A 57,671-nucleotide genomic window follows, 5' to 3' on the forward strand; every position below is an offset into this window, starting at 1 on the left:
AGTATACCACTTTGCCTTCCCTCTCTGCGCATCATTCCTGCTTTCAATTGAGCCAGCTCTCTGAAGACACCTGCAAGTGTACCGACCACAAGGTTTTGGCCCGTTACATAGAGATAGTGAACTCAATCGGTTATGCTTGTTACAACTTTCACGTACATTCCCATTAACAAGGAAAACATTATGCTGAAACTGCTGTATGCCGCTGTCTTCTGCCTGCTCTTCGCCATACCCGCCGTGGCGCAGGGCACAGAAGAAGCGCCCCCCTACTCGGAGCAGCCAGTGTTAGATAAGCCTCTAATGGAAAGGTATATTCTTGATGAAATGAAATCGCTTCGCCAGGATCAGCAAGATCTGGAACGTCGCTTAACCCTCTCTTTTACCGATCGCGAACTGGCCGTGGCCGACAAGTCGCTCAATTATGCCAATGTGACAGTCACCTATTTTTTCTATCTGATCGCCGGTGCTGCCTCGCTCATCGCGCTGGTGGGCTGGCAATCGCTGAAAGAAATCAAGGTCAATACCAAGAAAATGGCCGAACAGCAGTTAAAAGAAATCACGGATCAGTACGAGAAGAAATTCCAGATGCTGGAGCGGGATTTAAAACGTAAAACCCGGATCATCGCGCAGAACAACAAAGAGATCGAGATTATCAATGAAGTGCATAATCTCTGGCTCAGAGCACAAAGCTCGCAAACCGCCGAGCAGCAAATGGAAGTGTACGATGAGATCCTCAAACTGCGACCGGGCGATCTGGAAGCGCTGACTCACAAAGCGGATGCGGCGATGGAGATCCGTGAGTTCCACTGGGCACTGAGTATCTGTAACCGGGTGCTGGAAGTGGATAATACCAATGCCAATGCCCTATACCAACGAGCCTGTGCGTACGCTTGCCTGGGGGCAGAAGATCAGGCCGTGTCTGATCTTGAACGGGCCATTCAGGGCAGTGCTTTCTTACGTGAACTGGCGAAAGAAGAGAATGATTTTGAAACACTGCACGGTCACGAGCGATTTGAACAACTGATCACTCACCATAACGAGTAACTTTCTCTGCGTATTATTCTTACATGGGATATTCACTGGACAAGCGAATAACAGCAAGCTTAGTATCTGGTTATACGGAGATTATGCCGACTTAACGGAGTAACACATGCACGCCACTACCCGACAGATGCAAGCCCAGAAACACATTGCCCTGGTGGCTCACGATAACTGTAAAAGCCACTTACAGCGCTGGGTCAATGAGCATAAAAGTAAACTGGAAAATCATACCCTGTATGCCACAGGTACTACCGGGCATCTGCTTTCCAAACAAACCGGCCTGCCGATCAATTGTTTACTGAGCGGCCCTATGGGGGGCGATCAGCAGTTGGGTGCGTTGATTTGCGAAGGCAAAATCGACATGATGATTTTCTTCTGGGATCCGCTGAATGCCGTGCCCCATGACCCGGACGTAAAAGCCCTGCTCCGGATAGCCGCGGTCTGGAATATCCCGGTTGCCACCAACCGTGCCAGTGCCAATTTCATGATAGCGTCCACTATGATGGAAGAAGCGGTATCGATAGAAATTCCGGACTATGACGCTTACCTGGCCGAGCGCCTGTCTTAAGAAGCCCTGTATCAGCTCTCGAACTGTCGTAAAAACAACACTCAAGCAACTGTCACACCCCGCTTCAACCTATCGTCCCCGCACAGACGGGGACCTCCTGCCAGACTGCGACTCAGATTTCCACATTCTTTCCCGCTTTTCCCGCCAGCAAAGCCATGCGTTTAGGTATATGCTTTAAATCAATACCAAAAACAATCTGTTACCCTCATGGTGGCTTATGAAAGCATGGACTCTGACTGAACCCAACGGACTGGACAGCCTGCAGCTGACACGTACCACCCGCCCCAAACCCGGAGCGGAAGAAATCTGTATCAAAGTGGCCGCGATGGGCCTTAACCCGATTGATTACAAGCTGGCCGACTGGGGATACGCCACCTGGCATTACCCGCAAATTGTAGGTATGGACATAGCAGGCACCATTGAATCTGTCGGGGTGAAAGTGCGGCAGTTTAAGCCGGGAGACAGAGTGTTTACCTTTCTCGACCCGCGTCATTGCGGAGGCTTTGCTGAGTATGTCTGCTGCAAAACGGGCGCCGTCAGCCGGCTGCCTGAAAGAGTCAGTGTTGAACAGGCGGCGGCTTTACCTTCTGCCGGTTACAGTGCCTGGCTGGCTGTGTACGATAAACTCAGGCTGAAGCCGGGGCAGCGAGTTGCGATTACAGGCGCTGGCGGGGGTGTAGGCGGTTTTGCAGCCCAGTTAGCCAAACTGGCCGGGGCCACTGTGTATGCCATTGCTGCTGAAAGGCATCACGCCAGATTACTCAGCTATGGCGTCGATGCCGTCATTGATTCGGATAATGACAATGTCGCCATGAAAATCATTGAATTCACCGAAGATAAGCTGCTGCATGCTGTCATTGACTGCGTTTCTGCCCGTTCAGGCAGCATCATGAGTGCGCTGATCCGCTTCAACGGCCAGATAGTGATGGTGGCTGATCAATTCAATCAGGTCCCCTTACTGGCGACGACAAAAGCACTCAGCATGCATGAAGTGGCGCTGCATGGCACCTATGCTCACGGTGCACCCGAGGATATCCATCATCTGTCTGATATGGGGAACAGTATGAGCAACCTGATTGCCGAAGGAAAACTGGATCCCATGATAGATAAGCTGTTCTCTTTTGAGCAATTGAAGGAAGGGCTGGTGCTGCTGCACAGGCAGCAGCACAGCGGTAAACTGGTGGTGGTACTGGATTAAAATACGAGTGAAGAGCCGTATCAACTTTTCATTTTTTTAATCTTATTATTGACCTGATACCTGTCTTCAATCAGTTCATTCACAAATGGTGAGAGGGTTTCCGGGTTGGCGCAGATCCAGACATGCTCTTTCGCCCTTGTCATCGCGACATAAAACAAACGGCGTTCTTCTGCATCGGCAATACCTTCATTACCACCTGACTGCAGACAAGCCAGCAGCCCCCTGTCCCGATCCTGAGCCGGAAACACACCGCGGTTCACATTGAGCACAAACACGAAATCGGCTTCGCGTCCTTTACTGGCATGGCAGGTCATGAACTGCAGGTTAAGCTGAGGCCACCGGCTCTGCCAGTCGGCCAGCTTTTCAGGTCGCTGATCATGATTGCGTCCCAGCAGTAACACGCTGGCTTCTTTTTTCACTTTAGAAGCAAGCTGCACCAGCTCCTGTTCCAGCAGATCCTGCGCCAGTAATGTCACCGCTTTTCGCTTCTGCTTTTTCACACTGGTCAGCGACTTTTTCAACTGCTGCGGATTTTGCTGAATAAACATATTAGCCACTTCACCAATCATGTTGTTGAAACGATAGGTGGTGTCGAGTTCCATGACATGACTGGCGCCAAAACGCTGCTCAAACCCAGTGGTCAGATTGACATCGGCACCGGCAAAGCGGTATATCGCCTGCCAGTCATCCCCAACGGTATACAAACTTGGCGCTAAGTTATCTGTCACCGGTGTCTGGCAGATGGCATCGATCAGTGCCAGCCGGTGAGGCGAAATATCCTGATACTCATCCACCATGACAAAACGCCACTGCGGAATGAATTTGCCTTGTCTGACATACTCAGTGGCCGTCTGAATCATGGTGTTAAAATCAATCTGGCGATTGGCTTTCAGGTACTGGCTGTACACTTTGTAACACGGCCACAGCAAGGCCAGCTCGCTTTTCATCTGAGCTTTATCACCCGTGCCCATGGCACTGTCGACCAAGGCTGACAATACGGCTTTGTTACCGCCCTGCTGGCCCATCAGTTCAATATGACGCCACACCCAGTTCAGCAAAGGTTCACTGCGTGCCTGCTCTTCAATGGAATTGTCGCCACGAAAACCCGGTATACGCCACTGGGTCAGGTGTTTCTGCCAGCGCTTGGCCGCCGTGTCGTTTTGCCACTGATCTTTAAGCAGGGCAGACAGCCACTCATTGCGGGCATGCTCATCCTGCACTAACGGCGACACACCCGGTAATTCACCTTCAACTGCCTGAATAATCTGGCAGCCCAGGCTGTGGAAAGTCGCAACCCGGATCTCCCTGCCGACTTTGTCTTTCAGGCGCTCGCTCATTTCATCCGCCGCTTTGCGGCCAAAGGCTAACATCAGAATATCGTCCGGCTGGGCTTGCTGGCTCGCCAGCAGATAACCGGCCCGGGCCACCAGCACACTGGTTTTGCCTGATCCGGCCCCGGCCAGTATCAGGTTATGGTCCTGATTCAGCAGTACGGCCTGCCGCTGAGAGTCATTAAGCGGTGACGATTCAATCCGGTCGAACCAAGACGACCACTTCTCGGTTTCTTCCTGCATCCAGGCGGCATTGGTGTCTGTCACCCATTGCGCATTATCGTCGAGCCAGGGGGATATCTGCTCAAAAGCCATGGGACGAAAAGAAGCGGCCAGCTCATCCGTCAAACCGGCCTCTGACAGCGCGTTATGCAGGGAAGATTGCAGATTCAGGTGAGCCGAGCGGCGTTTATAGCCAGGCTGGGTAATAAAGGCGTCGATGCGTGACAGCATCTGCGGCAGATGGGCATCGAGCTTTTCCACCCGCCCTTTCGCCCATTGGCGGTAAGTGTCCACCAGATGGCTGGCGAAAGCTTTACACTCCGCCCAGGGCAAGCCATGCACAGTCCAGCTTGCCGTCTGATCTGCCGAGGTCAGTTCCATCGCGCCCCACAACACCCCGCGGTGTAGCGTCACTGAACCGTCCCAGTCATCAAATGACAGGACTTCACTGTTTTGCAGGCTTTCCAGAACAACCTGTTCTTCATCCAGCTCAATACTGCAATAATCGCCCTGCACTAACCATTGTGCGAGCCAATTGGCCGTTAATCGCATTGTGTTACCTGACACCTTGATTCACTCAGCGAGAAGATTATCAAGAACTGCGCACAGACCATAGCGGTAAGCGCTTTATTTACGTAAAATTTGAGACAAAAATGCCCGCTGCTTCAATGAACAACCCTGTTTATGATCAGCTCCGACCGGATACCCGATGACAAAATTTTCTCTGCAGACCACTTTCCGACGTTACTGGGCAAAAGACCGCCTTCACCTCAGTGCCCGCGTCGCATTAGCTTTGATAGGCGCTGTCGTACCCTGCTGGTATCTGAATGCAACCACGGCTGTCACACCACTGGTGCTGGGGATCATCGCAGCCGCACTGGCGGAAACCGATGACAACCTGACAGGCAGGCTGAAAGCCCTGACAATGACCTTGCTGTGTTTCCTGATAGCCTCGCTATCGGTTGAGCTACTGTTCGATTACCCGGCGCTTTTTGCCATCGGGCTGTTCTCATCCAGCTTTGGCTTCATAATGCTGGGCGCAATGGGCACCCGGTATGCCAGCATCGCCTTTGCTTCTCTGCTGCTGGCTATCTACACCATGCTGGGTGCCGAGAGCAGCCAGAATTTATGGTTTCAGCCCGCCTTGTTGCTGAGCGGTGCCATTGGCTATGGCTTGCTATCGCTATTGTGGCAGATGCTTTGGCCGAATCAGGCAGTACAACACAGCCTGGCCAGTGTCTTTACTGCCCTGGCCGATTATCTGGATGATAAAAGCCGCTGGTTCCGCCCGGTCGACAGCCTTGATCCGCAGCAACTGCGTATTCAGGCTGCAGCCAGCAATGCCAGAGTGGTGTCGGCACTCAATCAGGCCAAACAGACGCTGCTGAACCGGGTTAAACGGGTACAACACAACCAGCGAGGCCATCGCTTTCTCAGCCTGTATTTCCATGCGCAGGATATTCACGAACGTATCAGCTCCTCTCACCAGCGCTATCAGGATCTGGCAGCGACATTTCGCCGCAGTGACATATTGTTTCGTTTTCAGGATCTGATGCAGCAGCAGGCAACGGCATGCCGTAATATCAGCAGCAGCCTGGCAATGGGCAATTACTACCGGCACAGCCTGAATAACAGTCTGGCGCTGGACGAGCTGAAAGAGTCCCTCAGCTTTCTTAAATCACAGAATAATCCCGAATGGCGCGCCTTCCTGACACAACTGGACTATCTGTTCAACAACCTTGCGACTATTGAACGTCAGCTCGCCAACCTGAATAATCCTGACGTGGCTGAAGCGCAGGAAGATACTGAACTGGCCGATTCAGAAGCCCATACTGTCTCCGGTTTATGGCTACGGGTGAAAAGCCAGCTGCATACCGACAGCCAGCTGTTTCGCCATGCGGTACGTATCGCCACGGCTTTGACGATAGGCTACGGCGTGATTCATGTGCTGGACTTACAGCACGGATACTGGATTCTGCTCACCACACTGTTTGTCTGTCAGCCTAATTTCAGCGCCACACGCCAGAAACTGACGCAGAGGATCATCGGCACGCTTGGTGGCCTGCTCGTCGGTCTGCCGCTGCTGTACCTGTTTCCCGGTCAGGAAGGCCAACTGGTCTTGATGGTACTGGCGGGGGTGGCCTTTTTCGTGCTCCGTAACCACAAATACACCCTGGCGACAGGGTTTATCACGCTGCTGGTGCTGTTTTGTTTTAATCAGCTAGGGGCCGGTTTTGCAGTGGTGCTGCCCCGTTTGGGTGATACCTTACTGGGCTGTCTGCTGGCCGTACTGGCTGTGGTCTTTATTCTGCCGGACTGGCAGTCGCGCCGTTTACATAAAATCATGGCGGCCGCGGTCACCACCAACCGCGATTATCTGGCACAGATCATCGGGCAATACAGGATCGGCAAAAAGGACAGCCTGAGCTACCGTGTTGCCCGCCGCGAAGCCCACAATACCGACGCTCAGCTCAGTACCGCTATCAGCAATATGCTGGCAGAGCCGGGCCGTTACCGGCTGGCTATTGAAGAGTGCTTTCGTTTTCTTACCTTAAATCATGCGATGCTGAACTACATCTCGACCTTAGGTGCCCACCGCACGCAGATCGATGAGCACAAAACGCACAAGTTAATTGCGCAGGCTCACAGTCAGATCCATATTCAGCTCGATACGCTGGCCCAGCAACTGGCCGACAAACAATGTGCGCCGCCGCCGGAATCAGACAGCAGCCTAGAGCAAGCACTGACAACCTGGCGAGAAGGGGATGATCAGTCAGTACGCCTGATCCTGCAGCAGTTGTTTCTTATTCAGCGCATGATGCCGGAGCTGTATTCACTGGCCAATAAACTGGCCGCCAGAACGCAGCAGGCCAGCGACATTGTGGTAGCACATAAAACCAGATAATCAGTCCTTTTTACTGATAAAAAATCAGTCAATCACACCATCTCAGGCGTATATTTTCTTCATTTACGTCTGAGATAGTATAGAATCCCGTCCTTCTTACTTTCCTGATTCACATTCACAGACAATGATTGATTTCACTACACTGCCCTTATACCTCACCGCGGTGATTGCCCTGTTGCTGGTACCCGGTCCGGATATGCTGCTTATCGCCAGCTCCAGCCTGAGTTATGGCAAACGCGTCGGCCTGTTTGCCAGCCTGGGCAATGCCACGTCCGGACTGGTACTGACCGTACTGGCTGCGATGGGGGTCTCTGCGCTCATCGCCATGAATCCCCTGGCACTGGAGGCACTGCGTTTTCTGGGCGGTGCGTACCTGTTAAAGATGGGCTGGGACTGTCTGCGCAGCACTCCGGCTGACTCTCCCGCCGTTGGCAGGCAAAATGGACTGGCCCGGGCGCTGTATCGCCGCGCTGTCGTCAGCAATCTGCTTAACCCGAAGGCCTTGATTTTCTTTGTGCTGTTTCTGCCTCAGTTTGTCTCCGGCCAGATTGAAGCCAGCTCAGGTGAGCAGATGCTGGCGCTGGGTTTACTGCTGAACATTATGGGGCTGACGTTTAATCTGCTGCTGGTCGTGCTGGCGGGCACCCTTGGACGGCCATTACTGAATAACCCGGCCTTCCGGGCTAACCAGAATAAGTTCATGGGTTGCATCTTCATCGTACTGGCCATCTGGCTGCTGCTTTCTCAGTTGCCGCAGATGTAACAAGCACCACCGCCAGAGGCGCTGGTTTAGCAATACAATGAAAAATGGCCTCCTGTTCCCAGTGAGGCCATTCCTTTATGGTGACTGCGGATTCAGGTAAATAACCAGATCCGGCTTTCAAAAGGCCGCAGCCTTCCGGTCAGGCTGATCTCACCGGCTTGCTCATCGTTATAGTTCGCCAGCAAGGTTTCCCCCCGGCTGACAGGCAGATCAGACAAACAGCTCAAATCAAACGCTACTCTGTCTGCACTGTAGTTATTCAGGCAGATCAGTACCTGACCATCGCACTGCCTGCGATACACATGCAGAGCCTGATCGTCCGGTAATAAATCCGTGTAATCGCCGTCTGCTATCACAGCGATTTTCTTACGCAATGCAATCAGCTGCCGGTAATAGTGGAACACGGAATCCGGATCGGCCACCGCCTGCTCCGCATTGATAGCCGGGAAGTTCGCAGCAACGTCAATCCAGGGGGTCCCTTGGGTAAAGCCGGCATGAGGACGGCTGTCCCACTGCATCGGGGTGCGGGAATTGTCCCGCGAGCGCTCGGCCAGAATCGCCAGCGTATCCCGCTCGCTGATCCCCTGCGCCTGAGTCAGAATCCGGTACATATTGATGCTTTCCACATCACGATACTGAGCGATATCCGAGAACCCAGGGTTGGTCATGCCCAGCTCTTCGCCCTGATATACATAAGGGGTACCCTGCATCATATGCAGTGACGTGGCGAGCATTTTGGCTGACAGTTCACGGTATACACCATCATCCCCGAACCGGCTCACCACCCGAGGCTGGTCATGGTTACACCAGAATAACGCGCCCCAGCCCTTATCATGCAAGCCCTGCTGCCAGTGGCGGAACAGCTGTTTCAGTGCCAGAAAATCCATCGGCGCCAGTTTCCACTTTTCGCCATTCGGATAGTCGACTTTCAGGTGGTGGAAGTTAAACACCATAGACAGCTCTGTGCCGTCCTTGGCTGAATACAGCTGGCAATGTTCCAGTGTGGTCGAGGACATTTCCCCCACAGTGACCGAACCATACTGCTGAAACACATCCGCACTGATCTCCTGAAGGTATTGGTGCACTTTCGGCCCGTCGGTATAAAAACGCCGGCCGTCGCCTGAGTCGTCGTTCGGGAAGTCCTGCTGTTTGGAAATCAGATTGATGACATCCAGACGGAAACCGTCCACCCCTTTCCCGGCCCAGAAACGGATAACCTGTTTCACTTCCTCACGCACTTGCGGGTTTTCCCAGTTCAGGTCGGCCTGCTCTTTGGCAAACAGGTGCAGGTAATACTGCTGTGTCGGTTCGTGCCACTGCCAGGCATTGCCGCCAAATTTTGACTGCCAGTTATTCGGTTCGCCGCCATCCACGGCATCGTGCCAGATATAGTAATCACGATACGGGCTGTGCTTATCCGCCAGTGCCTGCTGAAACCAGATATGCTCAGTCGAGGTATGGTTCACCACTATGTCCATAATGATGCGGATTCCCCGCTGGCGGGCGGCATCCAGCAGACGGTCGAAATCTTCCATGGTGCCGAAATCCGGATTGATACTGTAGTAGTCGGAAATATCGTAACCGTTATCAATCATGGGCGAGGCGTAGACAGGGGTCAGCCAGATTGCATCCACTCCCAGCGTCTGAAGGTAATCCAGACGTTGCGTAATGCCTTTAATATCGCCCGTGCCTTTGTTGCCGCTGTCGGCAAAGCTCTTGGGGTAAATTTGATAAACCGTCGCTGTTCGCCACCAGGGCTGAGCTGTCTTAGTCATGTTGCTTAACCTGTACAGAAAAAACGGCAGCCGGAACACTGCCGTTGAAAGTGATTGCCGTTACGCGGCTTGTGGTTGCTGATCGAGCTTGCCTTTCGCAGCGGCACGCTTGTACATCACAATGGTCAGCACCAGCGGCACCACAATTGCCACCAGCATCGCCAGCAGATAGATCAGCCAGTGCTGGGGCTGAATAGACAGAATACCCGGCAAACCACCGACCCCAATGCCGTTGGCCATCACACCGGCGGCACCGCAAATTGCTGCAGCCAGTGCTGAACCTGTCATGGCACTCAGCATAGGGAATTTATATTTGAGGTTAATCCCGTACATGGCCGGCTCTGTCACCCCCAGGTAAGCTGAAATCGCGGCAGGTACGGAAATCTCACGCTCATTTTCTTTCTTGCTGATGATGATAATGCCGACCACGGCAGATGCCTGAGCAATATTAGACAGCGCAATCAAAGGCCAGATAGGCGTTCCGCCCATGTCCTGCATCAGCTGCAAATCCACGGCGTTGGTAGTGTGGTGAATACCGGTAATTACCAGCGGGGCGTACAGGAAGCCAAATAACACGGCCCCGAGAATCGCAAAATCCCCTGTCATGGCCGCTTTCGCGACATACGCCACACCATCGCCCAGCATGCGTCCGAACGGACCTATCAGGGCATGAGCCAGGACAACCGCCGTTACCAGCGAAATGAAAGGAACGATAACCAGGTACAAATAATCCGGGATAATGCGTCTGAGATTGGTTTCAATAAAGGCTAACGCAATACCGGCCAGCATGGCGGGGATCACCTGAGCCTGATAGCCCACTTTCTCAATCACAAACCAGCCGAAATCCCACACTTCCGGCACTTGCTTACCGATCAGATAAGCATTCATCAATTGTGGCGAGACCAGGGTTATCCCCAGTACTATGCCCAAAATAGGTGTGCCGCCCAGTTTTTTCACGGTTGACCAGCACACACCTACAGGCAGGAAGAAGAAAATTGCTTCACCAATCAGCCATAAAAAGGCATGCACCTGCGCCCAGAACGGGCTGATCTGGGTGAGAGTTTGGCCATCAAACATCGCAATATCGCCGATGACATTTCTGAAACCGAGGATCAGACCGCCGGTGATAATGGCAGGTAACAGGGGAACAAAGATTTCGGCCAGGTGAGAGATACCGCGCTCAAGCAAGCTCATATTCTGGCGGGCGGCGACTTTTGCCTCATCTTTACTGACCGCTTTGTCACCTAACATTGCATTGAGCTGCTTATACACCTGGTCAACTTCGGTGCCAATCACCACCTGAAATTGCCCGGCGTTGGTAAAACAACCTTTCACCATAGCAATGGCTTCCAGATCGGGCACACTCGCCGCTTTCGGGTCTTTCAATACAAAACGCAACCGGGTCAGGCAGTGGCTGACACTGACGATGTTTGCCTCGCCGCCTATTCTGGCGACCAGCTGCTCTATCTGCTGCTTATCTATTTTACTCATGCCAATATCCGTCTAAGTCGTAAGGTACACAGGGTATTGTTATTGTTTTTACATTTTTGGGAATGTTCCCAACCAACAACCCCAATGATGAACCCGATAGAAAACATTGCAAATGGGAATGTTCCCATTTTGTGTTTCAGCTCACGAAGCGTGTCATTTTATTCAGAATAGACGGTAAACGGAGGAGTATGTGCCTGAACGCTCAGGCACACAATCAGAATGGCAGACAGGAACGCTGCACCAGATGGGTGACATCCGCACTCTGGCGAAGGTGCTGTAACAGCAGATTGGCGGCGCGCTGACCCGCGTCAAAATATCCGGGATCGACACTGAAGGTGTTGGGAAACATAAACTGCAGCAAATCTGTCGCCCCGACACCAGACACCAGAACGTCGGTCCGGTTTAGCTCCTGCAGTCTTTTTGCCACCCCCATCGCCAGGGTATCACTGGCACAGACAATAGCCTGGGTCTGCGTGGAAAGCACAGCGTCTGTTAATGTGTAAGCACTGTCATAACTGAGCTCGCCGGTTTGATAACAAGGCTCAATGTGCTGTTGCGCACAGGCTTCCAGATAAGCGTCCAGACGCAATTGCCCTGTTGTCCGGTCAGCAGGATCAACCCCCATATAGCTGATATGTTTGAGGCCCTTGCCGGTGAACTGAGCCATCGCCAGGGAAATCATGCCCTTGTTGTCGTAACTGACAGATGAGACAGAATCGGTATCAACAGCAATCACAACGGCACGTTGTGTAAAGCTGTCTAAAATAGCGCAATCAAACCCGGAGAAACCAAATACGATGACCCCGTCGACATTACGCTTTTCCAGCACCGCGATGTGCTCGCGGGTTTTATCGGTACAGAACTGGCTTTCCATGATAACGGCGTCATAATCAGCCGCGTAGATGACTTCCAGAATACCGCGCACCGCTTTATTTTCTGACGGCGAATCCAGCCGCGAAACAAGAATACCAATGACCCTGCTGTTACCACCACGCATTGATTGGGCTGACTTAGACGGCACATAGCCGGATTCCCGGATCACCTGCTCCACTTTTTCTCGTGTCGCCGGTTTCACTCGCGGATCGTGTGTCAGCACTCTGGAGACGGTTGATTTACCCACCCCGGCCAGTTTAGCGATATCAAGAATAGTCAGTTTTTGTGCCTGTTTTGGTGTCATAGCGCCCTCAGTTCAATACGTCCCCGGGGAAGGGCTTCAGGTTCACAGCCTGCATAAATGCTGTATTGTCACAGTCTTAGAGACAAATGCAATGCCTTTATACCGCAACATCCCCTCACACAAAAAATGCACCAAATTGACAATCCCCCAACAAAAACGGCGGAGATATCCGATACTTTCTTTAAGTGCTTGAAATAAGTTTTCCATGCACCCATATAAAATAAATACTTACTCACTTTCTGGTGTCGGCCGTTTCTGGCTTTCTGTTCTTTGCCGGTATCAGCCGAAGTACAAAAGGATAATTATGATTACTCATGTTGGCATTATCGATCAGGACCCGGTCAGGCTGATCACTTCCCTTTTAGACCACGGTGTCCCAGCCGGAAAGATGATTTTTATCGGTACAGAAGCGCAGCAAGAAACCTATGGCCGCCTGAGTTCGATACTGATACCCCGCGATATTGAGACTGAATTTTTCACCATTCCCGACTCCATCAATATTACAACCCTTCGCCAGCGACTGAATGAACTGGCAACCCGTTTGAAAGAGTCAAACAGTGAAGTTTGGTTCAATGCCAGTTGCGGCCTTCGCCACCGCCTGCTGTCTGCCTATGAGGTGTTCAGGAGCTACCAATGGCCGATTTATGTCATTGAGCCCTACAGTGATGAGATGTGCTGGCTGTATCCCGCCGGCCGGGAGCAACAGCAGGTTGAAGACCGCATCCAGCTCACCGATTACCTGACTATCTTCGGCGCGCGTGCCGAGTTGCCCGAAACAAGTGTACCGGAAGCCCTCAATCAGCAGCTCTGGGATCTGGGGCAACGCTGGGCAAGCTCAGCGCTGGAACTTGGCCCCGGGCTGGCCACTCTGAATTATCTGGCGACAACGTGCCGCAAAGAACAGAAACTGGATGTCGAGTTGAGTGACAAACAGCAGGGATACAAAGAACTGGCTCTGCTGATCAACGATCTGCAGGAAACTGGCCTGGCACACTATGACAATGGCATTCTGACGTTCAAACACGAAGAAGCCCGACGCTTTGCCAACGGTGAATGGCTGGAGAACCTGGTTCACAGTACCGTAAGAGCCATTCAAAGCAAGCTGCCTACCATACAGGATCATTCACTGGGCGTTCAGGTGTATCGTCAGATTGGCGATCGGGAAGTACGCAATGAGCTTGATGTGGCGACTGTCGTTAATAACAAGCTGCATATCATTGAGTGTAAAACCAAAGGCATGCGGGATGATGGCGACGATACCCTGTACAAACTGGAATCCCTGCGAGATTTGTTAGGTGGCCTGCAGGCACGTGCCATGCTGGTGAGTTTCCGCCCTCTTCGTCACCATGATCTGATACGGGCTGAAGATTTAGGGCTGGCGATTATCGGCCCTGAACAGCTGGGTGAGCTGGAGCAACACCTGCATACCTGGTTCAAAGCTGCCGGCGGCCAGGCCAACCGACTGCTGTAATCACTTTTGTGCGGTAAAAAAAACCGATGCATCTGGCATCGGTTTTTTTATGTCCGGTAACTGATTACTTGTTCAGCATACGACGAGCTGCGTCAACAACAACACGGATAGCACGTGCTTCTGTTTCTTTCAGCGTCGTGTGATCAGGCGTCTCTTTCTGAGTACGGTTGATAATCACACCCGCCACACAGCCGGCACGCAGACCCGAGCTAGCACACATGGTCAGTAAGGTGGCCGATTCCATTTCAAAATTCAGCACACCCATGTCCTGCCATTCTTTCATCGAACCCTGGAAACGACGGACAACGCGGCCAGAGAACGTGTCGTAGCGCTCCTGTCCCGGATAGAAAGTATCACTGGAAGCCGTCACACCTGTGTGCACTCCTGTGTCTTCCGCATCGCACGCTTCTTTCATCGCAGTCGCCACGTCGAAATCAGCCACTGCCGGGAATTCCATTGGCGCAAAGTGCAGGCTGGCACCGTCCAGGCGCACAGAGCCAGTGGTCACTATCATGTCACCCACGTTGATATGCGGCTGAATTGCACCTGTCGTACCAACACGCAGGAAAGTACGCACACCCAGTTGAGCCAGCTCTTCAACAGCAATTGAGGTGGATGGGCCACCGATACCGGTCGAACATACTACAACGGATTTACCATCCAGCTTTGCACGATACAGCGTGTACTCACGGGCACTGTTCAAAAACTCAGGCTCATCCATCAGGTTGGCAATTTTTTCAACGCGTGCCGGGTCACCGGGAATAATAGCAATTTCAGCGCCCTGAAGATCAGCTTTAGTAACACCCAGATGGAATACCGCGGTCTCAGACATAATTCTATCCTTCATTGTGTGGCCTGCTTTGTGGCGGCCTATTATGGGATCTTATTCAACAACTTGAACTCTCGAATACCCGCTAACCATAGCTCATCACTGCCACCATATTGGTGATTAACATCACATTAAAGACACATGCAAATGCAACGGATTCATTAAAACAGATCAACGATCACACTAATGTGCAACGCGATTCACTTTACCCGTAACCAATGCGCTTGAACCAGATGGAAAGCATCAGCCCTGCTCCTGGTCTTAACGTGAGCAATCAATGTTCTATGTTGCCTTATTAAGGCTCTGCACAAAGAAAAGGCTCAAGCCAGCGCTTAAGCCTTCTGATTGTAGCCCGGTCTCAGCCGGAGCGCTGAACTCGCGGCAAATTACGCATCTGGCTTAAACCGCAGCAATCGCAGCGCATTCACAGTCACCAGGGCTGTGGCACCGCTGTCTGCCAGTACGGCAACCCAAAGCCCTGTCCAGCCCAGCAAGGTGGTAAGCAGAAAGATCAGCTTCAAGCCCAGGGCCAGGCTGATGTTCTGACGAATATTGGCCAGCGTCATTCGCGACAAAGCAATCATGTCAGGTAATTCATTCAGGCGATTATGGGTCAGTGCGGCATCGGCAGTTTCCAGTGCCACGTCCGTGCCGCTTCCCATTGCAATGCCGACACTGGCCATTTTCATCGCCGGCGCATCATTAATGCCGTCGCCCACCATAGCCACTTTATAGTCACGGCTCCACTGAGCGACTTCAGTGACTTTATCTTCGGGCAACAGGCTGGCCCGAAAATCGACACCAACCTCAGAAGCGATTGCCTTGGCAGCCCGCAAGTTATCACCGGTTAACATCACACTGCGAATGCCTAACGTTTTGAGCCTGTCGACCGCCACCAGGGCATCTTCACGCAGATTATCCCGCCAGGCGATCAGTCCGACCGGCACGTTATCGCGTAGCACCACTACCAGGGTTTTTCCTTCATCGCTCAGGTTGTCGATGTCAGCCTGCTGGGATTGGGTTATCCGGCCGGGATCATCAAGACGATCTGTGGCGAGAAGGTGGATGACAGTACCAGCAACCACACCCTGTATCCCGCGGCCAGGCAGCGCTTTGCGGTTTTCAGCATGCGGCACCGCCAAACCCTGCTGGCGGGCTTTTTCGATCACAGCCTGCGCCAGCGGATGCAGCGATCCGGTTTCTATTGCGGCGGCTTCGCTAAGCAGCCTTGTTTCATCGCCTTGCCAGACGAGCACATCCGTTACCCGCGGTTTACCCTGGGTTAAGGTGCCTGTCTTATCAAACGCGACCACCTGCGTCTGGCCCAATTGCTCCAGTGCCGCACCGCCTTTAATCAGGGCTCCGCGACGCGCCGCTGCCGCCAGTCCCGAGGTAATAGCCGCCGGGGTTGAGATCACCAGAGCACATGGGCAGGCAATCAGCAGTAATGTCAGTCCTTTATACAGCCATTCATCCCAGGACAGGCCAAACAACACAGTCGGAACCAACACAATCAGCGTCGCCAGAGCAATCATCGCAGGGGTGTACCAGCGGCTGAAACGATCAATAAAACGTTCTATCGGTGCTTTACTGGCTTCTGCGTTTTCAATCAGGTGCAGTATACGGTCGATGGCATTTTCACCCTGTTCAGACTCGACTTTGACCCGCACCAGATGATCGGCCGACAGTGAGCCGGCAAGAATTCGCTCTCCCGCAAAGCGCTCTACAGGCACTGATTCACCGGTTAAGGCACTTTCATCAAAGCTGGCTGCCTTATCAAGCAATATGGCATCAGCGGGCAGCCGGGCACCCGGTGCCACTTCAATAACATCGCCGGGACGGAGCTGATCAGCCGCCACTTCGCGTACCTGGCCGTTGGTGTCGACACGCATCGCTGTCTCCGGCACCAGCGCCATAAGAGCTTTTACCCCGCTGCGGGCACGGGCAGACGCATAGCCTTCCAGTTGTTCACCAATGAGAAACAGCAATAACACCATCGCCGCTTCGGCCGTTTCGCCCAGATAGAGCGCGCCAACAGCAGCCACGCTCATCAGGGTTTCAATTGAAAACGGCGAGCCGTTTTTAGCCAGTTTGATGGCTTTACCAATAATCGGGGTCAAGCCCACCAGCGTGGTGGCTGAAAAAGCAATCAACCCCAACGTGTCAGACTGAGTGGATATTAAATAAGACACTAAAACCAGGGCGGCTGTCAGCGCGAGCATGCCATAAGTCTGCATGAACCCCGGAGCAGGGACATCTTTACTCTGCTGCGGCCGACGCAATGGGAAGCCCGTTGCTTTGGCGGCGGCCTCCACCTCAGACACCATGCGCGATGACGTTCCGGCGACCACCAACTTCTCTGTGGAAAAGATCACCGATGCCTGCTCGACACCGTCGATAGCAAGAATAGCTTTTTCCAGCTTTGCAGCACAGCTCGGACAATCCATGCCCTGCACTTGCCAGCTAAAACGCGCAACGGCAGTTGGTTCAGTACTTTGCTGAGGGGCTGCACCCTTTGCCGGCGATGCCTGATGAAAGGTGTTTGGATTATCCGACTCATAGGAATGAGTGGCAGCGGAGCCTGACGGCGTCGTATGGGGGGTAATTTGCCGGATACCGGACAGGGCAGCAGCCTTATCGCCATGGGGCTGTGTTGACAATAAAACTCGCCGCCTGGCGGGGTCGCTCTCTTCACTGCCTCCTGAGTCGCACGATCCTTCACAGCAACCTGCTGTCACAGAAGCGGACACACCACCGGCAGCAGAGACAGCCATTGCGCCTTGTTCGACACATACACTGCTGCCGGTACTGGCAGGCTTGATGGTATGGATGTGCGGTTTTTTATTATGGCATTGATGACACATACTGTTATTCCTTATTCAGTCAAAGTAAGCTTCTGGATAAATATAAACCTTGGAGTTACCTCCAAGGTCAAGCGATAAATACAGATCTCAATCATTGAGTGAATGGATGAATACAGAGCTCAAAAATACAGGCGCAGCAGCGCCTGTACAAACAGCATTAAACCGGGTGCTTAAAGCAATCACCAATTTGATCACTGATAGCGGAAAGCACATTGCGGCGGGTAATAATACCAACCAGTCTCCCGCCTTCCACAACCGGATACAGCTTAGGTTTTTGCCCGGACATGGTTTCAGCAAGAGTAATAATGCTGGTCTCCGGGTTGACTGTCAGCACATCCGTACGCATGACATCACCCACTGTGTGGGTATCCTGGCAGTGATAACCGACTTTCAGTAACTTCTGAATAAAATCCTGTTCAGACACAAAGCCCACCACTCTGCGGTACTCATCAACAACAGGCCCGCCAATCTGCTTGGATGACAGCATCTTGTCCAACGCTTTAGACAACGACATACCTGCTTCAAAGGTTACCGGTCGGGTATTCATATAATCTCTGACTTTAATCGACTCCATGTATCCCCCTGAAATTTTTCTTATATAACCGCAGGCAGATTCAGAGTGTGTCAATCTGAGTGCTTATCCCTGCGCCGATACCTTAAGTGTCGTCGATTTCAGCAAAATGTCTAAATTGATAGGTTCTATTTTATTCATTGCCGTTACCTATGATGCGTGCTTAAGAAAGGAGCAACATCATAAACATAGCCAGGGGTAATTGATCGCCATTACCCAGAATTACCTTATCGCCCACCAGTTTCAGAGCAATAAATGCCCTGTCTTCTTTAATCGTCAGCACACCGCTTTTAACCAGCCTGTCGGTCTGAGGTTCCAGCCCTTCAGTCCATGTCAGCAACTCGGACGGGAACTCAAAATACATATCACCATCAAGTTTGCTGGTAATTTGTGCCAGATTCTGCGACGCGCGCGCCAAGCCAGGCTGCACAGTAAGACGAACATGGCCTTTTATTAGCCCTTCCGGTGCTGCCACACTGATATCTTTCAGGTTCACGGTCAGCCCTTTGGCAACCAGCAGATCCAGCGCTAACGCCATATCCTGAACCTGAGCCGGGGATAATTCGCCGTCCAGCTGATCACCCAGCGCACTGAGCCGGGTTACCGCGTCATAATCGAGATCAGACAACAGCAAATCGACATTGAATCTCTGGTATTGCTTGCCGTCCAGACTGGTCAGAGACGCGATGCTGAGCTGGTTGCTGTTTGTTAACTGGGCACTGACTGCCGGACTACCCTCTGTCGCCGCTTTACCTTCTGACAGACTATTGAGTGACGCTACCTTAATGGTATCCAGATCCACAGACTCTTGAGTCTGATGATTGGCAAACGCCAGTTTGCTTATCTGCAGTTGCTGGTTGCCAATCCAGAAACGTCCGTCCCAGCGGCCATCCCCGCCACCTGTCACACCAGATACCTGCATGCTTTCATCTGCCACAGTCTGTAATAACGCGTCTTTCAGCGCATAACTGAAAGTGCCGTTTCCATCAGCAGAGACAGTGCCGGTAAACGTCAGCGGCTCAGACTGAAAGGCATTACCATCCTGATCGTTATAGACAAAAGGATTCAGGGTTAAATCAAGATCTGTTTTTCTTGTCAGTGCAGTGCGCGTAGTTAAGGTTAATGGCACCGCATCACTGCCCCACCAGGCTTCAACCTGAGAGGCGACCTTATCATCAACCACCAGCGTACTGTTGGAAGTAACCCCAAATACACCATGATGAATCTCATGTGCAATATGCCATTCAGTCGGCCAGTCCTGCTCTGCGAAAATCTCTTTCCAACTGGACTTCAGCGCAATTTTCGACACAGCATGAGAGGTCAGATATCCACGGTCATAGCGCTCAGTGGTGACAGAAACATAAGGGCTGTTGTATTCCCCCACAGTGTCCTGATAAATACGTTCGCCAATCTGACCGACTGCCAGAGGCCAGCACAACACCACTGCTACCGCACCTGCAACAGCTCCTATTTTTCCTAACATGTTTCTTTCCAATGATTATTTCGTAATGAATGCAATGAGTGTATTACAAACACCATCTTTGCTCTATGGATCAATGACTTTTATCACTGAGCACGGGTGATTAATCTGCTTGTCAGCCGGTGCGCACTGTGGGAAAGTGATCGCAATTTCAGATTCAAGGAGTGCAGTAATGAAAGTTGCCGTGTTCAGCGCCAAAAAATACGATCAAATTTCTTTCAATAAAAGCAATCAGCTTTTTGGCCACCAACTGAGTTTCTTCGATATTCAACTCAACCTGCAAACCGCGAAACTGGCCCACGGCTATGATGTTGTCTGCGCATTTGTGAACGACGACCTGAGCAAACCCGTGATTGAAGCTTTATCTATTCTGGGAGTGCGTGCCATTGCCATGCGCTGTGCCGGATTTGATAAAGTGGATGTAGATGCCGCCAAAATGTACGGTCTGCAAATTGTTCGGGTTCCCGCTTACTCTCCGCAAGCCATCGCAGAACATACTGTTGGGTTAATGCTGAGTCTTAACCGTAAAATTCACCGTGCATACCAACGCACACGGGATGCCAACTTTTCATTGGATGGCCTGACGGGTTTTAACTTTTATGGCAAAACCGTCGGGGTTATCGGCACCGGCCGGATAGGTATCGCCACCATGCACATCCTGAAAGGCCTGGGCATGACCATTCTGGCCCACGATCCTTATGAAAACCCGGAAGCGATAAATTTGGGGGCGACTTACACCTCGCTGGACGAGATTTACCGCCAATCGGATGTCATTACCCTGCACTGCCCGATGAGCAAAGAGAATTACCACATGTTGGACGCGCGTTCTTTTAGCAAGATGCGCGACGGTGTCATGATCATTAATACCAGCCGTGGTGAGCTGCTTAACTCGAAAGATGCGATTGAAGCACTCAAAAGCCAGAAAATCGGCTCACTCGGAGTGGATGTCTACGAAAATGAAAAAGATTTATTCTTTGAGGATAAGTCCAACGACATTATTCAGGATGACGTTTTTCGTCGTTTATCTTCCTGCCACAATGTGCTGTTCACCGGTCATCAGGCCTTCTTAACGGAAGAAGCGCTGGCCAACATCGCCGACACCACGCTCTCGAATCTCAATCATTTTGCGCAAGGGACAAAATCTGGCAACGAATTAATACAATAAAAATGTTCTATCCATTATTGTGATAAAATAGCTTATTAAAAATTTGTCAATGATCACAATTATGTGATTTTTGCTGCATTTTTACTCTATTGTCCCCGTAATACGGCACTTAATCTAAGGCCAACCTGTTATTGCAGGGACGAGTTGATTAAAATGCTCCAATTCATTTTTTGTTCTTTGGATGAAGATTCATGCGTAAATCGTTTATCGCTGGTGCCCTGCTACTATCATTGGCTTCAGCAGCTCAAGCTAATTCAGCTAATACTATGAGCAACTTCAGCTACGACTATACAGAAGTGCGAATTGGCCTGAGCCCATTAACCTATGGTGCAGGTTTCAGCAAATCTATCCACCCGAATGCACATTTAACCGGTAGCATCGATTCTGAATTCGAAAGCGACTGGGATCTTGCCTTAGGTGTTGGCTTCCATGCACCTATTAACAACTGGGCTGATCTGACGGGTGAGCTTAAAGCGCGCAACATCAAGAACAAAGACGAGTTTAACGACAGCACAGGCAAAACAGGTATGGAAATCAACCTGGGTGTTCGTCAATGGTTAGGCCCGCAACTTGAAGTAGGTGCCAAGCTCGGCCACATTAACGTCCATAAAATCGAAGAAACATTCGGTTCTGTTTATGGCCGTTTCCACGCCACTGAGCTGTTTTCAATCGGCGCTGAAGGTCGTTTTAACGATGTTTACGGCGATCAACTGTTACTGACTACCCGCTTCAAATACTAAGCGGATACGTGTAATACATTAACAAAAGCCCGGCGCAATCACGCCGGGCTTTTTTTTGTTTAATGCACCTCACTCAACAGCCAAGTAAGGCTTTACGCCTGGTAAAACTAATACACGAGCTGAGATCAAAAAAAGCCCGTCAATAACGGGCTTCTTGTTGCAGTCGTAGTCTGACTTGTCTATTACCAGCCAGTAACTTCTCTCAGTGCTTTACCGATCTCTGCCAGGCTTTTAACGGTTTTAACGCCCGCAGATTCCAGTGCTGCGAACTTATCTTCCGCAGTACCTTTACCACCAGAAATAATTGCACCGGCATGGCCCATACGCTTACCTGGAGGAGCAGTCACACCCGCAATATAAGAAACAACCGGTTTAGTGACATTCTCTTTGATAAATGCTGCTGCTTCTTCTTCCGCAGTACCACCGATTTCACCAATCATCACGATTGCTTCAGTCTCAGGGTCTTCCTGGAACAATTTCAGGATATCAATGAAGTTTGACCCTGGAATCGGGTCACCGCCAATACCTACACAAGTCGACTGGCCGAAGCCTTCATCTGTGGTTTGTTTTACTGCTTCATAAGTCAGGGTTCCTGAACGAGAAACAATACCCACTTTACCTTTCTTGTGAATATGACCAGGCATGATGCCGATCTTACATTCATCAGGCGTGATCACACCCGGGCAGTTAGGACCAATCATGCGAACACCGGTTTCTTCCAGCTTCACTTTCACGTCGATCATATCTGTTGTCGGGATACCCTCAGTGATGGTAACGATCAGTTTGATACCCGCATCAATCGCTTCCAGAATGGCATCTTTACAAAATGGTGCCGGAACGTAGATAACAGAAGCTGTTGCACCTGTTGCTTCTACGGCTTCGCGCACAGTGTTGAACACTGGCAAATCCAGGTGTGTTGTACCGCCTTTACCTGGTGACACACCGCCAACCATTTGCGTACCGTATGCAATTGCCTGCTCAGAGTGGAAAGTACCCTGACCGCCAGTGAAACCCTGGCAGATAACTTTAGTGTCTTTATTAATTAGTACAGACATTCTTATTTGCCCTCCGCAGCAGCAACAACTTTCTGAGCTGCGTCGGTTAGCGACTCAGCTGCAATGATATCCAGACCTGACTTGGCCAGTACTTCGCGACCCAGGTCAGCGTTAGTACCTTCCAGACGAACCACAACCGGTACAGTCACGCCAACTTCTTTAACCGCGCCGATGATACCTTCTGCAATCATGTCGCAACGAACGATACCACCGAAGATGTTAACCAGTACGGCTTTAACATTATCGTCAGACAGGATGATCTTGAATGCTTCTGCAACGCGCTCTTTGGTCGCACCGCCACCAACATCCAGGAAGTTTGCCGGCTTGCCGCCGTGCAGGTTTACAATGTCCATGGTACCCATGGCCAGACCCGCACCGTTCACCATACAGCCAACGTTACCGTCCAGAGCAACATAGTTCAGCTCCCATTGTGCTGCGTGTGCTTCACGTGCATCTTCCTGAGAAGCATCGTGCATATCACGCAGTTTGGGCTGGCGGTACATGGCGTTTGAATCGATGTTGATTTTACCGTCCAGGCACAGCAGGTTACCTTCACCGGTAATCACAAGCGGGTTAATCTCCAGCAGAGCCAGGTCATACTGAGCAAACATCTGGCCCAGACCCATGAAGATTTTCACAAACTGCTTGATCTGATCGCCTTTCAGGCCCAGTTTAAATGCCAGTTCACGACCCTGATAGGCCTGTGGGCCAACCAGTGGATCGATAGCCGCTTTGTGGATCAGCTCAGGGGTTTCTTCGGCAACTTTCTCAATTTCCACACCACCTTCAGTTGATGCCATGAAAACGATACGGCGAGTACCACGGTCTACAACAGCACCCAGATACAGTTCGTTTGCAATGTTAGAGGCTTCTTCAACCAGGATTTTGGTTACCGGCTGACCGTTTGCATCAGTCTGATAAGTCACCAGGTTTTTACCCAGCCACTTTTGTGCAAATTCTTTAAGGCCTTCTTTGGTGTCATGCAGTTCTACGCCGCCCGCTTTACCGCGGCCACCAGCGTGAACCTGACATTTGATGACCCACTTATCACCGCCGATTTTACCTGCTGCTTCAGCAGCCTCTTGTGGGGTATCACAAGCATAGCCTTCAGGAACTGGCAGGCCATACTCAGCAAAAAGTTGTTTTGCCTGATATTCGTGCAGATTCATTATGTTCTATCCGTTCTCTAATCCCTGTGGGACGTGTTATATCCATTGAAATACTCTTGGGTATTCCTTCGTCAATCAATCTGGCTCAACAACCGCCACCTCAGAACAGTGGCGGGTCGTTATGCGCAGTGTTACACGTCCAGAAGCAGACGTGTTGGGTCTTCAAGTAATTCTTTAACGGTTACCAGGTAGCCTACCGACTCTTTACCGTCAATCAGACGGTGGTCATAAGACAGCGCCAGGTACATCATAGGCAGGATTTCAACCTTACCATCAACGGCCATTGGACGGTCCTGGATCTTATGCATACCCAGAATAGCGCCCTGAGGTGGGTTGATAATTGGCGTAGACATCAGCGAGCCGAATACACCACCGTTGGTGATAGTGAAGTTACCGCCAGTCAGTTCATCAACTGTCAGCTTGCCGTCACGGCCCTTGATTGCCAGTTCACGGATACCTTTTTCGATCTCAGCCAAGCTCAGCTTGTCACAATCACGCAGTACCGGGGTAACCAGACCACGAGGGGTTGATACGGCAATACTGACATCGAAGAAGTTGTGGTAAACAACATCATCACCGTCAATAGACGCATTCACTTCCGGGAAACGCTTCAGCGCTTCAACAACCGCTTTGACATAGAAAGACATAAAGCCCAGACGAATACCATGACGCTCTTCAAAGATGCCTTGGTACTGCTTACGCAAGTCCATGATTGGCTTCATGTTCACTTCATTGAAGGTCGTCAGCATCGCTGTGCTGTTCTTCGCTTCCAGCAGACGCTCCGCAATACGCTTACGCAGACGGGTCATAGGGACACGCTTTTCACTGCGATGGGCCAGAGGAGCTTCCACTTTCGCTTCAGCAACCGGAGCTGCAGATGCAGACTTGCCATTTTTCACGAAGGCTTCTACGTCTTCACGAGTGATACGGCCACCCACACCACTACCTTTCACAGCCGATGCATCGATACCGTGCTCGCTGATAAGACGGCGTACAGCCGGGCTCAGCGCATCATTGGTCTCTTCAGCCAAAGAAGCAGTAGTACGTTTTGTTGGTGACGCTTCCGCACTGGCAGTCGTATCTTTAGTTGGTTCGCCGGCAACCGCGCCTGCTTTGATTTTACCCAGCAGCTGCTTGGTCAGCACTGTGGTACCTTCTTCCTCGAAAATAGCTTCAAGAATGCCATCTTCAGGTGCAGGTACTTCCAGCACTACTTTATCCGTTTCGATATCTACCAGAACTTCATCACGGCTTACTGCATCACCTGGTTTCTTGTGCCAGGTGGCTACAGTTGCGTCTGCTACTGATTCAGGTAAATCGGGAACCAGAATTTCGATTGTCATCTCAGTTTGTCCTTTTTGTTCCAGCTCTGGGTTTATTGTTCTGTGTTCAGTGCGTCATCAATCAACGCTTTCTGTTGTTTCAAGTGTACTGACATATAACCAACGGCAGGTGAAGCTGACGCTGGGCGGCCGGCATAAGCTAGTTGCGAGCCTGCAGGCAGGGCAGCACGGAAATTATGCTGGCTGCTGTACCAGGCACCCTGGTTTTGCGGCTCTTCCTGACACCATGCGAAGTCAGTCACATGCTGATAATCAGCCAGTGCAGCTTCCACATCCTCTTTCGGGAATGGGTACAGCTGTTCAATTCGGATAATGGCGACATCCGTCTGCTCACGCTTGCGACGTTGTTCCAGCAGATCGTAATACACCTTACCTGAACACAGTACAACACGTTTCACTTGTTTCGGATCCAGCGCATCAATCTCACCGATGGCAGGCAGGAAATTACCTTCAGCCAGGTCATCCATAGTTGAAGTACACAGCGGATGACGCAGTAGTGATTTAGGCGACATGACAATCAGAGGACGACGCATCGGGCGCAGCACCTGACGACGAATCATGTGGTAAACCTGAGCCGGCGTTGAAGGAATCACAACCTGCATGTTTTGTTCAGCACACAGCTGCAGGTAACGTTCCAGACGCGCAGAGGAGTGCTCCGGGCCCTGGCCTTCATAGCCATGCGGCAGCAACATAGTCAGACCGCACATACGGCCCCACTTCTGCTCACCAGAACTGATGAACTGATCGATGACAACCTGAGCACCGTTCGCAAAATCACCGAACTGAGCTTCCCAGATTGTCAGGCCACCCGGCTCTGCCGTGGCATAGCCATATTCAAAGGCCAATACAGCTTCTTCTGACAGCACAGAGTCGAAAACCTGGAACGGACCTTGTTTGTCATGAAGGTTCGCCAAAGGCATGTATGTGCTGGCATCACCTTGATTATGCAGCACCGCATGACGATGGAAGAAAGTACCACGTCCGGAATCCTGGCCCGTAATACGGATGCGATGACCATCATCAACCAGAGTTGCATAGGCCAGCGTTTCGGCCATACCCCAGTCGACACCTTTCTCACCCGCTACCATAGACTGGCGATCGTTATACAGTTTCTGTACACGGCTTTGCAGTTTGTGGCTTTCAGGATACTGACAAACACGCTGACCCAGTTCATGCAGTCGCTGACGACCAACTTTATGATCCCATTCTTTGGTCCAGTCGTGGCCCAGGTACGGAGCCCAATCCACTGAGTGCAGTTTCATCGGACGCCACTCTTTCACCACGCATTCGCCGCGGTCAAGTGCATCACGGTATTCATTGACAAGTACAGTCGCCGTTTCAGCGTCTATGCTCTTCTCGTCAACCAGAATATCTGCGTAAATCTTGCGTGGAGTTGGGTGTTTTTTGATCTTTTGGTACATCAGTGGCTGAGTCGCGCTCGGCTCATCCGCTTCGTTGTGACCATGGCGGCGGTAACAGACCAGATCAATAACCACATCACGCTTAAATTCATTGCGGTAATCCAGCGCAAGACGAGTCACAAAAGCAACCGCTTCAGGATCATCAGCATTAACGTGGAATATCGGCGACTGCACCATCTTAGCGATATCAGTACAGTACTGCGTTGAACGGGTATCCATCGGATTAGACGTAGTGAAACCAATCTGGTTGTTCACCACAATGCGTACCGTACCACCAACACGGTAACCCCGGGACTGGGACATGTTGAAGGTTTCAGCTACTACACCCTGACCCGCGATTGCTGAGTCACCGTGAATAGTGATTGGCAGTACCATGGAACCGTCTTTGTCACCCAAGCGGTCCTGACGTGCGCGAACAGAGCCGACAACAACCGGGTTAACGATTTCAAGGTGAGAGGGGTTAAAGGCAAGGGCCAGATGCACATCGCCGCCTGGTGTCGCGAAATCAGCAGAGAAGCCCTGGTGGTATTTCACATCACCGGTTCCCCATGATTCGCCATGCTTACCGGCAAATTCATCGAACAAGTCCTGAGGCTTTTTACCCAGAACGTTCACCAGCATGTTCAGTCGACCACGGTGGGCCATTCCCACCACTACTTCCCGAACACCGCTTTTTCCGGCTGCACGAATCAGCTCTTTCATCATAGGGATAAGCGCATCACCGCCTTCCAGTGAGAAACGTTTTGCCCCTGGGAATTTCGCCCCCAGATAACGCTCCAGACCTTCGGCCGCAGTCAGCTCATCCAAAAATGTCTGCTTTTCTTCCTGAGTAAACGCGCCTTTACCGACGACTGATTCCAGACGCTGCTGAATCCAGCGTTTTTCTTCGGTATCAGTAATGTGCATGTACTCAGCACCAATTGAGCCACAATAGGTGTTTTTCAATGCCTCATAGATCTCAGAAAGCTTCATTGTCTCTTTGCCTACGGCAAATGAACCGACATTGAAGCTTTGGTCAAAATCTTCCGCAGTGAGATTATGAAACGCAGGATCCAGGTCCGAAACACGTTCCTGCTGCCATAATCCCAGCGGATCCAGGTTTGCATGCTGATGACCACGGAAACGGTATGCGTTGATAAGCTGCAGTACCTTAACCTGTTTGACATCAACATCAGGATCGCTGACGTTAGCACTTAAAAAGGTCGTCTCTTTCGCTAAACGCCGGAAGTAATCACGAACACGCGAATGCGGCTGCTCAACGACAACACCATTCACAACAGGCAGTTCACTAAAAACGTGACGCCATTCTTCGTCAACTAATTCTGGGTCGCTTAGATACAACTCGTAGAGGTCTTCTACATAAGTTGCGTTGGCGCCAGCCAGATGTGAAGACTCAAGCCAAGCCTTCATAACGCCGTTCTGCATTTTTTTCCCTTAACCACTTGTTATCGCCACTTGCACCGGTTGTTACGCCGGGCTAAAAAGCCAGCAAATTGCTCTGCTGGCATATCGATAATTCTATAGATTTACACCGAACGTTTAAGCAACATAGATCGGATATTGCCGATTGCTTTCGTCGGGTTGAGCCCTTTTGGACACACGCTGACACAGTTCATGATGCTGTGGCAGCGGAACACGCTAAATGCATCATCAAGATCGGATAAGCGCTCTTCAGTTGCCGTATCACGACTGTCGATTAACCAACGGTACGCCGCCAGCAAGCCTGCAGGACCGATAAACTTGTCCGGGTTCCACCAGAATGACGGACATGAGGTCGAGCAACAGGCACACATAATGCACTCGTACAGGCCATCAAGATGCGCACGCTCTTCCGGAGACTGCAGGTTTTCCCGCGCAGGCGGGTGCTCGCTGTCATTAATCAGGAACGGCTTCACCTTGGCATAGTTGGTGTAGAACTGCTCCATATCAATGATAAGGTCACGAATGACAGGCAAACCCGGCAACGGACGAATCACGATCGTTTTCTGATTCATCAACGCCGACAGCGGGGTAATACAGGCCAGGCCGTTCTTGCCATTCATGTTGATACCATCAGAACCGCAAACACCCTCACGGCATGAACGACGGAAAGACAGCGATGGATCCTGCTCTTTCAACAGAATCAGGGCATCCAGAACCATCATGTCAGAGCCTTCAGGCACTTCCAGCGTATACCCTTTCATGTGCGGCGCGTTATCTACATCAGGGTTATAACGGTAAATCGAAAAATTCAGTTTCATGTTGTTACCTCCCTTAGTAAGTCCGCGCTTTAGGCGGGAATGCGTCACGATGTACTGGTGTCATATTTACATCACGCTTGGACATCTGCTCTGTCTCTGGGTTGTAAATAGAGTGACACAGCCAGTTAGCATCATCACGCTCTGGGAAGTCAAAACGGGCGTGAGCACCACGGCTTTCTGTACGGTAGTTAGCCGCTACTGCCGTCGCATAGGCGGTTTCCATCAGGTTATCCAGTTCCAGACACTCGATACGCTGTGTGTTGAATTCGCTGGATGTGTCATCCAAGCGTGCTTCTTTCAAACGCTCGCGGATTTCTTTCAGCTGACTCAGGCCTTCAGCCATGGCTTCGCCTTCACGGAATACTGAGAAGTTGTTTTGCATGCAAGATTGCAGATCTTTACGGATTTGTACCGGATCTTCGCCTTTTTGCGTGCTGTTCCAACGGTTCAGACGAGTCAGAGAGGCTTCAATGTCTGATTCTGTGGCCGGACGTGCTTCTGCCTGAGCCGCTAGGGTCTCACCCAGATGCAAGCCGGTCGCGCGACCAAATACAACAAGGTCAAGCAGGGAGTTACCGCCCAGGCGGTTTGCACCATGTACAGACACAGAGGCAATTTCACCACAGGCAAACAGACCCTGAACTTCTTCGTCCTGACCATTTGCGTTTTGCTTAATGGCTTGTCCGGAAACCTGAGTCGGTACACCACCCATCATATAGTGACAGGTTGGAATCACCGGAATGGGCTCTTTCACTGGATCGACGTGCGCAAAGGTACGCGACAGTTCAAGAATGCCTGGCAAACGAGATTCCAGAACATCTTTACCCAGATGATCCAGTTTCAGTTTGATGTGCGGTCCCCATGGGCCATCGCAACCGCGGCCTTCACGGATTTCCACCATCATTGAACGGGCAACAACGTCGCGGCCCGCCAGATCTTTCGCGTTGGGTGCATAGCGTTCCATGAAACGCTCACCGTCTTTGTTCAGCAGGTAGCCACCTTCACCACGACAACCTTCAGTTACCAGTACACCGGCGCCGGCAATACCGGTTGGGTGGAACTGCCACATTTCGATATCCTGCATGGGTACACCCGCACGCAATGCCATACCGACACCGTCACCGGTATTAATGTGTGCGTTAGTGGTTGACTGATAGATACGGCCTGCACCACCTGTTGCCAGGATTGTGGCCTTGGATTTGAAGTAACAGACTTCACCGGTTTCCATACACAGCGCGGTACAGCCCAAAATGGCACCGTCCTGGTTTTTCACCAGATCCAGCGCATACCACTCAGAGAAAATCGTGGTCTTATGCTTAACATTTTGCTGATACAGCGTGTGCAGTAAAGCGTGACCGGTACGGTCTGCTGCTGCGGCTGTACGCGCGGCCTGCTCGCCACCGAACTCTTTTGACTGGCCACCAAACGGGCGCTGATAAATACGACCATTATCAAAACGGGAGAAAGGCAGACCCATTTTTTCTAGTTCAATGACTGACTGCGGGCCATTTTTACACATGTATTCGATGGCATTCTGATCGCCAATATAGTCCGACCCTTTTACCGTGTCGTACATGTGCCATTCCCAGTTATCCGGATGCGAGTTACCTAACGCAACTGTGATACCGCCCTGCGCAGATACGGTGTGAGAACGGGTAGGAAACACTTTAGACAGCAAGGCACATTTCAGGCCCTGCTCAGAAATTTGTAGTGCAGCACGCATACCTGCACCACCAGCGCCGATTACTACGGCATCAAACTCTCGAACTGCAATGCTCACTTACGCACCCCACACAATAAAGAAACCAGATAACAGATAAACAAAAAGCACAGCGACAATTGCAAACATCAGACCAGCGCGTAAAAAGGCAGGTTTAATGTAGTCAGTCAGTACTTGCCACATTCCAATCCAACCGTGAATCAGAACGGAGGCCAACGCCAGCATAGTAAAGACTTTTGTGCTTAGTTTTGAAAAGAACGCTGTCCAGGTTTCAAAATTCAGCTCAGGGCCAAAAGCGAAAAAGCACACCATATAAATGGTATAAAGAGTGAGGATAATTGCGGTTGCACGAATCAGAATAAAGTCGTGAACACCATTACGTCCAATAGTTGAAACGTTGCTTACCATACCAGGCCTCCTGCAAACACAGACAGAACCGCCACAATTGCAAAACTGATTTTCGCACTTGTGGTGCCAGATTCCAGCTCTTCAAAATATCCCATATCCATGATCAGGTGACGGATACCCAAAACAATGTGATAGAAGAGTGCTGTCAGCACACCCCAGAGGATAAATTTGACAAAGAAGCTGTCAACGATGTCAGCGGCTTCAGCAAATCCTTGGGGAGAGGAAAGAGACAGGTTCAGTAGCCACAGCAGGATGGCAAGGGAAACAAATGTGATCACGCCCGATACACGGTGCAGGATTGACGAAATCGCAGTCAGCGGAAAGCGTATCGTCTGTAGGTCGAGGTTGACAGGTCTTGGCTTGTTAACTTTCACGGTCTTTGCCCACTCAGCTCCATAGAAGCGTTTTATTTTTATAAAACCTCCGGTATGCGTACGCCAAAACAAGCGCAACAAAGGCACAACAACTGTGCTACATTTACATAGCACAAGTGTATGTACAGCAAAGCAAAAGTCGTTTCAGCTAAGTAGCTAATATTACTAATAACTTTATCATTGTTTCTGGCGATGGCAGAACCAGAGACCTGCGGCCGAGTATACGCCTCGCAACAATCAATTACAAACCCCGTTACATGACCTCTAACACGGTTTGAGATATTGACCCGCTTTTACTTAAAGTTATTAACAAGCGCACACTCCCGAGAAGAGGAATTGACAACAACATGACCGAGCTGTACAAAGACGGCACATCCGATTTCGGATTAGGATTATAAAATAACAAAGGAGATTGTTATGGCAGACAAGAAAGCTACTCTTCATATTGAAGGGAAAGCACCGGTCGAACTGCCGATTCTCGGGGGCTCACTAGGTCCAGAAGTACTGGATGTTCGTAAACTCGGCGCATCTGGCTATTTCACTTTCGACCCAGGTTTCTTAGCTACTGCATCATGTGAATCTCAAATTACTTTCATTGATGGTGCGAAAGGTGTGCTGCTTCACCGTGGCTATCCAATCGACCAATTAGCTAATAACGCTGATTATTTAGAAGTCTGTTACATTCTGCTATACGGCGAAGTTCCTACCCGCGCCCAGTATGAGCAATTCCGCAAAACTGTAACCCGCCATACTATGGTGCATGAGCAAATCGCAAGCTTTTTCCACGGTTTCCGTCGCGATGCTCACCCAATGGCAGTAATGTGTGGTGTTGTCGGTGCGCTGGCAGCCTTCTACCATGATTCACTGGACATCAATAACGACGAGCACCGCGAAATCACTGCATTCCGCCTGCTGTCAAAAATGCCGACTCTGGCTTCAATGTGCTACAAGTACTCTATTGGTCAGCCGTTTATCTACCCTCGTAACGATCTGGATTACGCTGAAAACTTCCTGCACATGATGTTTGCAACACCATGTGAAGAATATGAAGTCAGCCCGGTAGTTGCTCGCGCTATGGATAAAATCTTTACCCTGCACGCCGATCATGAGCAGAATGCGTCTACCTCTACCGTACGTCTGGCAGGTTCTTCAGGTGCTAACCCGTTTGCGTGTATTGCAGCTGGTATCGCTTCGCTTTGGGGCCCAGCTCACGGTGGTGCCAATGAAGCCTGTCTGCGCATGCTTGAAGAGATTGGCAGCGTGGAGAATATCCCAGAGTTCATCGAACGCGCCAAAGACAAAGATGATCCGTTCCGTCTGATGGGCTTCGGTCACCGTGTGTATAAGAACTATGACCCACGTGCAACCGTAATGCGTGAAGCTTGTCACGAAGTGCTGCAAGAGCTGAAAATCCAGGATCCACTGCTGGATGTCGCGATGGAGCTGGAACGTATTGCCCTGTCTGATGAGTACTTTGTTGAGAAGAAACTGTACCCGAACGTGGACTTCTACTCAGGTATCATTCTGAAAGCTATCGGTATCCCAATTTCTATGTTTACCGTTATCTTTGCAATGTCTCGTACTATCGGCTGGATCGCACACTGGAATGAAATGCACAGTGATCCAAACAACCGTATCGGTCGTCCGCGTCAGCTGTATACCGGTCATCAGCAACGCGATTTCCAACCGCTTCACGAGCGTGAGTGATTGATTAATAACTTGCTAACATAAAACAAAAAGGTTGAGCTGATGCTCAACCTTTTTTAATTGTTTCATCCGTTTGTTGGGTTACACCGGATTATCAATATCCACAAAGGAGACATCAAAATGATGCTCATCAGCCAGCCATTCACCCAAAGCTTCAACACCGTACCTCTCGGTCGCATGATGTCCCGCACTGAAGAAATGAATTCCCTGCTCCCGCGCCGTATGTACCGTCCGCTCTGACACCTCACCCGTAATATAGGCATCCAGACCCTGTGCAACAGCGAGATCGATAAAATCCTGACCACCGCCGGTACACCAACCCACAGTTTTGATCAGATCAGGACCACTTTCGCCAATATGTAAGGGTTTGCGATTAAGCACCTTCTCAATACGCGCAGCGAGTTGTTCACCAGTAAGCACCGTTGGAAATTCTCCGTAAACTGCAACAGGATGCGGATTGCCAGACTCCAGGCCCCCCAGATGCTTTATGCCTAGTTGATCGGCGAGCTGAGCATTATTTCCCAGTTCCAGATGGACATCCAAAGGCAGATGATAAGCATAAAGATTAATGCCATTCTCGATCAATGCTTTAATTCGTCGGTATTTCATCCCGCGAATTTCCGAAGGTTCATTTTTCCAAAAGTAACCATGATGAACCAGCAAAGCATCGGCTTTCATTTCAATGGCTTGATCGATTAATGCCTGACAAGCAGTCACACCGGTTACAATTTTTTGTACCTCGCAGCGGCCTTCGACTTGCAGTCCATTCGGACAGTAATCTCTGATTAAGTGCGGACTCAGTAATGTATTTAACAATGATTCGAGTTTGAGGTTGTTCATGCTTGCTTCCTTTTGAGCTGTTACTGGTATTTTAACCAACTCGGGAGCAACAGAACCAGCAGGAACGAAAAAGCGGGGGCATAAAGCGAGTAAATAGCGACAAAAAATGCTGCCAAAGGCAGCATTTCATCTGTGATACCAGTAAGCTATTCATTGACGACAGATTCAATATAGCTCTTGTGCACCTTGTTCAGAGTGCTGCAGCCAAACCGGCTTGGTACTGGTTTTCAACCAGACTTTATGCAGATAACTATAAGCACGTGATTTTACAGACGCAGGCATAAATACCATAACCGGAAAACTCAGCACGCCTGCCATCACAACGCAGGTACGGCGCACAATGATTTGTTGAGTAGATAAAGGGGTGAACATGATAGCCTCCTGAGCAACCAACTGGTCATACCTCTACACTTTAGCGTATTTTTGAAATTTTACTACTTTTTATTTTGTATTTTGTTGTTAAAAGCAAGTTAAATCCAGATTAAGACTTAATTTAATGAATAATATCAACGAAAATGTAACAAAAGAACACAGAGATAACATCAGGCATTTTCGCAATGTGCTGAACATGCCGGTGTTGACACAAGGCGTAGACTACCAGGTCAATGATGCGTGGCTGGGCAGGTTCAGAGACAGAGCAATCATCCCGGCGAAAGCGCAGTACGAAGGTAACCAAAGACTCGGTTTTTATTACCAGTGGCTGTGGCAGCAACTCATCAGTCACCACCCCGATTTTGACCTTGTAGGAGAAGAGATACAGTTGCACGAAGCAAAGCGCACGCTGGGGGCCATTGATTTTCTGGTGTTTAATAAACAATCTAAGCAATTAGAACACTGGGAAGTGGCCATTAAGTTTTATCTGGCTTATCAACAGCAATGGCTGGGGCCAAACTCAGCGGATAACCTGGATAATAAAATCAATAAAATGGTTCAGCACCAATTAGCAATGACTCAGCATCAGGCTTACAAAGATCAGTATGCCAGATCGCTGGGTCAGCCTTCCTGTCAGCGACTGATTGTACAGGGGAGACTTTTCGATCACTTCCGGAATGAAGAGTCAGGTTCCGCCTTGCCCATCAATCCTGATGTTAATAAAGGGCTTTGGTGTTTCCAGAGTCAGGCAGAAGAATTATCGTTAAAAATCCTCACCAAGAGAGACTGGCTAACCCCCCCCTGCTATTCATCAATGTCAGCTCTGATGGCATCTTCGGCTATCACGGTTCCGACTCAGGGTATTGCTGATGACAATCAGGTCTGGTTCATTGTTCCTGACCACTGGCCACTACACAACCGAGACAAGCACAAGCATTATCGGCAGCCGGTTTCGTGACCGTTCAGAAGCCAATCAATGGGCAATAAAAAACCCGCAGCAAAGGCTACGGGTTGTCAAACGGAGATGGCTTACAGACCCGCGTTCGAAAAGACGTTACTGACAATCTTCTGCGCTTCATCTTCTATCTGGCGAAGATGCGCTTCGCCTTTGAAGCTTTCACAGTAGATCTTGTAAATCTCTTCAGTACCTGAAGGTCGCGCCGTGAACCAGCCATTCTCAGTGGTAATTTTCAACCCACCGATTGCAGCACCATTACCTGGCGCATGGGTCAGACGGGCTGTAATGGTATCACCAGCCAAGGTGTCAGCCTTCACCATTTCAGGAGACAGTTTGGTCAACACGGCTTTTTGCGCGCTGTTTGCTACGGCCTGCAATCGGCTGTAACAGCACTCACCATGCTTTTCGGTTAAGGTCTGATAATACTGTTGCGGGTTCATACCTGTCACCGCAGTGATTTCTGCCGCTAACAGGCAGAGTAAAATACCGTCTTTGTCGGTTGACCAGGGTGTACCATCCTTGCGCAAAAAGGATGCACCCGCACTTTCTTCACCGCCAAAGCCAAGCTCACCACTGTACAGGCCATCAACAAACCATTTGAAACCCACTGGTACTTCACACAGTTCACGTCCCAGATCAGCCACAACGCGGTCAATGATCGCACTGGAAACCAGTGTTTTGCCCACGGCCACCTTGTCATTCCAGTCAGGTCGATGACGGTACAAATAGTCGATGCAGACCGCAAGGAAATGGTTAGGATTCATCAGACCGTCCGGCGTCACAATCCCGTGACGGTCAAAATCAGGGTCATTACCAAAGGCCAGAGCATAACTGTCTTTATGCGCCAGCAAGCCAGCCATCGCATAAGGTGACGAGCAATCCATCCGCACCACGCCATCTTTATCCAGGCTCATAAAGCGGAACGTCGGATCCACAGACTCATCAACCAGTGTTAGATCCAGGTTATAGTGACGCCCTATCTCGCGCCAGTATTCGATCCCGGATCCACCCAGAGGATCGACCGCCAGCTTCAGCTTAGCTTTTTGAATCGCGGCTATGTCGATGACATTAACAAGATCAGCCACATATGGCTTAACTAAATCCTGCTCCGTCACACATTGGCTGGACAAAGCCTCAGAAACGCTCACCCGCTTCACTGACGCTAAGCCTTCGGCAATCAACTGGTTAGCCCGGTTTTCAATAGCTGTAGTAATTGCCCCTTCAGCCGGCCCACCATGAGGCGGGTTATATTTAATGCCGCCATCCTGCGGAGGATTATGTGAAGGCGTGATCACTATGCCGTCGGCCTTCTCAGCATGACAGAGGTTAAATGTCAGAATGGCATGAGAAATACCCGGCGTGGGTGTGTAACCCTGCTCCGCCTGCAGTACCACATTTACGCCATTGGCCACCAACACTTGCAGGGCAGAAAGCAGCGCCGGTTCAGATAAGGCGTGTGTATCCTTCCCTAAAAACAGCGGTCCGGTAACACCTTGCTCACGGCGAACATCGGCAACAGCCTGAGCGATTGCCCAGATATGATGTTGATTGAAGGTTCCCTTATCGGCACAGCCACGATGGCCTGAGGTACCGAACGCTACACGCTGGGCAACATTGGAATGATCGGGTTCAATCAAAAAATAATTGGCCACAAGAGCCGGAATGTTATGCATGTCTTCTTGCCGGGCTTGCAGCCCGGCACGAGGATGGATCGCCATCAACATATCCTTGTACGTCAATAAAGCCGCATCAGCGACAATTAAATTTCACCGCAAACTTTTTCTACAATATCTTGTGTGAACTGCATTTTTTGCATCAGCTGTTCAATCATCTGACGTTTACGGTCGGTATTTGTATTGGTGATCACCCAAAAAGGCGTTTCAGGAATGGCTTTCGGTTTAGTCGTCTTGCCGCTGTTCAACAGTTTTTCTTCACTGTCAGCGAAATAAATGCGGGTTCGACCTTTAATCGCCGTCGCATCGGTGAAAGCCTGAGGATCGATACGATAGAGCGTAGACAGCACCAGCATAAAACGGCCAATGGCCCTTTCCTGACCAGCAAACTCATCAGAAATCAGCAGCGAGCGCATGGCTTTGACCCTGTCTTCCGACTGTGGCAAGTTGCCTGCATCTTTGCTAACCACAATGCCTTGCGCAGCTTTAGGGCGTGCTGGCATGACAGGTTGACTATTGGAGTCCTCCAGCAATAAACGACGCAGAATATCTGACGCGCTTTCACCAATGTGCCGGGTCTGGCTGGCAATATAACGATATAGCTCTTCGTCTACCTCAATAGTTTTCATCGTAGTGTTCATTATCGTTCCGTTAAAAAATCACCGTGAGATTATAACGTGAAGCGAAGGTATACTCTACGGCAAAGCGTTAACAACAAGAGAAATAGTCTGTGAATCTTCATTATCAAATTCAGGGTCAAGGCCAGACGGTCGTTCTTATTCATGGCTTATTTGGCAGTGCGGACAACCTCGGCCTGCTCGCCAGAGTGCTCAAAGAACAGTATCAAGTCATTAGTCTTGATCTGCGCAACCATGGCCGTTCTCCGCATAGTGAGCACTTCACTTATTCAGAGATGGCACAAGATGTGGTTGATGTGATCAATCAACTCGAGATCCAAGATTTCAGTGTGATTGGTCATTCCATGGGCGGCAAAGTGGCAATGGCAATGACCGAACTGGCTGGAGAGCGGATCGAAAATCTGATTGTGCTCGACATGGCACCAGTAGCTTATCAGGTCCACCGCCACCAAAATGTGTTCGCCGGTCTTAAAGCTGTCAACCAACAAACAGTCACCAGCCGGAAAGAGGCTGAGCAGCTTTTATCGCAGCATGTTATGGAGCCCGGTGTACGCCAGTTCCTGCTCAAGTCTCTGTATAAAGAGCAAGAATCTTTTCAGTGGCGGTTCAATGTCAATGCTCTCATCAATAACTACAGCACCATCATGGGCTGGTCAGCTGTATCGCCCTTCTCTGGCCGAACATTATTCATTAAAGGTCAGGATTCAGAATACATTCTGGCAGAGCACCGCGAACACATTGCCAGCCAGTTCCCGCACGCCAAGGCCCATATGGTAGCGAATACCGGCCACTGGCTTCATGCCGAGAAACCTGACACGGTAAACCGTATCATTCTCAGTTTTTTAGAGAAGGATACACAGCCTAACAATTAACACGCACTGCTCACTGTGCTATAGTGCGCGCCGGATGCAAGTCTGCTCTTGCGAAGGAGAAACAGATGTTATACGAGCACATGGACCTGCTGGAGTCAGTCGGACTTGATTTATTGTTCGCGGCCATCTTCTTTTTCATTGGTATGGCGATCAAAGATGTCCTCAAGCAAGGCAATGTGCCTCCATTTGGTCGAAAAATCGTCTGGCTGGTCTTGTTTTTAGGGTGCTTTGGATTCATATCGAAAGGTGTGATTCAGATGACAATGGAAGGCGTAGGGATAGGATAATATCCGCTAACGCCTGCTAGCTGGCTCAGAAAGCGTAATGAGAAGACTAATTATAAAGGTTTTTCTCCCTTAACTGACGCCAGAGTCATCGACAAATGTTATTATCAGGCATTCAGTCAGCGCTAGAATTAACTGGCAGCCTGTTCAATTTATGTAAATCGCCAGCCTGTCTGTTGGCGGTCAACAACTAAAACACGGGTAATCTCTACTATGGCGAGTGTAGGACTCTTCTTTGGTAGCGACACTGGTAACACAGAAGCCGTCGCTAAAATGATCCAAAAGCAACTGGGTAAAAATCTGGTTGAAGTCAAAGACATTGCTAAAAGCAGCAAAGAAGACATTGAAAATTTCGACCTGTTACTACTGGGTATCCCGACCTGGTATTACGGCGAAGCACAGTGCGATTGGGACGATTTCTTCCCTGAACTGGAAGGCATTGATTTCGAAAACAAGCTGGTCGCTATTTTCGGCTGTGGTGATCAGGAAGATTACGCCGAGTATTTCTGCGACGCCATGGGCACAGTGCGTGACATCGTTGAAGGCCGCGGCGCCATCATCGTTGGCCACTTCCCAACAGAAAGCTATGAGTTTGAAGCATCAAAAGCATTGGTAGACGATGGACATTTTGTTGGGCTGTGTATCGATGAAGACCGTCAGCCTGAGCTGACTGACGAGCGCGTCGAGAAATGGGTTAAGCAAATTTACGAAGAAATGTGTCTGGCCGAGCTGGCTGACTGACTGATCTAACCGCTAGGTTGTTAAAAACGCGCCGAGGCGCGTTTTTTTATTGCTCACTGACACACTCACTCGAACAGTTTTCACCTTCTTCAAGCTCTGCATTCCGGTACTGTGGTTTCTTACGTACATAAAGCACGCGCTTCACTTGGGCAACTACCTCACCTTTGCTATCAGCAACATTGACGACAAATTCAGGAAAATATTTATCTCCGCTGGCAGTGGAGCGTTTTATATCCTCAATACACTGATCTGAGATAGTGAACACCGCTTTCAAATCTGTCTGGCCAGGCTTAAGAAAGTTCACTTCGGCCTGTTTATCCCAGACAAAATACTCTTTCCCGAGGATACCCATCAGCATCAAGGCATAAACAGGGTCGGTCAGTGAAAAAATACTGCCACCATACTGGGTCCTGTTGGCATTCTTATTCCACCATCTCAACTTCAGGCAAATTTCCACATGCCGGAAATCTTCACTGATGTGCAGGATTCGAATGCCAGCCCCCCAGAAAGGTGGCCAGATATTGAGCGCAAATTTTACGATACCGGGCTTATAGAACTTATTCACACCAACGCGTCCTTATGATCTGGTACGATGAGTATAGTATGCCTTTTTAACATTTATATCAGGCGAATAAAAGTCACAACTTTCCTAGACCCATTAAGCATTAAGGTTTATTGTTGTGCTGTCGTCACTTATAATGAACAGATATGAGAAAGACTACCGTAACCTTCCATTTTCCTGTTACGGCTAGCCAAAGGAAACTCGAATGTCAGATAACAACCAAGCACTTAAACAAGCAGGATTAAAAGTCACACTTCCGCGTCTGAAAATTTTGGAAGTACTTCAGAATCCTGAGTGCCAACATATCAGTGCCGAAGATTTATACAAAAAGTTGATCGATATTGGTGAAGAGATTGGCCTGGCCACTGTTTACCGAGTGCTGAACCAATTTGATGATGCAGGAATTGTCACCCGTCACCATTTTGAAGGTGGCAAGTCGGTATTTGAACTGTCTACCCAGCACCACCACGATCATCTGGTTTGCCTGGACTGTGGTAAAGTCATTGAATTCTCTGACGATATTATTGAAGATCGTCAGAAGCAGGTCGCCGAACGCTATAACATACGTCTGACCAACCACAGCCTTTATCTGTATGGTCACTGCACTGCCGGTGATTGTAATAAAGATGAAAGCCTGCACAACGAAAATAAATAATCACGCTTACATCGATAAAAAACCAGCCATATGGCTGGTTTTTTTAGATCAGGCAACAATCAAATCACAATCTGAGTCCATCAGTCTGCAATTTTTGCCCATGAATCACGCAGACCCACAGTTCGGTTGAACACTAAGTGCTCAGCCGATGAATCTTTGTTATCCGCACAGAAATAGCCCATACGTTCAAACTGGAATGCATGCTCAGGCGCAGCTGCTGCCAGGCTCGGCTCGACAAAACCATTCATCACGATCAGTGAATCCGGGTTAATCGTCGAAGCAAAGTCCTCTGCTGCACCCGGGTTAGGTACAGTGAACAAACGATCATACAGGCGAATTTCAGCAGGCAGTGCCTTTTCTGCTGACACCCAGTGAATCACGCCTTTCACTTTGCGGCCATCTTCAGGATTTTTACCCAGCGTATCAGCATCATAGGTACAGAAAATAGTGGTAATCTTACCGTCGGCATCTTTCTCAACCCGCTCGGCTTTAATGACATACGCACCACGTAAGCGTACTTCTTTACCCAAGACTAAACGCTTGTACTTCTTATTGCCTTCTTCACGGAAATCTTCACGTTCAATGTACAGATCACGGCTAAATGGCACTTCACGCTCACCCATTTCGGGTTTATTAGGATGATTACCCACGGTGAGAATTTCCGTATCACCAAAGTTTTCGATCACTAACTTCACCGGATCCAACACGGCCATGGCCCGAGGTGCGTTCTCGTTCAAATCGTCACGGATACACGATTCAAGAGAGCTCATCTCAATGGTATTGTCCTGCTTGGTGACACCAATACGCTGACAAAACTCACGAATAGAAGCAGCCGTAAAGCCACGTCGACGTAAGCCCGAAATTGTCGGCATGCGAGGATCATCCCAGCCTGAAACCAGCTGTTCAGTCACCAGCTGGTTCAGCTTGCGCTTGGACATGACTGTATATTCCAGGTTCAGGCGGCTGAATTCATACTGACGAGGTTGAGACTCAATAGTAATGTTATCCAGCACCCAATCGTACAGACGACGGTTGTCCTGGAATTCCAGGGTACACAGCGAGTGCGTAATACCTTCCAGCGCATCAGAGATACAGTGGGTGAAATCGTACATCGGATAGATGCACCACTTATCACCTGTCTGATGGTGAGTTGCGAAGCGTACGCGGTACAGCACAGGATCACGCATAACCATAAACGGCGATGCCATATCAATCTTGGCCCGAAGCGACATTTTGCCTTCTTCGACTTCGCCATTTTTCATTTTCTCGAACTGCGCCAGATTCTCGGCCACAGGACGGTCACGATAGGGGCTTGGTTTACCCGGCTCAGTCAACGTGCCGCGATACTCACGCATTTCTTCTGGTGTGAGTTCATCAACATACGCCAGGCCTTTGTTGATCAGTTCCAAAGCGTAGCCATACAGCTGATCGAAGTAGTTAGATGAGTAGCAAATCTCACCGCTCCACTCAAAGCCCAGCCAGTTTACGTCTTTCTTAATCGACTCTACGTATTCGATGTCTTCTTTTTCTGGGTTTGTGTCATCAAAACGCAGATTACATTGTCCCTGGTAATCCTGAGCAATACCAAAGTTCAGGCAGATAGACTTCGCATGGCCGATATGCAGGTAACCATTCGGCTCAGGCGGAAAACGTGTGTGGACGCTGGTGTGCTTACCACTGGCTAAATCCGCATCAATAATCTGGCGGATAAAATTGCTTGGACGAGCTTCAGATTCACTCATCAATTACACCTCGTGCGCTAAAAGGATCTTCGAACCTGTTATGATCCACAAATACAGGTCATGACTCAACAATTAGTGTGCATTGAATCATGATTAGGGCAAAAAAAAGCCGACCCTGACGGGCCGGCCTCACTTTCAGTTATCTTTCGCTATCAGATTAACTGTCTATTATGGCAGTTTAACTGCAGACAGGTCTTCTGACGCCGGGATTTTCTTCATCTCACCGGCAACGATCTCAGCCAGTGGGCCAAGAATAACTTGCAGGTTATTTGAACCTAATTTCACAACACCCATAGCACCCAGTGCTTTCAGTGTTTTCTCGTCAGCCAGACTGCTGTCTTTCAGTGTCAGGCGCAGACGAGTGATACAGGCATCAATATTTTCCAGGTTGCCGTGACCACCCAGGGCTTTCAGATATTGTTTTGCCAGCTCACCAGTTTCCTGAGAACCAGAAGCCAGCACTTCATCTGAATCAGTATCTTCACGACCCGGTGTTTTAAGATTGAACTTCACGATAGCGAAACGGAAGATCGCATAGTAAATCGCAAAGAATACCAGGCCCTGAACAATCAGCATGTACCATTGAGTTGCCAGCGGGTTTTTCGATTGCAGTACCATATCAACCATACCGGCAGAGAAACCGAAGCCGGAAATCCACTGCATGCTGGCTGCGATATATACAGAGATACCGGTCAGAACGGCGTGAACCACATACAGTGCTGGCGCCAGGAACATGAAGGCAAATTCCAGAGGCTCAGTAACACCTGTGAAGAATGAAGCGAAGGCAGCGGCAATCATGATAGACGCGACTTTCTCTTTGTTCTCAGGTTTAGCTGTGTGATACATAGCCAGTGCCGCACCAGGCAGACCGAACATCATAATAGGGAAGAAGCCACCCATGTAGATACCTGTCTGACCAGGTACAGCTACACCGTCAGCAATAGACTTAGCGCCACCAAGGAAGTTCGGCAAGTCATTAATACCCGCAACATCGAACCAGAATACTGAGTTCAGTGCATGGTGCAGACCAACAGGGATCAGCAGGCGGTTGAAGAAGGCGTACAGACCCGCACCTACATCACCCAGGCCCTGGATACCTTCACCGAAGTGAACCAGACCGCCGTAGACGTGAGGCCATACGTACATCAGGACAAAGGCCAGGAAGATACCGGCAATGGATGTCAGGATAGGCACCAGACGTTTGCCACTGAAGAAAGCCAGTGCCTTGTGCAGTTCAACCGTTGAGTAACGGTTATACAGCTCAGCCGAGACGATACCTACCAGAATACCGACGAACTGGTTTTCAATTTTACCGAATGCCGCAGGAACAGCACTTGGGTCGATACCCTGAATTTGAGCAACGGCCGCTGGAGAACAAAGAGTGGTGACAACAAGATAGCCAACGAAACCGGAAAGTGCTGCTGCACCATCTTTATCTTTTGACATACCGTATGCGACACCGACAGCAAACAGTACAGACATGTTGTCGATAATCGCGCCACCGGCTTTGATCAGGAAAGCTGCCAGTGCACTGTTGGCACCCCAGCCGTTCGGATCAATCCAGTAACCTATACCCATGAGTATTGCGGCGGCAGGCAACGTGGCGACCGGCACCATCAAAGCCTTACCTACTTTCTGAAAATATCCAAGAATATTCACCCTTAGTTCCCCCTATGGTTTTCTTAGATGCGGTTGAGATAACTTATTTTAGCTACCCGATTAAGTAAGTTGCAGTGTATGCCTTTAATTTCGCCCCGCAAATTAAAACCTTATCATTTGTGATCCTAATCACCAGCATTTGGCGGGTTTGAGCGATTTTGCTAGCCCGGTCATAAAACTTATTTTATTATTCGAAAGAAAGGCGATATACCGCTAAAATTCTCAAGTATTCTTTTCTAGCAACGAGGTGTTACCGTGAGACTTATCCCACTGAACAACGCGAACGAAGTTGGTTTGTGGTCAGCACGCTATATTGTTGATCGTATTAACAAATTTAAACCAACCGCAGACCGTCCATTCGTACTAGGTCTGCCCACCGGCGGTACCCCTCTGACCACCTACAAACGTCTGATTGAGCTTTATAATGCAGGCGAAGTAAGTTTCAGACATGTGGTGACATTCAACATGGATGAGTACGTTGGCCTATCCTCAGACCATCCGGAGTCCTACCGCAGCTTCATGTTTAACAACTTCTTTAACCACATTGATATTCAGGAAGAAAATATCAATCTGCTGAACGGTAACACGGACGATCACCAAGCAGAATGTAAGCGTTATGAAGATAAGATTAAATCATTCGGCAAGATCCATCTATTCATGGGTGGTGTTGGCAACGACGGGCACATTGCGTTTAATGAGCCGGCTTCTTCACTGGCCTCCCGTACACGTATCAAAACCCTGACCGAAGATACCCGCATCGCCAATTCCCGATTCTTTGATGGTGATATAACACAAGTGCCTAAATACGCACTGACTATCGGGGTTGGCACACTGCTGGACGCGGAAGAAGTGATGATACTGGTGACAGGCCATAACAAAGCCCAGGCACTTGAAGCTGCTGTAGAGGGTTGTGTAAACCATTTGTGGACTGTCTCTGCGCTGCAATTGCATCCGAAATCACTGATTGTGTGCGATGCCCCTGCCACACAGGAACTGAAAGTGAAAACCGTTCGCTATTTCCAGGAACTGGAAGCAGAAAACATCAAACACCTTTAACTGATAGGAAGTGTTCATGTACGCGCTGACCAACTGCCGCATTTTTACAGGTAGCGATGTGCTGGATAACCACGCTGTTATTATTGACGGAGTGAACATTCACGCTGTATGTCCTGAGGCAGAGCTACCTGCCGATATGCCCACTCAGGATCTTGACGGAGCAAACCTGTCTCCAGGCTTCATCGACCTTCAGCTTAATGGCTGTGGTGGAGTGATGTTTAATGACGAAATCACTGCAGACACCATACAGACCATGCATCTGGCAAACCTGAAATCAGGTTGTACGAGTTTTTTGCCCACGCTCATCACCTCTTCTGATGAGGATATGAAAGCTGCGATCGCTGCAGCGCGTGATTACGAAAAGCACTACCAACACCAGTCTCTGGGTTTGCATCTGGAAGGCCCCTATCTCAATGTCATGAAGAAAGGCATCCACAGTGTCGAGCATATCCGGCGCTCAGATGAGGCCATGATCGCTACACTTTGCGAGAACGCTGACATCATAACCAAGGTGACACTGGCACCGGAGCAAACCCCGGCAGAGCACATTGAGCGACTCGCAGAGGCTGGCATTGTCGTGTCCGCAGGACACACCAATGCGACCTATGCAGAGGCACGAAAAGGGTTTGCCGCCGGCGTTACTTTTGCCACCCATCTGTTCAATGCCATGACACCCATTGCTGGCCGCGAGCCTGGTATGGTGGGTGCCATCTATGATACGCCTGAGGTATACACAGGTATCATCGCCGATGGCTTTCATGTCGACTACGCCAATATTCGCATAGCCCACAGAATTAAAAAGGAAAAATTAATTCTGGTTACAGATGCAACAGCACCGGCAGGAGCAGACATAGATCACTTTATTTTTGTCGGTAAGAAAGTATATTACCGCGATGGCAAGTGTGTTGATGAAAATGGCACACTCGGCGGTTCAGCCCTGACAATGATTGAAGCTGTTCAAAACAGTGTTGAACATGTAGGTATTGCCCTGGACGAAGCGATTCGCATGGCCACCCTTTACCCTGCCCGTGCCATAGGTATGGATAAGACACTGGGGGCTATCAAAAAAGGCATGGTGGCTAACCTGGCAGTTTTTGATCGTGATTTCCGTGTCCGGGCGACAGTGGTTAACGGAAAATACGAGCAAACATAACTATGAATGGCGGACAAATCGGTAATGTCGACCTGGTAAAACAGCTGAATAGTGCAGCGGTTTACCGACTCATTGACTTGCAAGGCCCAATTTCTCGCATACAAGTGGCAGACGTAAGTCAATTAGCCCCGGCCAGCGTGACCAAAATAACCCGCCAATTGCTGGAACGCGGCCTCATTAAAGAGGTCGCACAGCAGGCTTCAACCGGTGGCCGACGAGCCATCTCGCTGACAACAGAAGCAGCTCCCTTTCACTCTGTCGCTGTCCGTCTGGGCCGCGATTATATCGAACTGACCCTGTACGATTTAGGTGGTAAGAGTCTGGCTGGCACAGCTCATCACTTTCCCTACTCAAATCAACAAGAACTGGTTGATGGCTTACTTGAGCATATCAGGCAGTTTATCGGTGCCAATCAGACCATTCTGAGAGAGCTGATTGCTTTTGGCATTACCCTTCCAGGCCTGATTGACCCGGAAAAAGGCATTGTCGAGTACATGCCCAACATCTCGGTCGACTCTCTGGCTCTTGCAGATATCATTACTGATAAATATGGCGTTTCCTGCTTTGTCGGTAACGATATCCGCGGGCTGGCATTAGCTGAGCATTATTTTGGCGCCAGCCAGGACTGCCGCGACTCCATTCTGGTCAGTGTCCACCGTGGGACAGGAGCAGGCATTATCGTCAATGGCCAGGTATTTCTTGGTTATAACCGCAACGTCGGTGAAATCGGCCATATTCAGATTGACCCACTCGGTGATAAATGCCAGTGCGGTAACTTTGGCTGTCTGGAAACTGTTGCCGCCGATCCGGCGATTATTCGCCATGTTAAAGCGCTCCTGGCACAAGGTTACCCAAGCAGCCTGCAAAAACTCGAAGATGTCACTATGCCTGCTATCTGCGAGGCAGCCAATCAGGGTGATGAGCTGGCAACCCAGGCCTTAGTCAAAGTGGGCTACCAGCTAGGTAAAGCCCTGGCGATGACAATTAACCTGTTCAACCCACAGAAAATCGTTGTGGCAGGGAATATCACCTTAGCCAAGGACATTATCTTTCCCGCAATCCGCCGATGTGTTGAAACCCAATCACTGTCAACCTTCCACCAGTCGTTACCTATCGTTGAGTCTCAACTCTATACGCAGCCGACTATTGGTGCATTTTCCATGATCAAACGTGCCATGTTAAATGGCGTTCTGCTGCAGCGCCTGCTGGAAGATTAATTCTACGCCGGGAACCCCTTCCCGGCTGACCTCTCAAAAACCCTGTTTTTTGTAGGGCATGTATCGCCACAGACATGCCCTGTGCTATATTCCCCCATCAATGCAACTAATTGAAATACCAACGCTTATCAATAGTCTGGAAATCACATTTCATGATGGATCTGATTTACATTATCGCCGCGTTTCTCGCCGGCTATCTGGCACTGCGTGCCAAGCTCCCGCCACTAGTTGGATTTTTATTGGCAGGATTTACTTTAAATTCATTCGGTTACGCCTCCACACCTGTTATTGATACACTCGCTGATCTGGGCGTAACCCTTCTGCTTTTTTGCATCGGGCTAAAGCTTGATGTCAGAACCCTGCTACAAAAAGAGGTGTGGGCCGGCGCCACAATACATAACCTGCTCACTACCCTTATCTTTACGCTGGCACTGTTCGGTTTAAAGCAGCTCGGTTTAGGTATCTTTAGCGAGCTAGAGCTAACACAGCTCGCTTTGCTGGGCTTTGCCCTCTCTTTTTCCAGCACAGTATTTGCCATCAAGGCGCTGCAGGAAAAAGGGGAGCTGAACGCAACCTACGGCACTATCGCCATAGGTATTCTCGTCATGCAGGATATTTTCGCGGTTATATTTCTTACGGCATCAACCGGAAAGCTACCAGAGATCACCGCACTGGCCTTATTCGCATTGCCCCTGCTGCGTCCCTCATTGTTTAAGATTATGGATAAAGCCGGTCATGGTGAAATGCTGGTACTGTACGGCATTTTCCTGGCGCTTGTTGCCGGTGCCGGTTTGTTCACTTTTGTTGGCATGAAAGCCGATCTCGGCGCACTGATAATGGGAATGATGCTGGCGGCCCATCCTAAATCCTCTGAGCTGTCCAAATCACTGTTTAACCTCAAAGAGCTTCTGCTGGTTTTCTTCTTCCTCAACATTGGCCTGGCCGAGCCTGCAACGTGGACAGGCTTCTGGCTCGCGATATTGCTGCTGGCCTTATTGCCGTTAAAAGGTTTACTTTACTACCTGGTTTTCCATTGCTTCCATTTTCGGGTACGTACTTCGCTTCTCGGCACTTTAACACTCTTTAACTACAGCGAATTTGGACTGATTGTCGCAGGGCTCGCCTACAGCCTGGGCTGGTTACCGGGAGATTTTCTTGTCGCTATCGCTATCGCCGTGTCGCTCTCTTTCCTGTTATCAGCGCCGCTGAACAGTTTCAGCCATCGTATCTATATGGAAAGTACCCGCTGGCTTAAAGAATTTGAGCCGGACAAGCTCAACAGCAATGACAGGCTGATTGACTTAGGCAATAAACAGATCCTTATTCTGGGCATGGGTCGAATTGGTACCGGAGCTTATGAAGAAATGATCCGCCGCTTTGGTCCGCAAGTCGTCGGTATTGAAAACCGGGAAGAATCTGTGGAAGAACATGCCAAAGAAGGCCGCCACGTCATTCTCGGTGATGCGACCGACCCAGACTTCTGGGCCCGGGTGGTCTCTCGCCATCAGACGCGGTTAATACTACTGGCCATGCCGCACAGCCAGGCAAATGCGTTCGCTCTCGAGCAAATCAGGCAACTTGGCTATAAAGGAAAGATTGCCGCTATCGCCCGCTACGAAGATGAAGAAGCGACCTTAAGAGAGCTGGGCGTCGATGCCGCTTTTAATATCTATCGTGAAGCTGGCAACGGTTTTGCTCGCCATGTCTGCGAGTCGGTGACTACCGACATCAAATCCTTTTAATTGACCCCAAGATTACTGCACGGCAGCGAAAGTTGCCGTTCAGTATTTGGTCCAAAAACCTCCTGATTTAAGATTTCATTCGGTTAAACTCAATTTAATTAAATAATATTCACCAAAGGTGAGTTTATTACATTGATATGGGATTTTTAGTTGCTTTTGTTTGTTGAATACGCAATTTTAACAATCAGAACGAAACAAAAGCTCAGGGATAAAATAATAAACCCTTTTTTAATCGCTTTGTTTCCCAAGTTTAACTTTATGTTGGAGTAGTCAGTATGTGCTCAGTATTCGGGATTTTAGATATAAAAAGTGACCCATCTGCCCTGCGTGAAACCGCGTTGGCAATGTCAAAGAAAATGCGTCACCGTGGTCCAGACTGGTCAGGCATCTATTCGTCAGACAAAGCCATTCTTGTTCATGAGCGTCTGGCCATTGTGGACCTGAACAGCGGCGAGCAGCCACTGTACAACACAGACAAAACCCATGTACTGGCCGTCAATGGCGAAATCTACAACCACAAAGACCTACGTGCTGAACTGGCTGCCGACTACCCGTTTCAGACTGAATCTGACTGCGAAATTATTCTGGCGCTTTACAAAGAGAAAGGCCCTGAATTACTCGACTACCTGAACGGTATCTTCGGATTTATTCTGTATGACGAAGAACAGGATGCTTACCTGATTGGTCGTGACCACATTGGCATCATCCCTCTCTATCATGGTCATGATGAGCACGGCAACTACTATGTAGCGTCAGAAATGAAAGCTTTGGTGCCAGTGTGTAAAACCATCAGCGAATTCCCTCCGGGTCATTACCTGTGGAGCAAGAAAGGCGAACCGGCTCAGGCACCTGTACGCTATTACAAACGCGACTGGATGGAGTATGACGCGGTTCGTGATGCGAAAACAGACAAAGACAAACTGAAAAAAGCGCTGGAAAACGCAGTGAAGCGCCAGCTGATGACAGACGTGCCTTACGGTGTTCTGCTGTCGGGTGGTCTGGATTCCTCGGTGATTTCAGCAATTACCAAGCAGTTTGCCTCCCGCCGTATTGAAGATGACGAAAAATCTGATGCCTGGTGGCCAACACTGCACTCTTTTGCCGTTGGTCTGGAAGGCGCACCGGATCTGAAAGCCGCGAAAAAAGTGGCCGATCATATCGGCACGGTACATCACGAGCTGACTTATACGGTTCAGGAAGGCCTCGACGCGATTCGTGATGTGATTTATCACATTGAGACCTACGATGTCACAACGATTCGCGCCTCCACACCTATGTATCTGATGTCACGCAAAATCCGCGCCATGGGTATCAAAATGGTACTGTCTGGCGAAGGGGCTGATGAAGTCTTCGGGGGTTACCTGTATTTCCACAAAGCGCCTAACACGCAGGAATTCCATGAAGAGACAGTGCGTAAGCTGCTGGCTCTGAACATGTTCGACTGTGCACGTGCCAACAAATCCATGGCGGCCTGGGGGATTGAAGCGCGTGTGCCATTCCTGGATAAAGAGTTCCTGGAAGTCGCTATGAGCATCAACCCGCAGGATAAGATGTGCGGCAACGGCAAAATGGAAAAGCACATTATCCGTGAGTGCTTTGGTGACATGCTGCCTGAATCTGTGGCATGGCGTCAGAAAGAGCAGTTCTCTGACGGTGTTGGTTACAACTGGATCGACACGCTGAAAGAAGTCGCCGCAGAGAAAGTGACGGATCAGCAGCTGGAAACTGCCCGTTTCCGCTTCCCTTACAACACACCAACCTCCAAAGAAGCCTACGTCTATCGTGAAATCTTTGAAGAGTTGTTCCCGCTGGAAGATGCCGCTAAATGTGTGCCGGGTGGCCCGTCTATCGCCTGCTCCAGTGCCAAAGCCATTGAATGGGATGAGAGCTTTAAAAACAGTGCTGACCCATCTGGTCGTGCGGTTGCTGCCGTCCACAACGAAGCCTATCAGAAGGCTTAATTACCGAGCGTTACTCCATCCAAGAGCGCGTCCGCCTTTGCCTGCCTTATCTCCGCACGCAAAGGCAACAAAAAGGGGCCAGGAAGGCCCCTTTCCCCTTTTTATCACCCGCACGTCCCCCGTCAGATCATGTCTGTCCACACTGTATCTGTTACAACGGTGCCCACAAGCTAACAGCGGCATGACGGCCTGATGCGCAGGCAGCAAAGCGCTGAAAAGCTGGATAGCACAAATAAAAAAGGAGCCAAAGGCTCCTTTTTTATTTGTCGATTAACCGTAGAACAGCGTGCTGCGATTATACGTCGTAGGTTGTGGAGGCAGTATCGCCACCAGTGCCCGTCCAGTTAGTATGGAAATACTGACCGCGTGGCTGGTCGATACGCTCATAGGTGTGCGCACCAAAGTAGTCACGCTGTGCCTGAATCATATTTGCCGGCAGACGCGCAGTGGTGTAGCCATCCAGGAAGGTCAGTGCAGATGTCAGACACGGCATTGGCAGACCAATTTCCAGTGACTTAGCTGCCACTTTACGCCATGCTTTCATGCCGTTTTCCAGGATTGCTTTGAAGTATGGATCCGAGCCCAGGAACGCCAGTGAAGGATCCGCTTCAAATGCATCACGAATGTTGCCCAGGAAAGCTGAACGAATGATACAGCCACCGCGCCACATCAGAGCAACGTTACCGTAGTTCAGATTCCAGCCGTTGTCGTCAGACGCCTGACGCATCAGCATAAAGCCTTGTGCATAAGAGATAATCTTAGAGGCCAGCAGTGCGTGACGTACTGCGTCCAGCCACTCTGCTTTGTCGCCTTCAACAGCTTCGACTGTTTTGCCAAACAGCTTCTCTGCCTCTTCACGCTGACCTTTCAGCGAAGACAGGCAGCGGGCAAACACAGATTCAGTGATCAGTGTCAGCGGAATGCCCATGTCCAGCGCATTGATGCCTGTCCATTTACCCGTGCCTTTCTGGCCGGCCGAGTCCATGATTTTCTCAACCAGTGGCTCACCATCTTCATCACGGTAGGCCAGAATATCAGCAGTGATTTCGATCAGGTAGCTGTTCAGCTCAGTCTCATTCCAGTCACGGAACGTCTGTTCCATTTCTTCGTGGGTCATACCCAGACCGGTTTTCATGAAGTGATACGCTTCGCTGATCAGCTGCATATCACCGTATTCGATACCGTTGTGAACCATTTTTACAAAGTGACCGGCACCTGACTCGCCAACCCAGTCGCAGCAAGGCTCGCCCTGCTCAGTTTTAGCCGCAATCGCCTGGAAAATCGGCTTCACGAATGGCCATGCTTCCGCATCGCCGCCAGGCATAATAGAAGGTCCGAAACGTGCGCCTTCTTCACCACCGGAGACACCCGCACCGATGAAACGCAGACCTTTGTCTTTCAGGTAATCCACACGGCGGATGCTGTCTGGGTAGTTAGAGTTACCGCCATCAATAATGATGTCGCCTTTGTCCAGCAGCGGGATCAGTTGCTCGATAAAGCTGTCGACCACATCACCGGCACGTACCATCAGCATGATTTTGCGAGGGGCTTCCAGCTTGTCTACCAGCTCCTGCAGGCTGTAAGCGCCCTGGATCTTAGTGCCTTTAGCCGGGCCATTCAGAAATTCGTCGACTTTGGCAGCTGTACGGTTATGCGCAACGACCTTAAAACCGTGGTCATCCATGTTCAGGATCAGGTTCTGGCCCATAACGGCAAGGCCGATTACACCAATATCACCTTTCATTTATTTATTCTCCAATCGCTAACTTACTGGCTGCTAGTGCATCCAAATACCATTCGGTCTTACCCTGGCGAGCCTGAATTTTGGCGGCCGGGTAAGGCAGGCTATCGGCTGGCTGAGAGTGGATTTCTGCCACAATCTCGGTTTTACCCGCACCGATAACCAGATAAGAAATTCGTTTTGCCGCTTCCAACAGACGGGCTGATTTGCTGACACGCAACTGACCGCTTTGCGGATGAGGCGCAACCAGGCTTAAACCGGGTTCATCATAGTCAGTCTGTCCCGGGAAAAGAGACGCAGTATGACCATCCTCGCCGACACCCAGTAAAATCCAGTCAAAAACAGGTAATCCGTTTTCAGCCGGAATCACCGCTGCCATTTCTTCAGCGAAACGCTTGGCTTCGGCCTGAGGCTGATCTTCACCACGGATGCGGTGGATATTGGCTACCGGGATTGCAACGTGATCAAACAACAGTGCCTGGGCACAACCATAGTTACTTTCTGCATCATCCGGTGCAACGCAACGCTCGTCGCCCCACCAGAAATGCAGATTCTGCCAGTTAACACCTTCGGCATACGGTGCCTGGGCCAAAGCGGCAAACAACTGTTTAGGTGTGCTACCACCTGACAGCGAAATATGCACAGGCTTATCTTGCTGGCTGATAGCCATCATGTCGTCAGCCAGGCTCTTAACCACGGCTTGCGCATCAGCATGAATTTTAAGATCAGTCATAATTATAACTCGCAGTATTCGGTATCAGTCAGGTTTGAACACGGGAAGCGCCACTGGCGATTATCTCTGGCCAGCAGTTCATCGGCTTCTTTCGGCCCCCAGGTACCACAAGCATAACCAAACAGGGCATGCGGATCCTGATTGAATGACAGAATCGGCTGAACATAACGCCAGCAAGCCTCAACCGCATCGCTGCGTGCAAACAAGGTTGAGTCACCGGCCATGGCATCCAGCAGCAAACGCTCGTAGGCTGTCAGCACATTGCTGTCAACCAGTTCGTCGTAACGGAAATCCATCGCCACTTCCTGGGTTTTGAATCCTGCGCCCGGACGTTTCAGAGCAAAGTTCATCAAAATGCCTTCGTCAGGCTGGATACGCAGAACCAGCTTGTTATCGGGCGCATCTTTACCAAATACAGGGTGCGGCGTTTTCTTGAAGTGAATAACCACTTCGGTGACACGCGTTGGCAGACGTTTACCGGTTCGGATGTAAAACGGTACACCGTTCCAGCGCCAGTTATTGATAAAGGCTTTCAGGCCGACATAAGTTTCGGTACGGGAATCTTCAGAAACGCCTGGCTCTTCACGATAACCGGCAAGCTCTTTACCGCGTAATTCAGAGGCTGTGTATTGCCCCAGAACCAGGTTCTTACGCAAATCTTCTTCAGACAGTGGCTGCAGGCTATTGAGCACTTTGGCCACTTCATCACGCATTACGTTGCCATTGATAGCCGATGGCGGCTCCATAGCAACCATGGCCAAAACCTGCAGCAGATGGTTCTGTAGCATGTCGCGAACCGCACCTGCGTTTTCGTAATAGCCACCGCGTTCTTCCACACCCAGGAATTCCGCTGCGGTAATCTCAACGTAGTCTATAAAGTTACGGTTCCACAATGGCTCAAACATACCGTTAGCAAAGCGAAATACCAGCAGGTTCTGAACCGTTTCTTTGCCCAGGTAATGGTCAATACGGAAAATCTGGCTTTCTTTGAAGTGCTTGTGCAGTTTCTTATCCAGTTCCTGAGCGGTTTCCAAATCGTAGCCAAACGGCTTCTCGATGATCAGTCGTTTCCAGCCGGTGCTTTCATCATTCAGACCATGGGCAGCCAGACTGGCCGGGATCACATCATATAAGCTGGGGGGAGTGGCGAGATAGAATAGAGTGTTACGAGGAGCAACAGACTGAGTGGCTTTTTCTTCCAGTCGCTGTTGCAACTTACCATAGTCATCACAATCTAACGTGTTGATGGCCTGATATCCAACATGCTGACAAAATGCAGCCAACTTCTCGGGATCCGTCTTCTCGGTTTTGACCAGAGAAGCCCGGACTTTTTCTCTGTATTCCTCATCACTGTTTGCAGTACGGCTTACGCCAAGGATAGAGAAATCAGAAGGTAGCATCTGATTAACATACAGATGATACAGCGCTGGGATAAGCTTACGATACGTTAAATCGCCTGAGGCACCAAAAATAACAATATCGCTGTTTTCAGGTATGACCATGTTCTTTATCTTTCCCTAACAGGTATACAAGTTTGACGGGTCTAATTCCGGCAAAGCATAACATTCAGAACGACAATGTGCTGATGTCCTGGCCTCTCAATTTGATAGGTTATACCTATCAGAAAGTGGGGTTCCCCAAGATGGAGCACACTATATCTGCATTTGTCACAAAGTTACATCCCGCTAATTCTATCAACTGACATAAAAACTGAAACATGAAGGCCGGATAAAATATCTCGCTGCCCGCCCATTTTCAGGTAGCCACCTTAGCTTTGTCGAATGACTTGAGCTGAAATTACATGAAAAGCATAAAAAAACGCCGCGAAGTTGAGCAAAAATCAAAATCTAAATATTTTACCTTCTGAAAAAAAATCATGGCAAGCAGGCCAATACTGCACACTTTTCGCGTCGCGTCTTTAGTGCAAAATCATCCTCACCGGCCAGTTTTCATCACGATATGCTGAGCGCCTTATTTGGTAGGCTTTCTGAAAGTAATTAACAAAACCTATCAAACGAAATCGTTTGCCTGAATATAACCGTGACTCTGAACCCAGAATCATGCCGATCTTACCAAGGCTGAAAAACAAAAAACCGCCAAAATGGCGGTTTTTTACAAACATGAAAGCCTGTGCTTTTCATCGGAATCGGGGATATCAACGTTCCCAATACGCCTCTTCCAGACTGTCTTCCCGCTCGGGTAACCCTCGTGACAAACGCGGAGAGTGCTGAGCCAGCACTTCGTAACTGACGCGATTCGAATACAGGCAGATTTGAGAAAACGATGAATAGGCCAGGAAATCGTAGCTGTGCTTACTGGATTTCGGCACGTTTTCTTTATGGTAACGGTTCGCTGCCATATCGTGCAGTAGCGCGGACAGTGCGCCGTCCCCGGCACCATTGGTATTTTTAATGCGCTCCGGCCCACCCATATAAGGGGCAATGTGCGAATAAACCCGAAGAGGCGTTTCGCAATCGGCTTTGGTCATCGGACGACTAAACTCGTAGCGGTTAAACTCAGGAATCTCACCAGGCAGCAGCGGCAGACTGGTCGTTCGCTTAGTGCTCTCTTCCGTATAACCTGCTGTGTACAAACCTACAGGACCCGCGGTACACAACACAAAATCAACCCAATCCAGGGCTTTATCAGAAGCCAGTAATGGATCGGAAAATCCTGTCAGTGCTTCGGCTTCGTCTTCATTCATAGCAACAACCGTGACATGCTCACGCAGGAAATCGCGCCACCATTGCGGATCATCCGCAATCACAAACTTGGTACCCAATGTCAGTACAACCGGCACATCGTATTTCTTGGCATACTGAATGGCACGCATGGTGGCTTCCGGCATTGGATCGCCCTCTTTGCAACGCACCAGGTATGCCGTCAGCACCAGCGCAGAAGCACGCTCAAAGATCGACTCCGGAATGCTGTCTGGTTCCAGCTGGTTCATCCGGCCTTCGTTAATGGCAAACGTCCGCTCACCATCAGGCGTGATCAAGGCGAAGCAGCGGCCAATCGGCCCGTTCACCGGCTGAAGGTTATTCAGATCCATACGGCTGGATGTATTGACCAGGTACCGGTATGCATAACTGCCAATCTGGATATCCTGGCTCATCACGCCCAGAAGCACGGATTTATCATCCGCCAGTACCGAATAGTTGTGCAGCGTATTTCCTATCGTTCCACCCGCGAACTCATGACGAATCAGGTCTTTTTCTTTCAATTCACGATAAAGTGCTTCTGCTGCCTCTTCGGCGATAACCAAAGAGTGTCCTTTGCTCAGCGCATAGCGACTCAGAAACTCATCATCGACACACGCTTCAATATCCACCAGCGTTTGGTCTATGCCAACGACATGCGTACGCGCAAGCGGTTTGCTGCTGGCCTGAGTCAGAAGCGGATCTCGGGCATGGACGGGAAAATAGTGTTTTGATTTACGTTGACCAGGAAATTTCATGATATCGCGCTGCCGGGTAGAAAAAACTTGCGGATGATATCACAAAATATAGTTCAGTGAAGAAATGGCCCAAACAATAAGTGCGAGCCAGATCATGATATATGTAGAAGTTAAGAAAAGGTTACCAGCCCTGGGTATGCTGCCGGATCAGGGTTTCCATCATAGCAATATGGGTGCTGTTATCATTGAGGCAGGGGATCAGGTTGAAGGTTTCACCTCCGGCATTGATAAAGGCATCTTTACAGCCCTCTGCGATTTCTTCGATGGTTTCCAGACAATCGACTGAAAACGCAGGACAAATCACATCCAGCCGTTTAACCCCTTTTTTTGCCAGTTCAATAATCGTTGGCTCGGTATAGGGCTTCAGCCATTCTTCACGACCAAAAATTGACTGATAGCTCATGCTCATCTTTTCTCTTGGCATCGCCAGCGCTTCCGCCAGAAGTGCCGTTGTCTGGTTACAGTGCTCGGGATAAGGATCGCCCAGATCAGCGTAACGTTTTGGAATTCCATGGTACGAGCACAACAAGTAGTCAGGCTCTCCATGCTCGGCCCAGACATTAGTGACCGATTCAGCAAGCGCCGAAATA

General features: G+C 49.9%; 47 protein-coding genes (1 of these 47 running past the window's edge). 19 read left to right on the forward strand and 28 right to left on the reverse strand.

The window, feature by feature from the left end:
* The first annotated feature begins 180 nt into the window (after positions 1-180).
* The 3 genes from KCG43_RS07030 to KCG43_RS07040 all read left to right on the forward strand — a co-directional run bounded on the left by KCG43_RS07030 (position 181) and on the right by KCG43_RS07040 (position 2,804).
* Positions 181-1,041 (forward strand): hypothetical protein, encoded by an 861-nt coding sequence (locus KCG43_RS07030; protein ID WP_192014867.1) that lies wholly within the window; start codon positions 181-183, stop codon positions 1,039-1,041.
* Between the two features lie 106 nt (positions 1,042-1,147).
* Complete coding sequence (locus KCG43_RS07035; protein ID WP_218384094.1) at positions 1,148-1,606, forward strand: methylglyoxal synthase; 459 nt, start codon at positions 1,148-1,150, stop codon at positions 1,604-1,606.
* A gap of 217 nt (positions 1,607-1,823) precedes the next feature.
* Entirely contained in the window at positions 1,824-2,804 is a 981-nt protein-coding gene (locus tag KCG43_RS07040) for a zinc-binding dehydrogenase (protein WP_218384095.1), read from the forward strand.
* Positions 2,805-2,824: 20 nt separating this feature from the next.
* On the opposite strand, the gene helD is transcribed toward KCG43_RS07040, so the two are convergent.
* On the reverse strand, positions 2,825-4,909 hold the full coding sequence (helD, locus tag KCG43_RS07045) for a DNA helicase IV (protein WP_218384096.1): 2,085 nt from the start codon (positions 4,907-4,909) through the stop codon (positions 2,825-2,827).
* Positions 4,910-5,066: 157 nt separating this feature from the next.
* Between helD and yccS the strand changes: the two genes are divergently transcribed.
* Positions 5,067-7,262 (forward strand): YccS family putative transporter, encoded by a 2,196-nt coding sequence (gene yccS / locus KCG43_RS07050; protein WP_218384097.1) that lies wholly within the window; start codon positions 5,067-5,069, stop codon positions 7,260-7,262.
* 124 nt (positions 7,263-7,386) lie between these two features.
* Positions 7,387-8,025 carry a LysE family translocator gene (locus KCG43_RS07055; RefSeq protein WP_218384098.1) on the forward strand — a complete coding sequence of 213 codons (639 nt, stop codon included), beginning with the start codon at positions 7,387-7,389 and terminating at the stop codon, positions 8,023-8,025.
* 92 nt (positions 8,026-8,117) lie between these two features.
* Here KCG43_RS07055 and treC read toward each other — a convergent pair whose 3' ends face one another.
* The 3 genes from treC to treR all read right to left on the reverse strand — a co-directional run bounded on the left by treC (position 8,118) and on the right by treR (position 12,468).
* On the reverse strand, positions 8,118-9,800 hold the full coding sequence (gene treC / locus KCG43_RS07060) for an alpha,alpha-phosphotrehalase (protein ID WP_218384099.1): 1,683 nt from the start codon (positions 9,798-9,800) through the stop codon (positions 8,118-8,120).
* A 60-nt stretch (positions 9,801-9,860) separates the two neighbouring features.
* A complete protein-coding gene (gene treB, locus KCG43_RS07065; protein ID WP_218384101.1) occupies positions 9,861-11,291 on the reverse strand; it encodes a PTS trehalose transporter subunit IIBC in 1,431 nt (476 codons plus the stop codon).
* Positions 11,292-11,505: 214 nt separating this feature from the next.
* Positions 11,506-12,468, reverse strand: coding sequence for a trehalose operon repressor TreR (gene treR / locus KCG43_RS07070; RefSeq protein WP_218384103.1), 963 nt, complete (start codon positions 12,466-12,468; stop codon positions 11,506-11,508).
* Between the two features lie 304 nt (positions 12,469-12,772).
* Here treR and KCG43_RS07075 point away from each other — a divergent pair, with 304 nt between their 5' ends.
* The gene (locus KCG43_RS07075) at positions 12,773-13,939 is read left to right on the forward strand and encodes a Card1-like endonuclease domain-containing protein (RefSeq protein WP_218384105.1); all 1,167 of its coding nucleotides are present in this window, start codon (positions 12,773-12,775) and stop codon (positions 13,937-13,939) included.
* A gap of 64 nt (positions 13,940-14,003) precedes the next feature.
* On the opposite strand, the gene udp is transcribed toward KCG43_RS07075, so the two are convergent.
* The 4 genes from udp to KCG43_RS07095 all read right to left on the reverse strand — a co-directional run bounded on the left by udp (position 14,004) and on the right by KCG43_RS07095 (position 19,686).
* On the reverse strand, positions 14,004-14,771 hold the full coding sequence (gene udp / locus KCG43_RS07080) for a uridine phosphorylase (protein ID WP_218384107.1): 768 nt from the start codon (positions 14,769-14,771) through the stop codon (positions 14,004-14,006).
* Positions 14,772-15,154: 383 nt separating this feature from the next.
* Positions 15,155-17,632, reverse strand: a complete 2,478-nt coding sequence (locus tag KCG43_RS07085) for a zinc/cadmium/mercury/lead-transporting ATPase (protein WP_218384109.1) — start codon at positions 17,630-17,632, stop codon at positions 15,155-15,157.
* A gap of 157 nt (positions 17,633-17,789) precedes the next feature.
* Entirely contained in the window at positions 17,790-18,206 is a 417-nt protein-coding gene (locus tag KCG43_RS07090) for a CBS domain-containing protein (protein ID WP_192014856.1), read from the reverse strand.
* A gap of 160 nt (positions 18,207-18,366) precedes the next feature.
* Complete coding sequence (locus KCG43_RS07095) at positions 18,367-19,686, reverse strand: DUF945 family protein (protein WP_218384111.1); 1,320 nt, start codon at positions 19,684-19,686, stop codon at positions 18,367-18,369.
* Positions 19,687-19,855: 169 nt separating this feature from the next.
* Here KCG43_RS07095 and KCG43_RS07100 point away from each other — a divergent pair, with 169 nt between their 5' ends.
* Positions 19,856-20,848, forward strand: coding sequence for a 2-hydroxyacid dehydrogenase (locus tag KCG43_RS07100; RefSeq protein WP_218384114.1), 993 nt, complete (start codon positions 19,856-19,858; stop codon positions 20,846-20,848).
* A gap of 191 nt (positions 20,849-21,039) precedes the next feature.
* The gene (locus KCG43_RS07105) at positions 21,040-21,588 is read left to right on the forward strand and encodes a hypothetical protein (RefSeq protein WP_192014853.1); all 549 of its coding nucleotides are present in this window, start codon (positions 21,040-21,042) and stop codon (positions 21,586-21,588) included.
* A gap of 182 nt (positions 21,589-21,770) precedes the next feature.
* Here the strand turns inward: KCG43_RS07105 and sucD are convergent, their stop codons facing one another.
* From sucD to sdhC, 8 genes are all read right to left on the reverse strand, one after another.
* On the reverse strand, positions 21,771-22,643 hold the full coding sequence (gene sucD, locus KCG43_RS07110) for a succinate--CoA ligase subunit alpha (protein WP_218384116.1): 873 nt from the start codon (positions 22,641-22,643) through the stop codon (positions 21,771-21,773).
* Between the two features lie 2 nt (positions 22,644-22,645).
* Positions 22,646-23,812, reverse strand: coding sequence for an ADP-forming succinate--CoA ligase subunit beta (gene sucC / locus KCG43_RS07115; protein WP_218384119.1), 1,167 nt, complete (start codon positions 23,810-23,812; stop codon positions 22,646-22,648).
* A 131-nt stretch (positions 23,813-23,943) separates the two neighbouring features.
* Complete coding sequence (gene odhB, locus KCG43_RS07120) at positions 23,944-25,155, reverse strand: 2-oxoglutarate dehydrogenase complex dihydrolipoyllysine-residue succinyltransferase (RefSeq protein WP_192014850.1); 1,212 nt, start codon at positions 25,153-25,155, stop codon at positions 23,944-23,946.
* A 32-nt stretch (positions 25,156-25,187) separates the two neighbouring features.
* Positions 25,188-28,001, reverse strand: coding sequence for a 2-oxoglutarate dehydrogenase E1 component (sucA, locus tag KCG43_RS07125; protein ID WP_192014849.1), 2,814 nt, complete (start codon positions 27,999-28,001; stop codon positions 25,188-25,190).
* Positions 28,002-28,102: 101 nt separating this feature from the next.
* A complete protein-coding gene (locus KCG43_RS07130; protein WP_027252631.1) occupies positions 28,103-28,816 on the reverse strand; it encodes a succinate dehydrogenase iron-sulfur subunit in 714 nt (237 codons plus the stop codon).
* A 13-nt stretch (positions 28,817-28,829) separates the two neighbouring features.
* Positions 28,830-30,596 carry a succinate dehydrogenase flavoprotein subunit gene (gene sdhA / locus KCG43_RS07135; RefSeq protein ID WP_192014848.1) on the reverse strand — a complete coding sequence of 589 codons (1,767 nt, stop codon included), beginning with the start codon at positions 30,594-30,596 and terminating at the stop codon, positions 28,830-28,832.
* Complete coding sequence (sdhD, locus tag KCG43_RS07140; RefSeq protein ID WP_046219395.1) at positions 30,597-30,944, reverse strand: succinate dehydrogenase, hydrophobic membrane anchor protein; 348 nt, start codon at positions 30,942-30,944, stop codon at positions 30,597-30,599.
* The gene (gene sdhC / locus KCG43_RS07145) at positions 30,938-31,318 is read right to left on the reverse strand and encodes a succinate dehydrogenase cytochrome b556 subunit (protein WP_027252634.1); all 381 of its coding nucleotides are present in this window, start codon (positions 31,316-31,318) and stop codon (positions 30,938-30,940) included. The genes sdhD and sdhC overlap by 7 nt, the downstream gene beginning before the upstream one ends.
* Before the next feature lie 417 nt (positions 31,319-31,735).
* On the opposite strand from sdhC, the gene KCG43_RS07150 reads away from it, so the two are divergent.
* Complete coding sequence (locus KCG43_RS07150) at positions 31,736-33,025, forward strand: citrate synthase (protein ID WP_192014846.1); 1,290 nt, start codon at positions 31,736-31,738, stop codon at positions 33,023-33,025.
* A gap of 81 nt (positions 33,026-33,106) precedes the next feature.
* On the opposite strand, the gene KCG43_RS07155 is transcribed toward KCG43_RS07150, so the two are convergent.
* Entirely contained in the window at positions 33,107-33,865 is a 759-nt protein-coding gene (locus tag KCG43_RS07155; protein ID WP_218384121.1) for a Nif3-like dinuclear metal center hexameric protein, read from the reverse strand.
* Positions 33,866-34,030: 165 nt separating this feature from the next.
* Positions 34,031-34,237, reverse strand: a complete 207-nt coding sequence (locus tag KCG43_RS07160; protein WP_218384123.1) for a DUF2517 family protein — start codon at positions 34,235-34,237, stop codon at positions 34,031-34,033.
* A gap of 124 nt (positions 34,238-34,361) precedes the next feature.
* Here KCG43_RS07160 and KCG43_RS07165 point away from each other — a divergent pair, with 124 nt between their 5' ends.
* Positions 34,362-35,195, forward strand: a complete 834-nt coding sequence (locus KCG43_RS07165) for a DUF1853 family protein (RefSeq protein ID WP_192014843.1) — start codon at positions 34,362-34,364, stop codon at positions 35,193-35,195.
* A 71-nt stretch (positions 35,196-35,266) separates the two neighbouring features.
* Here the strand turns inward: KCG43_RS07165 and pgm are convergent, their stop codons facing one another.
* The gene (gene pgm, locus KCG43_RS07170; RefSeq protein ID WP_192014842.1) at positions 35,267-36,913 is read right to left on the reverse strand and encodes a phosphoglucomutase (alpha-D-glucose-1,6-bisphosphate-dependent); all 1,647 of its coding nucleotides are present in this window, start codon (positions 36,911-36,913) and stop codon (positions 35,267-35,269) included.
* 41 nt (positions 36,914-36,954) lie between these two features.
* Positions 36,955-37,497 carry a replication initiation negative regulator SeqA gene (gene seqA / locus KCG43_RS07175; protein ID WP_192014841.1) on the reverse strand — a complete coding sequence of 181 codons (543 nt, stop codon included), beginning with the start codon at positions 37,495-37,497 and terminating at the stop codon, positions 36,955-36,957.
* 101 nt (positions 37,498-37,598) lie between these two features.
* On the opposite strand from seqA, the gene KCG43_RS07180 reads away from it, so the two are divergent.
* The 3 genes from KCG43_RS07180 (at position 37,599) to fldA (ending at position 39,403) form a co-directional block, all read left to right on the forward strand.
* The gene (locus KCG43_RS07180; RefSeq protein WP_192014840.1) at positions 37,599-38,378 is read left to right on the forward strand and encodes an alpha/beta fold hydrolase; all 780 of its coding nucleotides are present in this window, start codon (positions 37,599-37,601) and stop codon (positions 38,376-38,378) included.
* Between the two features lie 65 nt (positions 38,379-38,443).
* A complete protein-coding gene (locus tag KCG43_RS07185; RefSeq protein ID WP_027252641.1) occupies positions 38,444-38,665 on the forward strand; it encodes a DUF2788 domain-containing protein in 222 nt (73 codons plus the stop codon).
* A 210-nt stretch (positions 38,666-38,875) separates the two neighbouring features.
* A complete protein-coding gene (gene fldA, locus KCG43_RS07190) occupies positions 38,876-39,403 on the forward strand; it encodes a flavodoxin FldA (protein WP_192014839.1) in 528 nt (175 codons plus the stop codon).
* 46 nt (positions 39,404-39,449) lie between these two features.
* On the opposite strand, the gene KCG43_RS07195 is transcribed toward fldA, so the two are convergent.
* Positions 39,450-39,968, reverse strand: a complete 519-nt coding sequence (locus KCG43_RS07195) for a DUF4442 domain-containing protein (protein WP_192014838.1) — start codon at positions 39,966-39,968, stop codon at positions 39,450-39,452.
* Positions 39,969-40,170: 202 nt separating this feature from the next.
* Between KCG43_RS07195 and fur the strand changes: the two genes are divergently transcribed.
* Entirely contained in the window at positions 40,171-40,620 is a 450-nt protein-coding gene (gene fur, locus KCG43_RS07200; RefSeq protein WP_192014837.1) for a ferric iron uptake transcriptional regulator, read from the forward strand.
* A gap of 80 nt (positions 40,621-40,700) precedes the next feature.
* Here the strand turns inward: fur and glnS are convergent, their stop codons facing one another.
* Both glnS and nagE read right to left on the reverse strand, forming a co-directional pair.
* A complete protein-coding gene (glnS, locus tag KCG43_RS07205) occupies positions 40,701-42,362 on the reverse strand; it encodes a glutamine--tRNA ligase (RefSeq protein WP_192014836.1) in 1,662 nt (553 codons plus the stop codon).
* A 168-nt stretch (positions 42,363-42,530) separates the two neighbouring features.
* Positions 42,531-44,021: an N-acetylglucosamine-specific PTS transporter subunit IIBC gene (gene nagE / locus KCG43_RS07210; RefSeq protein ID WP_218384125.1), complete on the reverse strand. Its 1,491-nt coding sequence runs from the start codon at positions 44,019-44,021 to the stop codon at positions 42,531-42,533.
* Between the two features lie 255 nt (positions 44,022-44,276).
* Here nagE and nagB point away from each other — a divergent pair, with 255 nt between their 5' ends.
* From nagB to asnB, 5 genes are all read left to right on the forward strand, one after another.
* Positions 44,277-45,077 carry a glucosamine-6-phosphate deaminase gene (gene nagB / locus KCG43_RS07215; protein ID WP_192014834.1) on the forward strand — a complete coding sequence of 267 codons (801 nt, stop codon included), beginning with the start codon at positions 44,277-44,279 and terminating at the stop codon, positions 45,075-45,077.
* A gap of 16 nt (positions 45,078-45,093) precedes the next feature.
* The gene (gene nagA / locus KCG43_RS07220; RefSeq protein ID WP_218384126.1) at positions 45,094-46,230 is read left to right on the forward strand and encodes an N-acetylglucosamine-6-phosphate deacetylase; all 1,137 of its coding nucleotides are present in this window, start codon (positions 45,094-45,096) and stop codon (positions 46,228-46,230) included.
* Between the two features lie 2 nt (positions 46,231-46,232).
* A complete protein-coding gene (locus KCG43_RS07225) occupies positions 46,233-47,447 on the forward strand; it encodes an ROK family protein (protein ID WP_218384128.1) in 1,215 nt (404 codons plus the stop codon).
* Positions 47,448-47,602: 155 nt separating this feature from the next.
* The gene (locus tag KCG43_RS07230; RefSeq protein ID WP_192015054.1) at positions 47,603-49,189 is read left to right on the forward strand and encodes a cation:proton antiporter family protein; all 1,587 of its coding nucleotides are present in this window, start codon (positions 47,603-47,605) and stop codon (positions 49,187-49,189) included.
* Positions 49,190-49,464: 275 nt separating this feature from the next.
* The gene (gene asnB / locus KCG43_RS07235) at positions 49,465-51,150 is read left to right on the forward strand and encodes an asparagine synthase B (protein ID WP_192014831.1); all 1,686 of its coding nucleotides are present in this window, start codon (positions 49,465-49,467) and stop codon (positions 51,148-51,150) included.
* 295 nt (positions 51,151-51,445) lie between these two features.
* On the opposite strand, the gene gnd is transcribed toward asnB, so the two are convergent.
* The 5 genes from gnd to hemH all read right to left on the reverse strand — a co-directional run.
* Positions 51,446-52,894, reverse strand: a complete 1,449-nt coding sequence (gene gnd, locus KCG43_RS07240; RefSeq protein ID WP_192014830.1) for a decarboxylating NADP(+)-dependent phosphogluconate dehydrogenase — start codon at positions 52,892-52,894, stop codon at positions 51,446-51,448.
* A 4-nt stretch (positions 52,895-52,898) separates the two neighbouring features.
* Positions 52,899-53,624, reverse strand: a complete 726-nt coding sequence (gene pgl, locus KCG43_RS07245; protein WP_218384130.1) for a 6-phosphogluconolactonase — start codon at positions 53,622-53,624, stop codon at positions 52,899-52,901.
* A gap of 2 nt (positions 53,625-53,626) precedes the next feature.
* The gene (zwf, locus tag KCG43_RS07250) at positions 53,627-55,126 is read right to left on the reverse strand and encodes a glucose-6-phosphate dehydrogenase (protein WP_218384132.1); all 1,500 of its coding nucleotides are present in this window, start codon (positions 55,124-55,126) and stop codon (positions 53,627-53,629) included.
* Between the two features lie 653 nt (positions 55,127-55,779).
* Positions 55,780-57,081 carry an inosine/guanosine kinase gene (locus KCG43_RS07255; RefSeq protein WP_192014827.1) on the reverse strand — a complete coding sequence of 434 codons (1,302 nt, stop codon included), beginning with the start codon at positions 57,079-57,081 and terminating at the stop codon, positions 55,780-55,782.
* A 121-nt stretch (positions 57,082-57,202) separates the two neighbouring features.
* On the reverse strand, positions 57,203-57,671 hold the 3' portion of the coding sequence (gene hemH, locus KCG43_RS07260; protein WP_192015053.1) for a ferrochelatase. 500 nt of this gene lie beyond the right edge of the window; the window shows 469 of its 969 coding nt (coding positions 501-969); the start codon falls outside the window, past its right edge; it ends in the stop codon at positions 57,203-57,205.

Source organism: Photobacterium sp. WH24 (assembly GCF_019204055.1).
Lineage (GTDB): Bacteria > Pseudomonadota > Gammaproteobacteria > Enterobacterales > Vibrionaceae > Photobacterium > Photobacterium arenosum.

Coding starts and splice junctions, on each gene's coding strand:
- glnS (WP_192014836.1), bottom strand. CDS start 42,362: ATGAGTGAATCTGAAGCTCGTCCAAGCAATTTTATCCGCCAGATTATT.
- sucA (WP_192014849.1), bottom strand. CDS start 28,001: ATGCAGAACGGCGTTATGAAGGCTTGGCTTGAGTCTTCACATCTGGCT.
- KCG43_RS07095 (WP_218384111.1), bottom strand. CDS start 19,686: ATGTTAGGAAAAATAGGAGCTGTTGCAGGTGCGGTAGCAGTGGTGTTG.
- KCG43_RS07030 (WP_192014867.1), top strand. CDS start 181: ATGCTGAAACTGCTGTATGCCGCTGTCTTCTGCCTGCTCTTCGCCATA.
- zwf (WP_218384132.1), bottom strand. CDS start 55,126: ATGGTCATACCTGAAAACAGCGATATTGTTATTTTTGGTGCCTCAGGC.
- treB (WP_218384101.1), bottom strand. CDS start 11,291: ATGAGTAAAATAGATAAGCAGCAGATAGAGCAGCTGGTCGCCAGAATA.
- KCG43_RS07185 (WP_027252641.1), top strand. CDS start 38,444: ATGTTATACGAGCACATGGACCTGCTGGAGTCAGTCGGACTTGATTTA.
- yccS (WP_218384097.1), top strand. CDS start 5,067: ATGACAAAATTTTCTCTGCAGACCACTTTCCGACGTTACTGGGCAAAA.
- KCG43_RS07155 (WP_218384121.1), bottom strand. CDS start 33,865: ATGAACAACCTCAAACTCGAATCATTGTTAAATACATTACTGAGTCCG.
- odhB (WP_192014850.1), bottom strand. CDS start 25,155: ATGACAATCGAAATTCTGGTTCCCGATTTACCTGAATCAGTAGCAGAC.
- KCG43_RS07150 (WP_192014846.1), top strand. CDS start 31,736: ATGGCAGACAAGAAAGCTACTCTTCATATTGAAGGGAAAGCACCGGTC.
- KCG43_RS07100 (WP_218384114.1), top strand. CDS start 19,856: ATGAAAGTTGCCGTGTTCAGCGCCAAAAAATACGATCAAATTTCTTTC.
- treR (WP_218384103.1), bottom strand. CDS start 12,468: ATGACACCAAAACAGGCACAAAAACTGACTATTCTTGATATCGCTAAA.
- sucD (WP_218384116.1), bottom strand. CDS start 22,643: ATGTCTGTACTAATTAATAAAGACACTAAAGTTATCTGCCAGGGTTTC.
- KCG43_RS07225 (WP_218384128.1), top strand. CDS start 46,233: ATGAATGGCGGACAAATCGGTAATGTCGACCTGGTAAAACAGCTGAAT.
- pgm (WP_192014842.1), bottom strand. CDS start 36,913: ATGGCGATCCATCCTCGTGCCGGGCTGCAAGCCCGGCAAGAAGACATG.
- KCG43_RS07165 (WP_192014843.1), top strand. CDS start 34,362: ATGAATAATATCAACGAAAATGTAACAAAAGAACACAGAGATAACATC.
- treC (WP_218384099.1), bottom strand. CDS start 9,800: ATGACTAAGACAGCTCAGCCCTGGTGGCGAACAGCGACGGTTTATCAA.
- gnd (WP_192014830.1), bottom strand. CDS start 52,894: ATGAAAGGTGATATTGGTGTAATCGGCCTTGCCGTTATGGGCCAGAAC.
- KCG43_RS07160 (WP_218384123.1), bottom strand. CDS start 34,237: ATGTTCACCCCTTTATCTACTCAACAAATCATTGTGCGCCGTACCTGC.
- KCG43_RS07255 (WP_192014827.1), bottom strand. CDS start 57,081: ATGAAATTTCCTGGTCAACGTAAATCAAAACACTATTTTCCCGTCCAT.
- asnB (WP_192014831.1), top strand. CDS start 49,465: ATGTGCTCAGTATTCGGGATTTTAGATATAAAAAGTGACCCATCTGCC.
- KCG43_RS07230 (WP_192015054.1), top strand. CDS start 47,603: ATGGATCTGATTTACATTATCGCCGCGTTTCTCGCCGGCTATCTGGCA.
- helD (WP_218384096.1), bottom strand. CDS start 4,909: ATGCGATTAACGGCCAATTGGCTCGCACAATGGTTAGTGCAGGGCGAT.
- KCG43_RS07130 (WP_027252631.1), bottom strand. CDS start 28,816: ATGAAACTGAATTTTTCGATTTACCGTTATAACCCTGATGTAGATAAC.
- fur (WP_192014837.1), top strand. CDS start 40,171: ATGTCAGATAACAACCAAGCACTTAAACAAGCAGGATTAAAAGTCACA.
- KCG43_RS07055 (WP_218384098.1), top strand. CDS start 7,387: ATGATTGATTTCACTACACTGCCCTTATACCTCACCGCGGTGATTGCC.
- KCG43_RS07105 (WP_192014853.1), top strand. CDS start 21,040: ATGCGTAAATCGTTTATCGCTGGTGCCCTGCTACTATCATTGGCTTCA.
- fldA (WP_192014839.1), top strand. CDS start 38,876: ATGGCGAGTGTAGGACTCTTCTTTGGTAGCGACACTGGTAACACAGAA.
- KCG43_RS07075 (WP_218384105.1), top strand. CDS start 12,773: ATGATTACTCATGTTGGCATTATCGATCAGGACCCGGTCAGGCTGATC.
- KCG43_RS07090 (WP_192014856.1), bottom strand. CDS start 18,206: ATGGAGTCGATTAAAGTCAGAGATTATATGAATACCCGACCGGTAACC.
- udp (WP_218384107.1), bottom strand. CDS start 14,771: ATGTCTGAGACCGCGGTATTCCATCTGGGTGTTACTAAAGCTGATCTT.
- sucC (WP_218384119.1), bottom strand. CDS start 23,812: ATGAATCTGCACGAATATCAGGCAAAACAACTTTTTGCTGAGTATGGC.
- KCG43_RS07085 (WP_218384109.1), bottom strand. CDS start 17,632: ATGTGTCATCAATGCCATAATAAAAAACCGCACATCCATACCATCAAG.
- nagA (WP_218384126.1), top strand. CDS start 45,094: ATGTACGCGCTGACCAACTGCCGCATTTTTACAGGTAGCGATGTGCTG.
- seqA (WP_192014841.1), bottom strand. CDS start 37,497: ATGAAAACTATTGAGGTAGACGAAGAGCTATATCGTTATATTGCCAGC.
- KCG43_RS07035 (WP_218384094.1), top strand. CDS start 1,148: ATGCACGCCACTACCCGACAGATGCAAGCCCAGAAACACATTGCCCTG.
- KCG43_RS07040 (WP_218384095.1), top strand. CDS start 1,824: ATGAAAGCATGGACTCTGACTGAACCCAACGGACTGGACAGCCTGCAG.
- sdhD (WP_046219395.1), bottom strand. CDS start 30,944: ATGGTAAGCAACGTTTCAACTATTGGACGTAATGGTGTTCACGACTTT.
- pgl (WP_218384130.1), bottom strand. CDS start 53,624: ATGACTGATCTTAAAATTCATGCTGATGCGCAAGCCGTGGTTAAGAGC.